General features: G+C 56.6%; 30 protein-coding genes (1 of these 30 running past the window's edge). 12 read left to right on the forward strand and 18 right to left on the reverse strand.

Annotated features, from left to right (window positions below):
* Positions 1–56: 56 nt before the first annotated feature.
* Both SMB34_RS20010 and araD read right to left on the reverse strand, forming a co-directional pair.
* Positions 57–968, reverse strand: coding sequence for a dihydrodipicolinate synthase family protein (locus SMB34_RS20010; protein WP_037992664.1), 912 nt, complete (start codon positions 966–968; stop codon positions 57–59).
* A 90-nt stretch (positions 969–1,058) separates the two neighbouring features.
* Positions 1,059–2,804, reverse strand: coding sequence for an L-arabinonate dehydratase (gene araD, locus SMB34_RS20015; RefSeq protein WP_007090597.1), 1,746 nt, complete (start codon positions 2,802–2,804; stop codon positions 1,059–1,061).
* A 346-nt stretch (positions 2,805–3,150) separates the two neighbouring features.
* Here araD and SMB34_RS20020 point away from each other — a divergent pair, with 346 nt between their 5' ends.
* The 4 genes from SMB34_RS20020 to SMB34_RS20035 all read left to right on the forward strand — a co-directional run bounded on the left by SMB34_RS20020 (position 3,151) and on the right by SMB34_RS20035 (position 7,437).
* On the forward strand, positions 3,151–4,197 hold the full coding sequence (locus SMB34_RS20020; RefSeq protein ID WP_037992808.1) for a type 2 periplasmic-binding domain-containing protein: 1,047 nt from the start codon (positions 3,151–3,153) through the stop codon (positions 4,195–4,197).
* Positions 4,198–4,335: 138 nt separating this feature from the next.
* Positions 4,336–4,761 carry a tripartite tricarboxylate transporter TctB family protein gene (locus tag SMB34_RS20025; RefSeq protein WP_037992666.1) on the forward strand — a complete coding sequence of 142 codons (426 nt, stop codon included), beginning with the start codon at positions 4,336–4,338 and terminating at the stop codon, positions 4,759–4,761.
* A 26-nt stretch (positions 4,762–4,787) separates the two neighbouring features.
* On the forward strand, positions 4,788–6,293 hold the full coding sequence (locus SMB34_RS20030; protein ID WP_037992668.1) for a tripartite tricarboxylate transporter permease: 1,506 nt from the start codon (positions 4,788–4,790) through the stop codon (positions 6,291–6,293).
* Positions 6,294–6,423: 130 nt separating this feature from the next.
* Complete coding sequence (locus SMB34_RS20035; RefSeq protein WP_037992670.1) at positions 6,424–7,437, forward strand: LacI family DNA-binding transcriptional regulator; 1,014 nt, start codon at positions 6,424–6,426, stop codon at positions 7,435–7,437.
* Positions 7,438–7,443: 6 nt separating this feature from the next.
* Here SMB34_RS20035 and fdhD read toward each other — a convergent pair whose 3' ends face one another.
* The 10 genes from fdhD to SMB34_RS20085 all read right to left on the reverse strand — a co-directional run bounded on the left by fdhD (position 7,444) and on the right by SMB34_RS20085 (position 21,908).
* Positions 7,444–8,244, reverse strand: coding sequence for a formate dehydrogenase accessory sulfurtransferase FdhD (gene fdhD / locus SMB34_RS20040; protein WP_037992671.1), 801 nt, complete (start codon positions 8,242–8,244; stop codon positions 7,444–7,446).
* Positions 8,245–8,252: 8 nt separating this feature from the next.
* Complete coding sequence (locus SMB34_RS20045) at positions 8,253–8,477, reverse strand: formate dehydrogenase subunit delta (protein WP_037992672.1); 225 nt, start codon at positions 8,475–8,477, stop codon at positions 8,253–8,255.
* A 96-nt stretch (positions 8,478–8,573) separates the two neighbouring features.
* Complete coding sequence (gene fdhF / locus SMB34_RS20050; protein ID WP_037992809.1) at positions 8,574–11,453, reverse strand: formate dehydrogenase subunit alpha; 2,880 nt, start codon at positions 11,451–11,453, stop codon at positions 8,574–8,576.
* 5 nt (positions 11,454–11,458) lie between these two features.
* The gene (locus SMB34_RS20055) at positions 11,459–13,015 is read right to left on the reverse strand and encodes a formate dehydrogenase beta subunit (protein ID WP_037992673.1); all 1,557 of its coding nucleotides are present in this window, start codon (positions 13,013–13,015) and stop codon (positions 11,459–11,461) included.
* Positions 13,012–13,491, reverse strand: a complete 480-nt coding sequence (locus tag SMB34_RS20060; RefSeq protein ID WP_037992674.1) for a formate dehydrogenase subunit gamma — start codon at positions 13,489–13,491, stop codon at positions 13,012–13,014. The genes SMB34_RS20055 and SMB34_RS20060 overlap by 4 nt, the downstream gene beginning before the upstream one ends.
* A 122-nt stretch (positions 13,492–13,613) precedes the next feature.
* Positions 13,614–14,507, reverse strand: a complete 894-nt coding sequence (locus SMB34_RS20065) for a LysR family transcriptional regulator (protein WP_007090606.1) — start codon at positions 14,505–14,507, stop codon at positions 13,614–13,616.
* Between the two features lie 254 nt (positions 14,508–14,761).
* Positions 14,762–16,504, reverse strand: a complete 1,743-nt coding sequence (locus SMB34_RS20070) for an OFA family MFS transporter (RefSeq protein WP_007090607.1) — start codon at positions 16,502–16,504, stop codon at positions 14,762–14,764.
* A 259-nt stretch (positions 16,505–16,763) separates the two neighbouring features.
* On the reverse strand, positions 16,764–18,791 hold the full coding sequence (locus SMB34_RS20075; RefSeq protein ID WP_037992676.1) for a sensor histidine kinase: 2,028 nt from the start codon (positions 18,789–18,791) through the stop codon (positions 16,764–16,766).
* Entirely contained in the window at positions 18,791–20,218 is a 1,428-nt protein-coding gene (locus SMB34_RS20080) for a sigma-54-dependent transcriptional regulator (RefSeq protein WP_037992678.1), read from the reverse strand. The genes SMB34_RS20075 and SMB34_RS20080 overlap by 1 nt, the downstream gene beginning before the upstream one ends.
* Before the next feature lie 190 nt (positions 20,219–20,408).
* Entirely contained in the window at positions 20,409–21,908 is a 1,500-nt protein-coding gene (locus SMB34_RS20085; protein ID WP_037992680.1) for a CoA-acylating methylmalonate-semialdehyde dehydrogenase, read from the reverse strand.
* Positions 21,909–22,055: 147 nt separating this feature from the next.
* Here SMB34_RS20085 and SMB34_RS20090 point away from each other — a divergent pair, with 147 nt between their 5' ends.
* The 4 genes from SMB34_RS20090 (at position 22,056) to SMB34_RS20105 (ending at position 48,812) form a co-directional block, all read left to right on the forward strand.
* On the forward strand, positions 22,056–22,943 hold the full coding sequence (locus SMB34_RS20090; protein ID WP_037992681.1) for a LysR family transcriptional regulator: 888 nt from the start codon (positions 22,056–22,058) through the stop codon (positions 22,941–22,943).
* A gap of 359 nt (positions 22,944–23,302) precedes the next feature.
* Positions 23,303–29,710 carry a hybrid non-ribosomal peptide synthetase/type I polyketide synthase gene (locus tag SMB34_RS20095; RefSeq protein WP_167332790.1) on the forward strand — a complete coding sequence of 2,136 codons (6,408 nt, stop codon included), beginning with the start codon at positions 23,303–23,305 and terminating at the stop codon, positions 29,708–29,710.
* Entirely contained in the window at positions 29,710–45,291 is a 15,582-nt protein-coding gene (locus tag SMB34_RS20100; RefSeq protein ID WP_037992685.1) for a non-ribosomal peptide synthetase, read from the forward strand. Before SMB34_RS20095 ends, SMB34_RS20100 begins: the two co-directional genes overlap by 1 nt.
* Positions 45,291–48,812 (forward strand): alpha/beta fold hydrolase, encoded by a 3,522-nt coding sequence (locus SMB34_RS20105; RefSeq protein WP_037992687.1) that lies wholly within the window; start codon positions 45,291–45,293, stop codon positions 48,810–48,812. Before SMB34_RS20100 ends, SMB34_RS20105 begins: the two co-directional genes overlap by 1 nt.
* Here the strand turns inward: SMB34_RS20105 and SMB34_RS20825 are convergent.
* The 5 genes from SMB34_RS20825 to SMB34_RS20130 form a co-directional block, all read right to left on the reverse strand.
* Positions 48,809–49,582, reverse strand: a complete 774-nt coding sequence (locus SMB34_RS20825) for a 4'-phosphopantetheinyl transferase family protein (RefSeq protein WP_051682442.1) — start codon at positions 49,580–49,582, stop codon at positions 48,809–48,811. The two genes, SMB34_RS20105 and SMB34_RS20825, sit on opposite strands and share 4 nt — an antisense overlap.
* Positions 49,583–49,681: 99 nt before the next feature.
* A complete protein-coding gene (locus SMB34_RS20115) occupies positions 49,682–50,242 on the reverse strand; it encodes a YcjF family protein (protein ID WP_037992689.1) in 561 nt (186 codons plus the stop codon).
* 101 nt (positions 50,243–50,343) lie between these two features.
* Positions 50,344–51,597, reverse strand: a complete 1,254-nt coding sequence (locus SMB34_RS20120) for an SPFH domain-containing protein (protein WP_240478888.1) — start codon at positions 51,595–51,597, stop codon at positions 50,344–50,346.
* Between the two features lie 181 nt (positions 51,598–51,778).
* The gene (locus SMB34_RS20125; RefSeq protein ID WP_037992693.1) at positions 51,779–51,976 is read right to left on the reverse strand and encodes a hypothetical protein; all 198 of its coding nucleotides are present in this window, start codon (positions 51,974–51,976) and stop codon (positions 51,779–51,781) included.
* 44 nt (positions 51,977–52,020) lie between these two features.
* On the reverse strand, positions 52,021–52,527 hold the full coding sequence (locus SMB34_RS20130; RefSeq protein ID WP_051682443.1) for a YcjF family protein: 507 nt from the start codon (positions 52,525–52,527) through the stop codon (positions 52,021–52,023).
* 206 nt (positions 52,528–52,733) lie between these two features.
* Between SMB34_RS20130 and SMB34_RS20135 the strand changes: the two genes are divergently transcribed.
* Genes SMB34_RS20135 through SMB34_RS20150 form a run of 4 tightly spaced genes read left to right on the forward strand, consistent with a single transcriptional unit; the run spans position 52,734 to position 57,245 of the window.
* Positions 52,734–53,528 (forward strand): hypothetical protein, encoded by a 795-nt coding sequence (locus SMB34_RS20135; RefSeq protein WP_037992695.1) that lies wholly within the window; start codon positions 52,734–52,736, stop codon positions 53,526–53,528.
* Positions 53,525–55,555: an MFS transporter gene (locus SMB34_RS20140; protein ID WP_037992697.1), complete on the forward strand. Its 2,031-nt coding sequence runs from the start codon at positions 53,525–53,527 to the stop codon at positions 55,553–55,555. The genes SMB34_RS20135 and SMB34_RS20140 overlap by 4 nt, the downstream gene beginning before the upstream one ends.
* Positions 55,552–56,577, forward strand: coding sequence for an ABC transporter substrate-binding protein (locus SMB34_RS20145; RefSeq protein WP_051682444.1), 1,026 nt, complete (start codon positions 55,552–55,554; stop codon positions 56,575–56,577). The genes SMB34_RS20140 and SMB34_RS20145 overlap by 4 nt, the downstream gene beginning before the upstream one ends.
* Entirely contained in the window at positions 56,574–57,245 is a 672-nt protein-coding gene (locus SMB34_RS20150) for a GNAT family N-acetyltransferase (protein WP_037992699.1), read from the forward strand. The genes SMB34_RS20145 and SMB34_RS20150 overlap by 4 nt, the downstream gene beginning before the upstream one ends.
* Before the next feature lie 9 nt (positions 57,246–57,254).
* Here SMB34_RS20150 and SMB34_RS20155 read toward each other — a convergent pair whose 3' ends face one another.
* Positions 57,255–57,671, reverse strand: partial view of a TAXI family TRAP transporter solute-binding subunit gene (locus tag SMB34_RS20155; RefSeq protein ID WP_084716709.1) — the end only. Its footprint extends 849 nt past the window's final position; only the last 417 of its 1,266 coding nucleotides appear in the window; its start codon lies beyond the right edge, outside the window; its stop codon occupies positions 57,255–57,257.

Raw genomic sequence — 57,671 nt, forward strand, 5'->3', positions numbered from 1 at the left:
TTTCCTGTCAGGTTATAGGACATTGGTGCCTCCTTTAAGCGGGGATATCCCGGCGCTTATTTCACTAGTTTGTTTTCGCGCATGAAGACGACAAGCTTGTCATGCTGCGCAGGCGTCAGGGGCCAAGCTGATGGCGGGCGCGTCGGTCCGCAATCATTGCCCAGAATCTGCAACGCGGATTTAACTCCGGTCACGTTGGTACCGTTCATTTCTTCGGCTCGGACATCTTCAAATGCCCGCATTTCCGAAATCAGTTTGCGTGCGGTTTCGTAATCGCCGCCTTCAAGGGCCGCATGGATCGCCATCGAACGTTCCGGCCACACATTGATCAGACCCGACGTAAAGCCGCGCGCGCCCACCGCATAGAAGGTAGGCGCCCAGACTTCGGCAAGCCCGCCAACCCAGACGATATCAGGATCGCAGGCTGAAATCGCCTCGGCCAGCTTCATCGGATTTGGCGTCGCCCATTTGACACCGGCAACACCTTCAACTGCACATAGGTCGGCAATCGCCTTGGTGCCAATCGTATCGTTGCGAAGATACAGCATCATCGGCAAACCATCCGACGCATCGGCAATGCGTTTAAGATAGTCGACAACACCACGCGGCGCGACAAAGGGATCTGGCGGCTGATGGATCATAAGCGCCTCGGCACCGGCGTCCGCCGATGCCTTTGCCAATGCAACCGCATCGCGAATGCCACGCCCGACACCTGCCAGCATCGGCACGCGACCATCAAGCATTTCGGCAACCGATCTGGCCATGGTGATGGCCTCGTCCGTGGTCAGCGCATAAAATTCGCCGGTATTGCCGTTTACCACCGGAAAATGGACACCCGCGGCCAGCGCACGATCAATGATCGGGGAGAGTTTTTTCGGCGCGACATCGCCGTTTTCATCATAAGGCGTAACAAGAATGCCGGAAATCCCGGACAGCACGCCACGCAAATCGGCTTTGGAAAGTGCCATTGGTCAAAGTCCCTGAATTCTGTTGGTGGTGGCGCGATGGGTGCGCCACCAGTTTGTCATCGATCATTGCCGGATCAACCAACCGGCTAATCAGAAGATATCCGGCTCACCGGCGGTTTTGCCGAAGTCGGGCGACAGGAAGTCGAAATCACAGCCTTCATTGGCCTGGGTGACATGCTTGCCAAACATCCAGCCATAACCGCGCTGATAGCGATCCTCGGGCTTTTTCCAAGCCGCGCGACGCCGTTCGAGTTCATCTTCATCCACCAGCATGTCCAGACGACGGTTATCAAGATCAAGCTTCACGATATCGCCGGTTTTCAAAAGGGCGAGCGGCCCGCCGATATAGCTTTCCGGCGCAACATGAAGCACACACGCCCCATAAGACGTGCCCGACATACGCGCATCCGAAATGCGCAACATGTCACGATGCCCCTGCTTGATCAGCGCTTTCGGGATCGGCAGCATCCCCCATTCCGGGAATCCCGGCCCGCCAAGCGGCCCGGCATTGCGTAGAACCATCACATGATCGGGCGTGATATCAAGATTTTCGTCATCAACCGCCTTTTTCATTTCCGGGTAGCTGTCAAATACAAGTGCAGGCCCCTGATGATTGCGGAACCGTTCATCACAGGCGGCCGGTTTGATCACCGCCCCGTCCGGGCACAGATTGCCGCGCAGCACGGCAAGCGATCCTTCGTGATAGACCGGGTTGGACAGCGGACGAATGACATCGTCGTTATAAACCGTCGCGCCCTCAAGGGTTTCTCCAAGCGTCTTGCCGGTCACCGTCGTAACGCTTGTATCAAGCTTGTCGCCAAGTTCCGCCATCAGGGCGCGCAGACCACCGGCATAGAAGAAATCTTCCATCAGGTAATCCCCCTTGCCCGACGGCCGGATATTGGCAATCAGCGGCGTGGTACGGCCAAGAGCGTCAAGATCATCAAGATCAAGCTTGATGCTGGCCCGGCGCGCCATCGCCAGAAGATGCACCACCGCATTGGTCGAACAACCGGTCGCCATCGCAACAACGGCAGAGTTTCTTACCGACGCCGGGGTGACGATTTTTTCAGGCGTCAGATCTTCCCAGACCATATCAACGATGCGACGACCACACTGGGTCGACATACGGATATGACCGGCATCCGGTGCCGGGATCGACGACGCGCCAGGAAGGCAAAGCCCCATGGCTTCGGCAATCGCGGTCATGGTCGATGCAGTGCCCATGGTCATGCAATGACCATAAGAACGTGCGATGCCGCCTTCGACCCCCACCCATTCCTCGTCACTGATGTTACCCGCACGGCGTTCATCCCAGTATTTCCACGCATCCGACCCGGAACCAAGGATTTTACCGGCATAATTCCCGCGCAACATCGGGCCAGCCGGAAGATAGATCATCGGCACACCCGCCGAAATCGCACCCATGACAAGACCCGGCGTGGTTTTGTCGCAACCGCCCATCAAAACCACACCATCGAGCGGATGCGAACGGATCAGCTCTTCCGTCTCCATCGCCAGCAGGTTGCGATACAGCATCGAGGTCGGCTTGGTGAAAGATTCATCAACCGAAATCGCCGGAAGTTCGACCGGGAAACCACCCGCCTGATGCACGCCTTTTTTGACGTCACCGGAACGTTCGCGGAAATGAGCGTGGCACGGGTTCAATTCCGACCAGGTATTCAGAATTCCGATGACCGGGCGACCTGTCCAGTCTTCCGGATCAAGCCCCATCTGCATTAGACGCGAACGGTGACCAAAAGAGCGCAGATCGTCGGGCGCAAACCAGCGCGCACTTCTAAGGTCTTCGGCAGATTTTTTTTGTTTTTCGGACATGGCGTTCCTCCCGTGTATCTGCCCTGCCGGGTGACTATGCACATGCAAACCCGACAGAACAATGCAATTTCATTTATGATGCCATGTATGCGCATACACATCAATGTTGTCAAGTTATCTTACAGGTATTTTCCCGTGTGAAGCTTATACAAAAAGACCAAATATTCCGGGATTGACAGAAGTTAAATCGACTTGTATGAATTTATGTATGCGCTTTCATTACGCTTGGAATTTTACAGGAAACAATAACAAGAACAAGCAAAGCGCAGGCCTATCGGGAACCACCCCGGCCGGGCATCTCGGGCAAGGAGCCCTTATTCAGGATCGCGTCATTCGGGAGGAAACAATGACCGGACTTTTCAAAACCCTCGCCACTGCCGTCGGGCTTGCAGCCATGCTCGCAGCACCGTCTCTTGCCAACGCAGCCGACCTGCCAAGCAACGTTCGACTGGTCATCGGTTCGAAGTCAACCGGTGGCGACACCTATCAGAACAGCGCAATCATCGCCGAAGCACTTTCGAAAAAACTCGATATCAACGTCAAGGTTGATGCCGTTGGTGTGAGCGAAGCCTTCAAGGCGCTTGATCGCGATTCACGTGGCACGACGCTTATGATGTTCCATGACGGTGCCTATATGGGCAACCTTTATGGCGTTCGCGGTTACGACAATATTTTTGAAAAATACAATGTCGGCGCCACCGTCTCGATCAATCCGGGCAACGCATACCTTGTCGCGAAAGACTCTCCGTTCAAATCAATGGAAGACGTCTTTGCCGCTGCGGCTGCCGGACAGCGCATTCGCGTCGCCATTCAGGCTGGTGGCGTTTCGGAAATCGGTCTTTCTGCGATGAAAAACGCAGCAAAAATCATGTATCCGGGCGCTGAAGAAAACATCGTCGCCGTCAATACCGGTTCGCAGGCAGATAAAAACCAGCTTCTGTTTGATCGCCAGGCCGATGTGATCAACGGCTCCGTACAGGCAAACGAACAGTTCACCCAGCTTCCGCAGGACGACCAGAAAGCGATGCGTTTCATCTGGGTAACAGCCCGTGAAAAAACCATCAAACAGGCAAATCCGGAAGGCATGGGCAACACGACCAGCGAAGAATTGCTCGGCTACACCACACCGAATGTAAGCGTCACGATGGACGGCACGAACGACTTCACCTTTGATAAAGAGTTCTTCTTCCTCTTCAACAAAGACATGGATCCGGCAATCGTCGAAACCATCGACAATGCCCTTGCCGAAATCTATGCCGAAGGCAAAATTCAGGAAACCCAGAAGAATTCCTTCTTCATTCCGAACTTCCTGCCATCGAAAGAAGCCTCTGCCTATCTTGAAGGTAAAAGCGAAACCATCCGGAAAATCATCTCTTCGATTTCAACGAACTAGCCATTCCCTGTTGGCCCGGCCATCTGCCGGGCCAACAGGAACATCGACAGATGAAGACTATCCCGACAACCGTGCCCGCCGCTAAAACCGACACGTTTTCAGCACATTGGGCAGCGCGGGATAAGAAGGAGATACTTCATGTCACTGGAATCGCTTTTATCAGTGTCCATTGATTTCGATACATCGCACACGGTATTTCCAACCATCGTTGCCATTGTGCTTGGCATTTTACTGGTTGCGATACTGGCAACGCGAAGTCGCGCGATTTTGGCAACGGTTGGCTCCGTCCCCTGGTGGCCGGCCAAAATTGACCATATGCGTTTTTTCGGAACCCTCGCCGGTACCGTTCTTTATTTCATCGCCATGCCATGGGTGGGCGACTTTTATCCGAATACCGGCCTCGGGTTTTATATCTGTTCGATCCCCTACCTGTTTGCCATGAGCGTGCTTTACCTGAAGCAGCGCGATAAGCGGCATCTGCTGATCGCGGGCCTGAATGCCCTGATAGCACCAAGCGTTGTCTGGTACCTGCTGTCGGAACTTTTCAACATATCGCTTCCTTAAGCCAAGAACGACACGAGAGATTTGATATGGATTTTCTTTCCATTTTAACGCCGTTCTTCTTTACCCTGGTTGCATCCGGCACGGTGATCGGCATCATTTTTGGTGCGATCCCCGGAATGACGGCAACCATGGCGGTCGCGGTGTGTTTACCGCTGACCTATTCCCTTGGTCTGGAAAACGGTCTGGCCCTTTTGCTGGGTCTTTATGTTGGCGGCATTTCGGGCGGACTTGTTCCGGCTATTCTTTTGAATATCCCGGGAACGCCATCCTCAATCGCCACCACATTTGACGGCTACCCCATGACCCAAAAGGGCGACGGAGAAAGCGCCCTTCGGATCGCAGTCATTTCATCTTTTGTCGGCGGCATCATCAGTCTGGCGGCACTCTTCTTCTTTGCCCCCGCACTTGCCGACTTTGCGATCAAATTTTCATATGTTGAAAAATTCCTAATCATCTTCTTTGCGCTGACCGTTATGGCAGCACTTAGCAGCAACATGCTCGTTGGCGTTTTCAGTGGCGTGCTTGGTATCTTCCTTAGCCTGATCGGTGCCTACGATATTTCGCGCGGCGGCAACGGCGAATTGCGTCTGGTACCTGAATTTCTGGAATATTACCTTGAAGGTGGCTTCTCGCTGCTGCCGGTACTGATCGGCATCTTTGGCCTGTCGACCATCCTGATCGAAGCCGAAAGTGGCATGAAGGACGAAAAAGGTCTTTCATCGGTCAAGATCGGCAAAGGCAAACGTTTCGATTTTTCCGTCTTCAAAGGTCAGTTCGTCAACCTGATACGATCTTCGGGGATTGGTACTTTTGTGGGCATTTTGCCCGGTGTCGGCGGCAGTGCCGCATCGATCCTGGCCTATAGCCAGCAAAAAAACTTTTCAAAAAATCCGGAACGCTTTGGCAAAGGCGAACCTTCCGGCGTCATGGCATCGGAAAGTGCGAATAACGGCCTGACCGGCGGCGCGCTGGTACCGTTGCTTTCGCTTGGCATTCCCGGTGATTCCACAACCGCCATCCTGATCGGTGCCTTCACCTTGCAGGGCATTCAGGTCGGCCCCCTGTTTATCGGCAACAATCCGGTAACCTGGGATGCGATGATTGTTGCCATGCTTGCAGCAAACATCGTGATGCTGATTGTCATGATCTTTGCCATCCGGCACATCGCCAAGGTGGTGATGATCCCGAAAAACATCCTGTTTCCGATCATCTTGATGATGTGCGTTGTTGGCGCATACACCATCAATTACGGCGTGATGTTTGATGTCTGGACGTTGTTGATATTCGGTTTGTTTGGCTACTTTGCCCATAAAATCGGCTTGGAAATCGCCCCCTTCATCATCGGTTTTATCCTTGGTCCGTCGGCGGAAATCTATTTCGTCAAAAGCATTGAATCATTTGGTACGCTCTCGATCTTCTTCACCAAAAGCTGGATCGCGGTTCTGTTGTGGATACTGATTGCACTTTCCGTCTGGTTCTCGGTTGCAATTTCTCGCAAAAAGAAACGGGACCTGACGACATCTGGCAATTAAGATAAAACGCGATTGCCATCCAGTGATGCCAATGTGAAGGTGCCCTCGGATCAAGCCGATGCCAAGGGCGCCTTCACAAAATGACTTCAACAGAGAAACCGTTTTGCCGAAAAACGAAACACCGCACACAATGTCTCAGAACAAAGAACACCATTCGGGCACCGTAACGATGGAATCTGTCGGGCGACTTGCCGGTGTGTCGCAGGTGACGGTTTCGCGTGCCCTTAACGATCCGTCCAAAGTGTCCGCAAAGACACTTCAACGCATCAAAGATGCAATCGAACTGACCGGTTATGTGCCAAACATGGTCGCCGGGGCCCTGGCATCCAAGCGAAGTCACCTGATTGTTGCCCTGATCCCATCCATCACCAACTTCGCCTATTCCGAATTCATCAAGCATTTCATTCAGGTGATGCGCGGGCATGGCTATCATGTTCTGACTGCTGAAACCGGCCTTTCTATGGAAGAAGAAGAATCGGTCCTCGCAACCATGCTAAGCCGTCGCCCCGATGGCATCATGATGACCGGGATCAATCATTCGGCAAAATGCAAACGGATGCTTCTGGGCTCCGGAATTCCGGTTGTTGAAATCTGGGACATGACGGAATCCCCGATTGATACCTGTGTTGGCTTTTCACATGCAAAATCGGGCGAGGAAACCGCGAAGTTCGCGCATAAAAAGGGCTATCGCAATGCGCTGGCCATTTCGGCCGCCGACGAACGTGCGCTGCGACGTAAGGATGCTTTCTGCGAAACCTTTCGCAAGCTAGGCAACAATCCCGTCAAAGAGATATGCCTGGATAGTCCCGCCAGTCTGGAACTGGGACGAAAATCGCTTGCACAGGCTATTGATGAGGGCTTCAAGAACGGCGTTGTCATGTGCAGTTCCGACCTGCTGGCACATGGGGTCATCATCGAAGCGCAGACACGCAATCTGCGCATCCCCGAAGACATTGCAGTGATCGGCTTTGGGAACCAGAATTTTGCCGCTTTCACAGTACCAAGTTTGACATCGCTTCACGTTGACCGGGCTTATCTGGGCTCTCAGGCGGCGACAGCCTTAATGGCACGCATCGACAAAAAGCCGCTGCAAAAAAACTGCATCGATATCGGATTTGAAATTGTCGAACGGGATTCCGCCTGATTTGGCTTAGGCAAAACGCCGGAACAACCCGCGCCGTTCGCGGCAGATCATCGTCAATCCCGCCTGTCGCGCCAGATTGACCGCGGTTAATGTCGGCCCCGAAAGGGTTACAAGTCCGCCCACCCCGCATTGCACGGTTTTGGTGACGATTTCATATGAACAGCGGCTGGTCATAAGGATGAAACCACCGGCCTTATCAACACCCTGACGCACCACCGCACCCAGAACCTTGTCGAGCGCATTATGACGCCCGATATCCTCGCGCACAATGCGGATGGAGCCAGTCGCATCGACAAAGGCACTGGCATGTAAAAGACCGCCGCCTTCACGGTTGCGCGTCTGCTGATCGGGAAGGGCGTCAATCGCACCAAGCACGATGTCTTGTGGCATATTTGAAGGCGTCACCTTACCGATCCGGTCCATCGCCACCGCCTCAAGCGACTGCACCCCGCAAAGCCCGCAACCCGAACGCCCTTCAAGAGTGCGCTTGCGGATTTCAAGCCGATCCAGAATATCCTCATCCAGATCGGCCTCGATCACATAACCCTGCAAGGTTTTGCGCACATCACGCAAATTGATCTGCCCGGCATGATCGGCAATGCCTTCGGACAGGGCAAACCCGATCATGAAATCTTCAAGATCGTGCGGCGACACCATCATTACCGCGTGGGACGTGCCATTGAACGTCAGTGCCGCCGGGATTTCCGGCTGCAGGATCATCGGTGCATCACCAGTGCCATCGCCGCGCGTCACGGCACGCGCCGGATCATGGTCACGGCCATCAATGATGCGATTTGCCGATGTCATTTTTGCTGTCACGCCGGTTGTTTGACCTTGCGGATCAATGGGGCGGCTTCGATCACCAGCGGATGGAAACCGCCATTGCCTCTTTCGATCATGTCAAAAAGCTGCTTGCGCATGCGCGGTTCCCAGAAATCGCTGATATGCCCGGCCACCCCCTCGACCCCTTCGGCGTGGGGTTTTGATGTGAAAAAGGTCGCGATCTGATTGGCCATGTAGACGAGTTTGTCAGGTTCCATTAACGTTTAATCTCCCGCCGGAATTCTTGATTTTACGGACGAAAACACCCGGTTTCATGACACGATCCTATCATGAAACCGGGCAACATTTCGCGCCTATTCGGCCGCATCGACACGTGGAAGGATCCGGCGTGACTGTTCAGCCTGCTTGTCATACTCCACCTGCCATTCGGTCGGTCCGTTACTCGGCGTGACCTGAACCGCGGTAACCTTGTATTCCGGGCAGTTGGTCGCCCAGTCGGTATAATCGGTGGTGATCACGTTGGCCTGTGTGCCCGGATGGTGGAAGGTCGTGTAAACCACCCCCGGTGCAACCCGGTCGGTAATCGTTGCTCGCAACGACGTTTCACCCGACCGTGAGGCCAGACGGATCCAGTCCCCTTCGCGAATGCCACGCTGTTCGGCATCATGGGGATGGATTTCAAGCAGGTCTTCCTTGTGCCATGCAGTGTTTTGCGTACGACGGGTCTGTGCCCCAACGTTATATTGGCTAAGGATGCGCCCCGTCGTCAGCAACAGCGGGAAGCGCGGTCCGGTACGCTCGTCGGTTGCAACATATTCGGTCACAACAAACTTGCCCTTGCCGCGCACAAAGCCGTCGATATGCATCACCGGCGTCCCCAGCGGCGCCTTTTCATTGCATGGCCACTGGATCGATCCTTCGCGTTCCAGAAGGTCATAATTGACCCCGGCAAAGCTTGGCGTGGTGCGGGCAATTTCATCCATGATCTGTGATGGATGGTTATAGCTCCAATCAAGCCCCATCGCACGCGCCAGATTCTGGGTCACTTCCCAATCGGCAAAGCCGTTTTTCGGGCTCATCACCTTGCGAACACGGTTGATACGACGTTCCGCATTGGTAAATGTCCCATCTTTCTCAAGGAAGGTCGAACCGGGCAGGAACACATGCGCATGATTTGCTGTTTCGTTCAAAAACAGGTCATGAACCACAACGCATTCCATCGCCGCAAGACCGGCGGCGACATGCTTGGTATCCGGGTCCGATTGCAGGATGTCTTCACCCTGAATATAGATGCCCTTGAACGTGCCTTCGACCGCGGCATCAAGCATGTTGGGAATGCGAAGACCCGGTTCGCCATCGAGTTTGACGCCCCAGATTTTTTCAAACACGTCGCGCGTCGCATCATCGCTAATATGGCGATAACCCGGTAATTCATGCGGGAACGATCCCATATCACACGAACCCTGCACGTTGTTCTGCCCACGAAGCGGGTTCACACCCACACCCGGACGCCCGATATTACCCGTCGCCATCGCAAGGTTGGCAATCGCCATTACCGTGGTTGATCCCTGGCTGTGTTCGGTCACGCCAAGCCCGTAATAGATCGCGCCATTGCCACCGCGCGCAAAAATACGCGCCGCCTTGCGCACGGTTTCCGCCGGAACCCCCGACAGGCGTTCGACCTCTTCCGGGCTGTTTTGCGGATCGGACACAAACGCCGCCCAATCCTGGAATTCATCCCAGTCGCACCGTTCGCGAATGAATGCCTCGTCAAACAGGCCTTCGGTCACAATCACATGCGCAAGCGACGTCAGAACCGCAACATTGGTACCCGGACGCAATGCCAGATGGGCGGCGGCCTTGATATGCGGTGACTGCACCAGATCAATGCGACGCGGATCAATCACGATCAGCTCCGCCCCCTGACGCAACCGCTTTTTAAGGCGCGATGCAAAAACAGGATGCCCGTCCGTCGGATTGGCCCCGATCAGGATCACCACATCGGTATGTTCGACACTGTCAAAATCCTGCGTCCCGGCCGATGTCCCGAATGTGGTTTTAAGGCCATAACCGGTCGGCGAATGACAGACACGCGCGCACGTATCAACGTTGTTATTGCCAAACCCGGCCCGGATCAGCTTCTGCACAAGGAAGGTTTCCTCGTTCGTGCAACGCGATGACGTAATCCCGCCAATCGCGGCCTTGCCGTATTTTGCCTGAATCGAACGGAACTTGTCCGCCGTGTATCTAAGGGCTTCTTCCCAACTGACTTCGCGCCACGGATCAGACGTGTTTTCGCGGATCATCGGGTTCAGGATACGGTCCTTATGGCTGGCATAGCCATAAGCAAACCGCCCCTTAACGCACGAATGCCCGCGGTTGGCTTTGCCATCCTTGTAAGGCACCATGCGCACCAACTCATCGCCGCGCATTTCCGCCTTGAACGAACAGCCGACCCCGCAATAGGCACAGGTGGTAACGACCGAATGTTCCGGCTGACCGATTTCGATCACCGATTTTTCCTGAAGCGTTGCCGTCGGGCAGGCCTGAACACAGGCACCACACGACACGCATTCTGAATCCAGGAAGTTTTCATGCATGCCCGGCGACACCCGGCTTTCAAACCCGCGCCCCTCAATGGTCAGGGCAAAAGTCCCCTGCACTTCCTCGCACGCCCGCACACACCGCGAACAGACGATACATTTCGACGGGTCATAGGTGAAATACGGGTTGCTCTCGTCCTTGGCCATATAGCGCGGGTTTTCCTCGCCATTCTGGCGGGTCTTGACGTGGTTGCCCCCATCATAACCATAACGCACATCGCGCAGGCCAACCGCACCGGCCATATCCTGCAATTCGCAGTCACCATTCGCCGCACAGGTCAGGCAATCCAGCGGGTGATCGGAAATATAAAGTTCCATCACGCCCTTGCGGATTTTCTTCAATCTTTCGGTCTGGGTATGAACAACCATGCCATCCGCGACCGGGGTCGTGCAGGATGACGGGGTGCCATTGCGGCCTTCGATTTCCACCAGACACAGGCGGCATGAACCGAACGCATCGACCATGTCGGTCGCGCATAGTTTCGGCACCTGAATGCCCGCCTCCATTGAAGCCCGCATGATCGACGTGCCTTCGGGCACGGTCACATCAAATCCGTCGACATTAATTGTCACGGTCTTTTCGGATTTCGCGGCGGGGGTTCCGTAGTCGACTTCTTGTATCAAGGACATCGTTCTCACTCCGCAGCTATGTCAAGCGCATGAGGCTTGAAATCATCAGGGAAATGGGTCAGCGCGCTCATCACCGGATAGGGCGTAAACCCGCCCAGCGCACATAGCGACCCGAACTTCATCGTTTCACACAGATCGGCCAGAAGTTCCTTTTGCATTTCGGGATCTTCGCCGCGCGCGATTTTATCCACAACTTCGGTGCCGCGTGTTGATCCAATGCGGCATGGCGTGCATTTGCCACAGGATTCAATCGCACAGAATTCCATGGCAAAACGGGCCTGTTTCATCATGTCGACACTGTCGTCAAACACGACAACACCGGCATGACCGATCAAACCGTCTGCCTTGGCGAATGCCTCGTAATCAAATGGCGTGTCAAACAATTCGCGCGGGAAATACGCGCCCAGCGGGCCACCAACCTGAACCGCCTTGACCGGGCGACCACTTGCAGTACCCCCACCGATCTGATCAACGATTTCCCCCAGTGTCAGGCCAAAGGCCGTTTCATAAAGGCCGCCATGTTTGACATTGCCCGCGATCTGGATCGGGATGGTCCCGCGCGAACGGCCCATGCCGAAATCGCGGTAATATTCCGCACCCTTTTCAAGGATTACCGGCACCGAACACAACGAGATAACGTTGTTAACAACCGTCGGCCGTGCCATGAAGCCCTCAAGTGCTGGAAGCGGCGGCTTGGCGCGAACAACCCCCCGTTTGCCTTCCATGCTGTTCAACAGCGAGGTTTCCTCGCCACAGACATAGGCACCCGCCCCCATGCGGACTTCCATGTCGAACGCGTAATCCGATCCCAGAACCTTAGGCCCCAGCAGCTTGTTTGCCCGTGCGACTTCTATTGCTTCGTTCATGATGCGGATCGCATCAGGATATTCCGACCTTGTATAGACATATCCCTTGGTCGCCCCGGTCGCCAGACCGGCAATGATCATGCCTTCGATCAGAACGAATGGCTCGCCCTCCATGATCATGCGGTCGGCAAATGTACCACTGTCGCCTTCGTCGGCGTTACAGACGATGTATTTCTGATCGCCCGGTGCCTGCCGGACCGTATTCCATTTGATACCCGTCGGGAAACCGGCACCACCGCGCCCGCGCAGACCTGAATCCGTCACTGCCTTGACGATATCCTCGGATGTCATCTTAAGGGCATTTTCAAGCCCCTTGAGCCCGTCATTGGCACGGTAATCGTCAAGCGACACCGGATCAATAATCCCGCACCGCTGGAAGGTCAGGCGCGTCTGCGCCTTCAGGAACGGGATATCCTGCGTATGGCCAAGGTAACGTTTATGATCACTACCGTTCAGGAAACCGGCATCAAACAGGCTATCCACATCTTCGACCGCGACCGGGCCATAGGCCAGACGACCGCGCGATGTTTCGACCTCGACCATCGGCTCCAGCCAGTACATGCCAAACGAACCGTTACGCACGATCTGAACATCTTCGCCGCGTTTCGCCGCCGTCGCGGCAATGGCAGTTGCGACTTCGTCCGCACCAAGGGCAACGGAACCTGAGTCAAGCGGGACGTAAATCTTGACTGTCATGATCCCACCTCGCTCAGGATGCGATCAAGGCGATCCTTGCTGACCCGTCCGATGACCTTGCCATCCACCACGGCGGCCGGCGCACAGGCACAAAGCCCAAGACAGAAAACCGGTTCAAGCGTCACATTCTGGTCGCTGGTCGTTTCCGACCAGTCGACTTTCAGTTTGCGCTTCGCATGATCGCTCAGATCATCCGCGCCCATCGACTGGCACGCCTCGGCGCGGCAGATCTTGATCACGTGTCTGCCCGGCTTTTCTTCACGGAAATCATGATAAAAACTGGCAACCCCGTGGACTTCCGCCCGGCTGAGATTGAGCTTCTTGGCAATGGTCTGAAGGGCACCTTCGGGAATAAAGCCAAATTCTTCCTGCACTTCATGCAGAATCGGCAAAAGCGGTCCTTCAAGTCCGGCCAGACCATCACAAATGGTACCAACCCGGACGGATATTTCCTCGGTCGTCTCTGTTGCAGACATGCAAGCCTCTCTCACTTAGCAGTCTATTGAATTCTTTGTTATTCCTGACAGTGTCGGTGATTGCCAACGCCCGTTCAATAAAGCCATCCCGTTACGCGATAGCGAAAACCTATCAAGCCCTCTCAGGCGGGCTCCAGTTCAGAAATATTCTTTGCCTCTTTCAGCAACGCCGACACAACCGGTGTTGCCGGTTCGCGCTTTGCCGCGATCATACCCACCAGATGCGACGCATCAGGATCAACAATCGGGATCGATTTGACCCGGTCGCGCATACTGAATTCCTTGACCATCTTGACCGGCATGATGCTGGCCCAGTTACCGGTATGCACATGGGTAAAAAGCGCAATCATCGAATCACTTTCCAGCGTCGGGCTGATACGCGCGCCCGCCTCGTTCAGATGCTGATTGATAATCCGCCGGTTCTGCATATCGGGTGTCAGCAAACATAACGGAAATTCTGCCGCCTCACGCCACGTGATGCTTTCGCGGTCACCGATATCATCGAAATTCGATGTCACAAGATGATAGCGCTCATAATAAAGCGGGATCGATGTCACACGGCCAAGCGGCTCATTATCCAGATAGGTAATCCCGACATCGATTTGAAGATTATCAAGCAGCGCCTGAATTTCTGTCGAAGTCCGCGACAGTACCGCAAAGGTCACATCCGGATGCTTTTCGCGAAACGGCGTGGTCAATTCATGCACCATCGAAAGTGCTGTCGGAATAACCGCAATCTGCACCTGCCCGGTCAGACCGAACCGCATCGCGCGCATTTCATCACGCATCGAACGCGAACTTCCGACAATATGGCGCGCCCATTCCAGAACCCGCTCGCCTTCTGGCGTTAGCCCCTGATAGCGCGAACCACGACGCACCAGCACCACACCAAGATGGTCTTCAAGCTGGCGAAGGGCACTGGAAAGGGTCGGCTGTGTCACACCGCATTCCTCGGCGGCGTGACCAAAATGCTGCTCTCTGGCAAGCACGATAAACATTTCGAGTTTGTCGATCATGGCGTATCCGGCGCCTTTCGGGGAAACCCCGTCTGGTGGCGCACTTTATGTGATTGATGGACACCATTTGCGGGGCGGGTGTCCTGATTGCAGGATAACCCGAATGGCCATAAAAGCCGAAGGGTTAATCCTGCAACAGGACCGGACATGACATTGATGCACTATCATGTCCAGACGGGTCCGGGGACAGACAAACATACCCGGGCCCAATGGTACCGGTCAGGGCCAAAGCCGACCGGCACCGGGGTTCGGTGTTACGCCTCAGACGTTGCCTCGCGGCCGGTCGGGGTCGGTTTGGCAGGGTCCGCTGCGGTCTCCATGTAATGCTTGTCATGGATCGGCTTGACCAGCGCGTTGGCAATCAGGCCAATCACCAGCAAGGCCGCCATGGCATACATGGTGGTGTTATAAAGGCTTGGCGTCGGATCAACCGTCCCGGCCGGGGCGATTTCCATCAGACGGCCAATCGTCACGGTTTTGGCCGCAATCAGCTGATCAAGCTGTTCCATACCCGCACCGAACTTTGCCTGAAACGCTGCCGGATCGATCTTGGCAGCCAGTTCCTTGATCGAATTGCCGACCGATGTCTGACGCAGCTGGGTGATGGCAAGCGGGCCAAGCACGCCCGCGACACTCCATGCGGTCAGAAGACGACCATGAATGCCACCGACATATTTGGTTCCGAAAACATCTGCCAGATAGGCCGGAATGGTCGCAAAACCGCCACCATACATGGTGAAGATGATCATGGTCGCGCCATAGAACATCACAAGCCACGTCACGACCGGGTTCACACTGACCTGCCCCGCAGCATACGGGATCGACAGATACAGGATGATGCCAAGGATGAAGAAGCAGTAGTAGGTGTTCTTGCGTCCGATATAGTCCGAAATCGACGCCCAGAAGAACCGGCCACACATGTTAAAAACCGAAATCATGAACACATAGGTCGCGGCAAAGCCGGAATTGACCACCAGCGGCAGGGTGCTGCCGAAAATCTCGCTCATCATGGTTTTGGCAACGCCAATCACCCCGATGCCTGCCGTCACGTTAAAGCACAGCACGATCCAAAGCATATAGAATTGCGGGGTTTTCAGGGCCTGATCGATATGAACGTTGTTCTGGGTGATCATGCGCTTGGATGCAGTATCTGCGGTCGGCGGTGTCCAGCCAGCCGGGAGCCATCCTTCGCGCGGTACACGATACGAAAACGCCGCAATGACCATGACGATGAAATAGGCAATGCCAAGCGTAAAGAAGGTCGCCGCCGCACCGGTATTGCCCGTGCCCGCAACATATACGCCCTGCTCGATCGTCACCGGCGCCGACGCCACCTGTGCCGCACCGGCCACAACAACCTCGACCATCTGGCCACCGACTTCGGCCATACGCTTGCCACCTTCGGTGACAAGGTTCACGGCACTCTCCGGCCCAAGATATTCCGGCACCTTATAGAAGAATGAAAGCAGGCTTTCCTTGATCGGCGTTGCGATCATCGCACCACCGCCAAAGCCCATGATCGCCATACCGGTTGCCATGCCGCGACGGTCCGGGAACCAGCGGATCAGGGTTGATACCGGCGATACATAGCCAAGCCCAAGGCCACAACCGCCAAGCGCGCCATAACCCAGATAAACCAGCCAAAGCTGATGGGTCGCAATGCCCATGCCACCGATGATGAAACCACCGCCCCAGCAAAATGCGGCAACAACACCCACCATACGAGGGCCTACTTCTTCAAGCCATTTGCCGCCGAATGCCGCGGCCAGCCCCAGAAATACAATCGCGACCGAGAAAATCCAGACAACAGATTGCAGGCCCCAGTCACCAGAGCTTGACGCAACCACGCCGAATTCCTTGATCAGTGGCGGGTTGAAAATCGACCACGCATAGACAGAGCCGATACAAAGATGAATGGCGATGGATGCTGGCGGAACTTTCCAGCGATTGAAATCGTCCCCTGCGACGATATGTTCTTTTTTAAGGCGATCAAACATTTGTGTTTTTCCTCCCGGTATTATGTTCATCCGGCGGCCCCATCCCCCCAAATCGGATGAATGCTGCAAGGCCATATCGGTAAGACCCGGAAACCACACCGTCGCAATCGCTATGCCATTCAGCCTGTTGCCTGATTTTCTGGAAGTTTTGGAAAGACAATCATCATGTTGCAGCGCACGCGGGTGGACAAAATGTCCAACAAATTTTTACTGTGCAATGCACCATCCGGACAAAATGTCCAACCTAATGGCAGAACAATCAATCCGCTTCAGGCAACCAGATGGTGAATAACGTGCCCTTGCCTGGCTCGCTCTCAACCGCCATGGCCCCGCCCTGCCGGTCAATCAGGGTTTTGCTGATCGATAAGCCCAACCCCGTGCCTTCGCGGCGCTTGGTCGTATAGAAAGGATCGAAAATACGCCCCAGTATGTCGGACGACATCCCCGTTCCCGTATCGCGGATCGAAATGCGAATGCCAGGTTTTCCGTTTCGATCAAAATCCTCGTCAATCAGGGTCAGGGTGCCACTTCCGGGCATGGCATGCAGGGCATTGACCATCAGATTGACCACCACCTGCTGCAATTCCGTCCGGTTCATCAGAATAAGCCGTCTGGCCCGGCTCTCGCGCGCAACCTCGATTTCGGCCTTGTTCAACAGATGCTGCACCAGTGGCAGACAGTCGCCAATCACCTCGCCTGGTGAATGGCGTTCGACAAATCCGGCATATTCTTCGGGTTTGGCAAATTGCAGAAGCTTGGTGACAATCAGGTTGATGCGGCTGACCTGTTCATCAATCAGACGGAATTCGGTTTCGGCAATTCGCACATTTTCGCCCAGTAAATCACGCACCACATCAAGGTTCCCCTGAAGCACCGCAACCGGATTGTTGATTTCATGGGCCACACCGGCGGTAATTTCACCGATGGCTGCCAGTTTCTCGGACATGATCAATTGCTTGGTCGTCGCCTCAAGCTGGCGGTTGGCTTCGCGAAGTTCGCTGGTGCGCGCATCGACCCGCGCATTCAGTTCCTCGTTCCAGGCGCGTAAACGTTTGTCACGTTCCTGCACCTGATCAAGCAGATCATCAAGATGTTCCGCCACCAGCGATATTTCATCCTGTACCTGATCAATATGGGTTCGCGCGCCAAAGTCTCCGCTTTCGACCCGGGCAATCGTCTGGGTCATGCGTTCCAGTGGCTTGAAGATGCCACGCGCCCAGCGTAGAAAGATCGGAACGCTTAACGTTGCCACAAACAGAAACGCCGCAATGATGATCAGCAGGCTTTCATATTTCGTCTGGGCAAACGGCGCTTCAAGGAACCCGACATACAGCATCCCGACACGGTCGCCAAAGCTGTCCACAATCGGCTCATAGGCTGAAATGTACCAGTCATTGACGACAAACGCGCTATCAAGCCACACCTTGCCGTCTTCCAGAACATTCTGGCGCACCGCACTCGAAACACGGGTGCCCAGCGCACGTCGCCCTTCAAACAGCCGCACATTGGTGCTGATTCGCACATCATCAAGAAAAAGCGTCGCCGTCCCCTGACTGCCTTCCGGAAGGCTGCTTTCGCGGTAAACCAGATCATTGATCGTATCAATGAACACAAGGTTCTGGTTTAACAATATGCCCCCGACCAGCGCGCCATCAATGTCCTCCGGCCCCACCATGGGCAGGGAAACATGACTTGCCGAATGCACAACCATGCCGCGCGTTTCGGCATCGCGCGTGGTTGGCACTGCATTGGGTGTCGGCACCAGATCAAGCCGCGCGCGTGCCGCCAGATCGGGCGAAATCGCCGCCAGATCGGCATTGTCAAAGATGTCCACCCCGGTCAAGGACGCCCCCGAAAGGGCTGTTGCAATCACCGGCCAGTCGGCATCAAGGCGCGGGGTGGCCTGCCGGGGGGACGCCCCTGAAACAATCCCCTGCCGATTGGCGATATACAGGAAATCAAGACCAAGCTCGGCCCGCTTTGCCGCCAGCAGATCATCGATCCGCGCCCGGTCCCCCGATGTCAGAACATCACGAAACGTCACTGATTGGCCAAGGGCTTCGATCTGTTCGCCGGTGGTTTCAAGGATATGGGTGAAATATTGATGGGCAATCGTCAGGTCGCCATTGACCTTTGATGTCAAAAGCGCGTCAAACTTGCTGTTCCAACGCACCATCATCACGCCCAGCAAAAGCGGCAGGATGACCAGTGTTGGCAATAACGCAATTGCCAGCAATTTGAACCGCACAGACCGGGTGCGTTTGGTGCGGCGGCCCGGCCACTGCATCAGTCGGCCCAATCGGCAAATTTGCGGTCAATTGTCTTGCGCGAAATGCCCAGACGCCGTGCGGCTTCATTACGATTGCCGTCGGTCTTGTGCACCATCGCCATAATGTGACGGCGCTCCATTTCCTCCAACGTTTCGTCATGATCGGCATGTCCTTCGGCACCGGCCTGTTCATCACGAAACTCGGCCGGGAACCGCCCAAGGATCAAGGTGCGCTCGACAAGGTTGCGCAATTCGCGCACATTCCCAGGCCAGTCATATCGCGTCAATCCGGCCCGCACCGCCCCATCCATCGCCACTTGCGGCACGCCAAGCTGCTTGGAAAGTTTGCTCATGAACAGGCTGGCAAGTTCAAGCACATCATCCCCGCGCTCCCGCAACGGCGGCATGGCGATATGCATGACATTGATCCGGTAAAACAGATCGGCACGGAACCGGCCCGCTTCGACCTCTGCCTCCAGATCGGCATTGGTGGCAAAGACAAACCGCAAGTCGACCGGTGCCTCGCGCTCCGACCCTACCGGGCGGATACGGCGGCTTTCAATCGCGCGCAAAAGCTTGCTTTGCGTCGCCAGCGACAATTCCCCCACCTCATCCAGAAACAATGTGCCACCCTGCGCATGCATGAAAAGCCCGTCGCGCGCGGTTTGCGCCCCGGTAAAGGCCCCTTTCAGATGCCCGAACAGTTCTGCTTCGATCATCTCGGATGGAATGGCCGCACAATTGATTGGCACAAACGGCTTTTCGGCCCGGTCGGACAACGCATGTAACGAGCGCGCGGTCACTTCCTTGCCCGTGCCGCTTTCCCCGGAAATCAGTATTGATGTCGGAAGGGGTGCGACCCTTGCAATGGTTTCACGGATTTCCTGGATTTGCGCCGAATAACCAATCAGCTTGTCGCGCAACAACACATGATCGGATGTCGCGCGCAATTCATGGCGTAAAACATGGTTTTCGCGCCGCAACCGCATCCGGTCAAGGCAGCGCGCCACCGCATTCAAAATCTGGTTGGACCGAAACGGTTTCAGGACAAAATCAACCGCCCCGGCCCGCAATGCCTTGATCGCGGTATCCAGATCGGCATAGGCCGTCATCAGGATCGCATCGGAAAAGAAACCGATTTCGCGCTGCTCGGTCAGCCACTCGACCCCGGACTTGCCCGGCATGATGTTATCAAGGATCACGACATCAAAATGATGCTGATCGAGAAGTTTGGTCGCTTCTTCGCAATCAGCGGCTTCTTCGACCCGTTTGGCGCGCGGTCCCAATGTGCGCACAAGGAAATTGCGCATCCCCGGTTCGTCATCGACGATCAGGATCGATGCTTTCTCCAGCCACGGCCCGAATTCCGGCCCCGGCTTGCCATCCGGTTGCGCTGCGGGTGATGGTGCCGCCAACTCCGGCGCACCCATTGCCGTCGATCTCATTGATATTCCTCCGCCGATCTTCCCGGTCATTTTGTTTTTATTTTTTCGAAGATTAGATCAGCAGCACATGAAAAGCAAAACCGTTGGTCGCATTACTCAAAGTTCCTCGCGCGCGCCCAATAAAAATCGGGCGGGAAACCGATGTTCCCCGCCCGATACGCTCAGTTTAAGATTTCTGCCGCCAGCGGCATCACTTCATCGTCGGCATGACGAATTCGGCACCCTTGCGAATGCCCGTCGGCCAGCGCGAGGTAATGGTTTTAAGGCGGGTATAGAACCGCACCCCTTCCATGCCATGCATGTGATGGTCACCAAACAAGGATGCCTTCCAGCCACCAAATGAATGGAACGCCATCGGAACCGGGATGGGCACATTGATGCCGACCATGCCGGTCTGGGTGCGGTTGGCAAATTCACGCGCCGTATCGCCATCGCGGGTAAAGATCGCAGTGCCATTGCCGTATTCGTGGCTATCAACAAGATCAGCCGCGGTTTCGAAATCATCGGTCCGTACGATCGACAGGACCGGGCCGAAAATTTCTTCCTTATAAATCGTCATGTCGGGTGTGACATTGTCAAACAGGGTGCCGCCAACGAAATAACCGTCTTCATAGCCCTGCAAACGAATGTCACGGCCATCAACAACCAGCTTCGCGCCTTCTTCAACGCCCTTGTTGATGTAACCGACAACCTTGTCGCGATGCTGTGCCGTCACAAGCGGCCCCATCTCGGCGGCCGGATCGGTACCCGGTGCAACCCGAAGCTCGTTAATGCGCGGGACAAGCTTTTCAACCAGCGCATCCGCCGTCGCCTTGCCCACCGGCACCGCAACCGAAATCGCCATGCAGCGTTCGCCAGCCGACCCATATGCCGCCCCCATCAGGGCATCAACCGCCTGATCCATATCGGCATCGGGCATCACGATCATATGGTTTTTCGCACCGCCCAACGCCTGGCAACGCTTGCCCTGCGCAGTCGCGGTTTCATAGATATACTTCGCAATCGGGGTCGAACCGACAAAGCTGATCGCGCTGACATCCGGATCAAACAGAAGCGCATCAACCGCTTCCTTGTCGCCCTGCACAACGTTGAAAACGCCGTCGGGAAGACCTGCTTCGCTCAGCCATTCGGCGAGTAGAAGCGACGCCGACGGATCGCGTTCGGATGGTTTCAGGATGAAACAGTTACCGCAGGCAAGGGCGACCGGGAACATCCACATCGGCACCATGGCCGGGAAGTTGAACGGCGTAATACCGGCCACAATGCCAAGCGGCTGACGCACCGAATGGCTGTCAACCTTGGTGCCGACATTTTCGGTGAACTCGCCCTTCAAAAGCTGCGGCGCGCCGGTGGCAAACTCAACAACCTCGATCCCGCGGGTGACTTCACCCAGCGCATCCGAAAGCACCTTGCCATGCTCGGCAGTGATCGCGGCGGCCAGTTCTTCGGAACGGCTTTCAAGGATACCAAGGAATTTATTGAGAATACGGGCACGACGCAGCGGCGTGGTGTTGGCCCATTCGGCGGCCACTGCACGTGCGCTTTCCACCGCGGCACGGACATCGGCCTTCGATGCAAGGTCAACCGTCGCACTCTGCTGACCGGTGGCCGGGTTGAACACGGCCGCTGTCCGGCCGGAAGTCCCGGCGACACGTTTGCCGTTAATGTAATGGGTGATCTGGCTGGACATTCGGCTTCTCCCGATAATCGTGATGATCTTTTGTTGCGGATCATAAGAAGTCCGTCCGCAAAGTGGTTTAATTATGGATATGCATATGGATGCACATCAATTATCATTATTGCAAATTCGATGTGCAATTTTTAAAGTCAATGAATCATGGATTGGGACCGCATTCGCATCTTTCTGGCCGTCGCACGCCAGGGGCAGATCCTCTCGGCGGCCCGTCAGCTTGGCCTGAACCATGCCACGGTCGGTCGGCAACTGACCGCACTTGAACAGGAACTCGGCACCAAGCTTGTCGAACGGCGCACCACCGGATCGGAACTAACAGAGGCAGGAAAGGCATTAATGGGTGCGGCAGAGGCCGCTGAATCCGCCTTCCTTAAAGTCGGCACCGCCTTCCCCAGCCGAGCAGAAGGCATTGCCGGCACCGTGCGCGTTGGCGTGCCTGACGGGCTTGGCAACTACTTTCTGGCGCGTGAACTGGCGGGCTTTGCGGCAAAACATCCCGATCTGGTGATCCAGCTGGTGCCCCTCCCGCGCACCTTTTCGCTGTCCCAACGCGAAGCCGACATCGCCATAACCCTTGATCGCCCCAAACAGGGGCGGCTGGTGATCAAAAAACTGACCGATTACACACTCAGCGTCTATGCCTCCCAAAGCTACATAAAACAGTATGGTGCCATCCGGTCTGAACGCGACCTGACCGACCGGCTGTTTGTCACCCATATCGAAGACCTGATTTACAGCCGCGCCCTTGATTACGCGGCACGTCTGGGCAAACTGATGAAACGGCGTTTCGAATGCGGCAGTGTCGTGGCCCAGATGGAAGCGGTGCGCAACGGGCATGGCATTGGCATCCTGCATGATTACGCCACCCGTGATGTGGCCGACCTGATCCGTCTGCTGCCCGATATCCGCTTTACCCGAAATTACTGGATGCTGCTGCATCCCGATACCAAGGATACCCGCGGGGTCGCCGCCGTCGCCGACCATATCAGCCGGGTCGTCCGCGCCGCGCGTGATCTTTTCGTCGCCGAATGATCAGACGCGAAAATCTGCGAATCTGATCTTCACATATGCACCCAACGGGCTTGCCACGATCAAATCCGGATGACATCGCAACACTATACGAACAGAAATAACCCGGTGCAAAATCCCCCCAGGAACAAGAACCATCAAGCTGTTCAGGTATCTAACCGGCATACCTTTGATTGTATTTTCACAGACTTAACTTGCAATTTTTTACTATGACCACTTGCATTCAGGGCGCGTTCCCGGGCATATTCTTTCGGATATGGTTGGGGATGAGCCATGTGGTCGGGGTCACACAAAAAGCCTGTTGAACAGGATTTCAAAAACCGCTTGCTGCATGGCGCAATCAACGTTTGAAAGGTCAGACGTTGCAGAAGCGCACAAACACGTTTGCGCCGGGGACAGAACGGCAGGGAAAACCGCTTACAACGCCGCAGTCGAGCATATGGCTTGACTGGGCCGAGGGCGACGATTGCGCAAATTACAATATTTGCAGCGTCATCCGGTTCGAGGGCGATCTTGATATTGCAGCCCTTTACAAGGCCATTGTCCAAACCGATCAGGAAAATGACGCCCTGCGTCTACGCTTTGCATCAGAAGGCGGCAAACCGTTTCAGACCTTTGCCGATGACTGCCGCGAAACTGATTTCAGCGTCATCGATTTAAGTTTTACCGATGATCCGGTTCTGATCGCCAATAACGAAGTCGAAGAAATCCGCCGACGGCCACTTGACCCGGAAAACGGATATCATTGCCGCCATCGCCTTTTGCAACTGGGCACGGGACGTTACTGGTGGGTTCGGGTTTATCATCATCTGGTCTGTGACGGATATGCCGGGCATTTGATGGCGCAACGCGCGGCGGAAATTTACAGCGCACTTAAAACCGGTTCTGCCGTCCCCGAAAGCACATTCGGGTCCTATGGCGACTTTATCGCAGCTGACGCGACCTATCCCGAAACACCGGCCTACCAACGTGACCTTGCCTATTGGCAGGAACGCCTGCAAAACGATCACGCGATCACGCGGTTTTCATCGGACAAACCGTCGGGCAAACTGGTTCAGGCCCGGCTGGAACAGACGCTGGATGGACACGACCTTTCCAGACTGATCCACACGGCCAAAGCCTGTGGCACATCGCCCACCGCGATTGTCATGGCCGCCTATTTTATCCTGCTGGGTCAGGTTACCCATATCAAACAACCGACCGTCACAATGCCGCTTCTGAACCGGATGGGGCGGACTGAACGCCAGACACCGGGTGCCTTTTCCTATATCGTACCCTTCGATGCCGATTTAAGTAAACACACACGTTTTTCGGAACTGGCCCGTGATATCTTTGCCCGGGCACGTCGCGATGTCCGTCATATGCGCCTTGGCGCGCCGCGCATGCGTGCAGCACGTCTGGGTGCCCGGGGTCTTTCGGGCAATGGTGCCTTTTTCAACAGTCTGGACGGCGCAGAACCCTTATCCTTTGCCGGGCTGGATACACGCCGGGTCAATATCTATAACGGGCCAGTCACCGATCTTGGCCTGATCTATATGATGCAGGCCATAAGCCCAGACCGGCAGGAAGCCGAAATCATCTGGCAATATGACACCGCTTGCCACGACGTTAAATCCGTTACGCGCATCGCCGAACGTTTCCGTTATTTCCTGTCCCGCGCACTGGACGACCCGGAACAGGATATCGCGGCCATCGCCGCACCGCCGATGAACGAGCTTGCCATTATCCGCACGCTTGAAACCGGCCCGACATTCACAAGGCCGGCTCCGGTACGGCTCATTCCCGAACGCATCGATCATGCCATTGCATCGCGCCCCGGCGATGTCGCCCTGATCACGGAAGATGATCACGAAGTCACGTTTGCAACGCTGGGCCATATGGCCAATGCCGTCGCCCACCACCTGAAACAATGCGGCATTGCACCGGGCGATTTTGTCGGGATGAACATTTCCCCCAGTGCGCAGCAAACGGCCGCTGTGATCGGTATCCTGAAATGCGGGGCAACCTGTGTGCAGCTTGATCCGTTGCAACCTATCGCGCGCAATGCGTCGATGACCCGCCATCTTGATTGCCGTCTGGTTCTGAGTGACAACACCGACACATGGCACAAAATCGGCGACACCTCCATCACGGTAAACGATATCAATGCCGTAACCGGCATTGACGGCAGCATCACCTTTGAAAATATCCATGCCGATATTTGTGGCGACGATATTGCCTTTGTCTTCCATACATCGGGTTCGACCGGGCAGCCAAAACCGGTTCCCGTTCATCACCAATCCCTTGCCGATAAAATCGACGTCGCCATTGCGCAATTCGGTATCGGATCACATGAAAACGGCAACCCTGAAATAATGGGTCTTTTCCCGTCGCTCGGATTTGATCCCTGGATGCTGCAATTCTGCGTCGGGCTGATCCGTGGCCATCGCATGTGGCTGATGACCCACGCGATACTCAGTGACGGGCATAAATTCTGGAACGGTGTGGCACGACATCATGTCACCCACATCATGTCGGTCCCGTCATTTTATGAAAGCGTGATCGATGCCGTTCCGGCAGATGGTGCTTTCAAATTGCGCCGTCTGATCACGGGCGGCGAAATCATGCAGCCAACACTCGTCCGCAGGCTTTATTCCGCGTTCGAAACCGTCGATATCTGGAACTGCTATGGCCCGACCGAGGCGACAATTCATGCCGCCGTGTATCTGATACCAAGGGCCCCCCAAACCAAAAGCATCCCGCTCGGCCGCATCGACAAGGGTGGCTTTGTCCGGATACTTGACGAAGACGGAAAACGGGTACCGCTTGGCGTCCCGGGCGAGATTTACCTTGGCGGCGCAGGACTTAACCGCGGCTATATCAATATGCCTGACGTGACGGAGGAAAAATTCGTCGCGGATCCGACGGGCGAGACCGATGAAACCTTTTATCGCACTGGTGATCTGGTTTCCTGGGGAGAAGACGGGTTGCTTTATTTTCACGGGCGCACGGACGAACAGGTCAAAATTCGCGGGCAACGCATCGAAATCGGGGAAATCGAATACCAGCTTTCGCGCCTGTCCGGCGTCGGACGGGCTGCGGTATTGCATGTCAAAACCAATCATGGTGGCGAACTGATCGGTTATCTTCTATCCAACGCAAGCCCGTCGAAACGCCCGGACGCAGCAACCGTGCGCGCAGAACTGGCGCGCCACCTGTCCGATGCGGCCGTTCCGACCCGCATTGAATGGGTGGAAACGCTACCCCTCTTGCCGTCGGGCAAAATCGACCGCAAGGCACTTGCCGAATTCGCCCGAAACCCGGATGGCAAACAGCCTGTTGCGTCCAAAGCATCGCCCCCTGCATCCAGCAAACCCGATCAGGCGCGCATCCATCAACTGGCCGGTAAAATTGCCAGAATCTGGATGGACCTGATCGAAACAGACGAAATTGAATTTGACACCAACCTGTTTGAAGCTGGTGCCCATTCATTGCTGGTACCGCGCGCCCAGTTTGCCCTGTCAAAACTCGCCGGGCGCAACATTGCATCGGTGGAAATATTCCAGCACCCGACCATCAATTCCTTCGCACGTCACCTTTGTGCGGATGATCAACATGCCCCCGAAACCGCACAAGCCGAACCGGTAAAGCCCCAACGCAATGTGTCTGAAAATCACGACATTGCGATTATTGGCATGGCGATGCGCCTGCCCGGCGCGAATGACCGCGACGCATTCTGGTCGATGCTTGAAAACGGTATCGATCAGATAAAGGACGTCGATATTTCCCGCCTGCGCGCAATGGGCGGCGATCCGTCGGCGCTCGAAGACGCCGATTTCATCGCCCGCCATGGGATTCTTGACGATCTCGATATGTTCGATCCCGCACCGTTTGCCATGACCGCGGGCGAAACAATCGAAACCGATCCGCAACAACGCCTGCTGCTTGAAGTCGCCCTTAGCGCTCTGGAAGACGGATCTTGCGATCCGGCGCGTGACGGCCCGGTCGGTGCCTATGTCGGCGTCGGTTTCCCGACCTATCTGGTCGACAGCCTGCGTGATCGCCTGCGCGACCGCCCCGATGCGATCCGGTATGGCATGACACTCGGCAATGACAAGGATTTTGCTGCAACACGGCTTGCCTACAAGCTGAACCTGACTGGCCCCGCCATCGCATCCTCGACCGCCTGTTCGACCGGGCTTGTCAATCTTGCCCTGGCCGTCAATGCCTTGCGATCCGGTCAATGCCGCGTCGCCCTTGCCGGTGGGGCGGCCCTTGGGCTTAGCCCGGCTGGCGGATATTATTTCACGCAGGGCGGCATTGGATCAAGAAGCGGCGTTTGCCGCCCGTTTGACAGCAAGGCAGACGGCGTTGTCGGCGGCAGCGGTGCGGTCATTATTCTTCTGAAACGTCTTGATGATGCCATTGCCGACAAGGACACCATCCATGCGGTCATCAAAGGCATCGGCATCAACAATGACGGTTCAGCAAAGGCCGCCTTTACCGCGCCTTCTGTCGATGGTCAGGCAAAGGCCATCCAGACGGCCTTTGCCGATGCCCAGATCGATCCCTCGACCATCCGCTTTGTCGAAGGCCATGGCACCGCAACCGCGCTTGGCGACCCGATAGAGATCGCCGCACTGAACAAGGTTTATGCAAAAGCCGATACAACGCCAACGCATCCAAAGTGGCTTGGCTCGGTCAAGGGCAATATTGGCCATCTGGACAGTGCCGCCGGAATGGCCGGGCTGATCAAGGCCGTATTGGCAATCCGCCATCGGGTATTTCCGCCGACCTGCCATTTCAATCAACCGAATGAAAACCTTGGTCTGGATCAGGGACCATTTCAAATAAACAACACTGCTCAACCATTATCGAATAATGATGATGAACCGCTGCGCGCTGGCATCAGCAGCTTCGGGGTTGGCGGCACCAATGCGCATGTGATTATCGAAGAAGCCCCCCGTTTCGATCAACCGGCATCACGCCAGACACAAAACGATATTCCCCATATCCTGCCCTTCTCGGCAGCAAGCGAACCCGCCTTGCAAAAACTTCTGGAAAACACCGCAAGCTGGCTTGACCGCAACGGATCAGACATTGCGATATCCGATGTAGCAAACAGCCTGTCACGGCGTCACGCCTATCGTTTCAGGGCCGCCATCGTTGCCACGAACATCAAGGCTGCGATTTCAGCCCTGACCCATCCGAAATCGACCGCCCGCCATCAGGCCGTTGCCCAACGCAATATCCCTCCCATCGCCTTCCTGTTCCCCGGTCAGGGATCGCAACGACCGGGCATGGCCAAAGGCCTTTATGAAGTGGATCAAATATCAGCAAAGATGATCCGCGATGCCTGCAAGCATGTGGCACAGACGGGCGGCCCCGATGATCTTTTTGAATTGCTGACCGTTCCCGATGAAAGCCCGGCAACATCAAGCCGCATGGCACGCACCGAAATCGCCCAGCCCGCTCTGTTCATTTATGAATATGCGCTGGCAAACTGGCTGATCGAGAACGGCATTTTGCCCGCAGCACTGACCGGGCACAGCATTGGCGAATATGTCGCGGCCTGCATTGGCGGGGTCATGTCCTTTGAAGATGCGCTTCGCCTTGTGGTGATGCGCGGTCGCCTGATGGGGCAGACCGAACCGGGATCAATGTTTGCCCTGTCCATGACCGAGGCCGAAGTCGGTGATCTTCTGTCGGCCTTTGGCCCCGATCTGTCGATGGCTGCAATCAACGGCCCGCGTCAATGCGTGGTGGCGGGCAGCACCGAATGCATTGATGCGCTTGAAGAATACATCAAATCACAGGGTAAATCCGGTCGTCGGCTTGTGGTCTCCCATGCCTTCCATTCACGGATGATGGAACCGGTTCTGAATGAATTCCGCCATGTCGTCGCCAAAATACGGTTGAACGCGCCAACCCTTCCGATCCAGTCCAACCTGACTGGCAACTGGCTGACACCCGAAGACGCCACCAATCCCGATTACTGGGTTCAACATCTGCGCAATGCGGTGCGCTTTGCCGATAACATCAAGGGACTTCTGGCCGAAATGCCCGAAACGATCATGGTCGAATGCGGCTTTGGCAACACGGCAAGCCGCCTTGCCATTGTCAATGGCACAGCGACCGGCAACAGCATTGCCCTGCAACCTGCCCCCGGCCCCGATGCCGCCCGAAAAACGGATGCCGCAATCACCGGGTCAAACGCACTGGCCGATGCGATTGCCCGGCTTTGGGTTATGGGAACATCGCCCGATTGGGACAGGGTCAACCAAACCCGTGATGCCCATCGCATTCCGTTGCCGACCTACGCCTTTGACCGACGCCGCTTCTGGCCGGAGAAGGCAACCACCGTGAACGCCGATCCCAAATCTATCGCCGTTGCCGCTGCCCCGGTGGAGGCCACATTGCCCCCGGCACGAAACCCGGCACAAAATACGTCCGATGCCCAAACCGAAACACAAGCGCAATCCGCCATTCTTGCCGTCTGGCGCGATATGTTTGGCGATCCGGCAATCGGCCCCGATGATGATTTCTTTGAACTTGGCGGGGACTCCTTATTCGCCGTACGGATCGCAACACGGCTTTCCGAAGTCCTGACTGCCGAAATTCCCGCCGCCGTAATGTTCGAAGGCCGCACCGTTTCAGGTGTTGCCAACCTGCTTGCATCCTTTGAGACAAACAGCCCGCCGACCAATGCCCGATCCGCGCCAACAGCAACGGCAACAGCAAAACCGGCCACAACAGCCCCCCGCCCGTCACGTGAACAGGGAGTTCTGTGATGAATACCGATCAGCTGTCACGCCGCACACAAACCGCGCGCAACCTGCTCGACAAACTCCGTCAGCGCGACATTGTGCTAAGCCTGCATGCCAACGGGCACGATCTTTGTTTTGATGCACCGACCGGTGCATTTGATGATGCCCTGAAATCCGAAACCCGTGACCTGAAGGCCGAAATCCTCAGCTTGCTGCGTGAACCTTCCGATGCCGAAAGTCATAACACCAAAGCAGGTCCGATCCTCAAATCCTTCCCGGCCCATCCCGCCATCGAAGGCCAATGGATTGCAAGACGTGACCAACCGGCAAGTGCCAATTACCATATCGTTACAGGCATCACCCTTCCCAAAGGAACCGGTTTCAATGCGGTCCGCGATGCGATTGCCGCCATCGTCAAACGCCATGATGCCCTCCGGTCCACCTTTGTCGAACAGGACGGGCAGCTGATCCAGCGCGTGCATGCCGATATGCCGGTCACTGTGCGCAAAATCGACACCACCCGAGAAATCCGCCATGATCTTTTTGATCTCGCAACGGGTCCTCTGGCCCGGTTTGGCTATATCGAACATGACGACGGAAAAGCCCCGCAACTGGCCATGGCAATCGATCATCTGTGCTTTGATGGCCAATCGATCATGTTGCTGCAAAAAGAGCTTCTTGCCATCCTTGCCGGAAACACGCCCGGAAACATCCCTGATATCGAAAAACTTGTGCGCAATGCACATCGCAATCTGGATCGGGAACGCGGCGAAATCGCGCGGAAATTCTGGTCGGCACGAACCGATAAACTGTTATCTGCCGGGCTGCCTGACGACCCGGCAGCAGAACGGAATGGCGGCGGCAAACGCCTTCTGATCAAACTGACCGGCAAAGACGCCGAGGCTTTCGCAAAGCTTTCCAGCCATACCCGCAAAACGACCCAGACCACCCTCTGGGCCGCCCTGACCATCGCTGTGATCGCGCGGCACAAGGAAAACGCCACAGCCGTCATTGGGCTGCCTTTTGCCGGTCGCAGGGACAAGGAAACCATGCAGTCGATGGGCTGCTTTGTGAATGTCCTGCCCGTCGCGATCAAACCGGATATGGCAGATAATCTTGATGCCCTGACCAGACAGGTCGGGCACGAAGTTCTTTCCATGCTTGACGTGCAGGATTACCCCCTGTCGCGCCTGATGCATGATCTGACACAGGCGGCACAGGGCCCGACCGGCCTGCCATTCGATGCCGTCCATGTGATGGAATCCAGCGACAGCCCCTTCGTGATCGAAGATCTCGACTTCGGGGCGGGCAAATTCCCCCTGATGGTCGGCATGATGAAAAACGGTCCGGAAACATCTCTGGCTGTCGAATATCAAAGCCACGTCTTTGGCGAAGAATGGGTCGAACGTTTTGCCAAACGTTTCCTGACCTTTGCGCGTGCGCTTGCCAAAAACCCGGAAATGCCGCTTGGTCTTGTTGATCTGCTACCTGAAGACGAACATGATCACCTGACCGTAGCACTTAACGATACCGCATCGGATTACCCGCGCGACTGCGGCCTTGGCGAATTGCTCGCCCGTCAGGTCACCAACCCGGCCAACGCGGATAAAATTGCCCTGCAGGATCGCGACCGAAAAATCACCTATCGCACGTTGGGGCAACACGTTTCCGCCATTTCTGCCGGTCTTGATGCCCTTGATGTTGCCCCCGGGTCGATTGTCGCCCTTGCCGCGGATCGTACTCTTGATGCGATTATCACCCTTCTTGGTATCGCATGGCATGGTGCGGCCTATCTGCCGATTGACAAATCTCTGCCTGCCGATGCCATTGCCGCCCTGATGGCAGAATGCGGTGCCCGTACTTTGCTGTGTGACAACGCCGAATTTGAACGCCTGTCGGGGCTGTCTGATCGCGTTCGTATTGCGCAAATGCCCGACGCCAACGCAACATCGGATGCGACCTTCGCCAAACGTACCGGCGATGATCTGGCCTATGTCATGTTCACGTCCGGCTCCACCGGTGCGCCCAAGGGGGTGCTGATCCCCAACCGGGCTGTTGCACGACTGGTGTTGAACAATCGGGCGCTTGCGTTTGATGAAACCGATGTGATGGCACAGGCCGCATCACTTGGCTTTGATGCCGCAACCCTTGAAATCTGGGCACCGCTTCTGAATGGCGGCAAACTGGTTCTGATCGATAACGAAACCCTGTTTGATCCAACCGCCCTTCGCAATGCCCTTAAAGGTGGCGGTGTGACCACCATGTGGCTGACCGCAAGCCTGTTTAACCGTATCGCCGATGACGCGCCAGGTTGCTTTTCCCCGCTCAAACGACTGCTTTCCGGGGGGGAGGCACTAAGCCCCCCTCACCTGCAAAAAGTCATGGCCGCCTGCCCGGACCTTACCCTGATCAACGGCTATGGCCCGACGGAAAACACGACCTTTACCTGTATCCATCCGATCACGCCACATGACGTAAATTCGGCCACCATCCCGATTGGCCGGCCGATTGGCAATACGCGCACCTATATTCTTGATACTGGCGGGCAACCGGTTCCGACCGGGATCTGGGGTGAACTTTACGCCGCGGGCGACGGGCTGGCGCTGGGATATTCCGGCGCGCCCGAACGCACCGCCAAGGCATTCGTCACGTTCGATCATTTACCCGAAACCCGCCTTTACAAAACCGGCGACCGCGCGCGTTGGCGCTCAGATGGTGTGATTGAATTTGGCGGCCGTGGTGACGGGCAGGTCAAAATTCGCGGACACCGGATTGAAACCGCCGCCATTGAAAAACGACTGAGCCAGATTGACGGCATCCGCAATGCCTGCGTGATGCCGGTTGGCGTCGGTGCCGATGCCTTCCTTGGTGCGGCCGTCGCCGCCGATCAGGATAACAGCAATGTCTGGATGCAGATCCTTGGCCGCAATCTGCCCGATTACATGATCCCCGAACGGTTTGTGGTGCTGGATCATCTGCCGGTCAATGTGAATGGCAAAGTAGATCACAAACAGCTCCTTGGTGCCCTGGCCAATACGGCACCGCTTGCTCCCCAAACCGGCAACGCCGCCACCAGCAACGAACTGGAACAGATCGTTGCCGAACAATTCAGGGCCCTGTTTGGCAACAGGGACATTACCGCATCGTCGGATTTCTTTGCCTTGGGCGGGCACAGCCTTGTCGCCATGCGCCTTGCCGGATTGCTCGAAAAATCCACCGGCGTCCGCCCGAAACTTCAGGATATCTTTGTCGCCCGAACAGTCGGCGGGATCGCAACCCTGCTTGCCAACCATAAACAGAATGGCAAACAATTCCTGATTCCAAAGGCAGATGGCCCGAAATTCCCGCTTTCAAGCGGACAGGCCCGCCTTTGGGTTCTGCAACGCATGCAGCCCGACATGGCGGTCTATTCCGTCCCGGCCGCGTTTGAAATCAATGGCCCGATTGATGCCGATGCCTTGCAGACCGCCCTTCATAAACTTGAAGAACGGCAACATGCGCTGCGCCTGCGTTTCAAATCCGATCCCCATCATCCTGATGGCGTCAGCCAGTATCTGGCACCGGTCGGTTCATTGAAACTTGGTCGCCATCAAATGGACGAAGGTCCCGCCCGCCTGTTCATCGCACGCGAAACTGTCCGTCCGTTCGACCTTGAAAACAAACCATTGGCACGGGCCGATCTGATCACACTTGCCCCCGACCGTCACTGGATGCTGGTTTCCCTGCATCATGCGATTTGTGATGGCTGGTCGATGCCGACATTACTACGCGATCTTGCCGCCCTTTATGCCGCCGAAACCGGCAGCCCCGCCGCGCCCTTGCCGGAGCTCGACCGGCATTACGAGGATTTTGCAAGCTGGCAACATGGCTATTTAAGCTCAACCGGCGGCAAGGATCTATTGGCCCGCTGGCAAGAACGGCTGTTGCCCCTGCCTGAACCGCTGGCCTTGCCAACGGATCGCCGCCGGCCTAAGGCACGGCGTTTTGCTGGTGATTTCCATGAAATTGCCTTTGGCGAACAAACCGCGCGTCTGATCAATGATGCGGCGGATCGGCATGGCACAACCGCCTTTTCCATTCTGACCGCTTTGGTCCAAATCCTGATGTACCGCCAATGCGGGCAGACCGATATCCCGCTTGGCATGCTGGTGGCGGGCCGTGAACAGACCGCCCTTGATGATGTGGTCGGCTTCTTTGTCAACACCGTTGTCCTGCGTCAGAATGTCGATCCGAACGCCGGATTTGACGATCATCTGGCCCAAACCGGCAAAACCATCATCGATGCCCTGTCCGATCAGGCCGCCCCGTTCGAGGATGTTGTGGCCGCCGTCAATGCGCCACGCGATCCTGCGCGCAATCCGCTATTTGATGTTCTGGTCGCATGGCAGGACAGCATCCCCAACCTTGGAAAACTCGGCGATGCCGAACTCTCGCTGCTGAAAACAGAATTCCCGTTCTCGAAATTCGATCTTGCATTCTATTTCAGCAAACAGAACGACGCCCTGCTGTGTCAGATCGAATTTGATACCGACCTGTTTGACAAATCCACCATTCAGGCGATTTTCAACCGGCTTGAAATCCTTGCTGCTGCTTCCCTGTCCACATCATCAAGCGCCAAAATCGCCGAATTGCCGATTTTGCCGGCCGACGAACGCGCCCGGATCGATCAATTCAATGCCACCGATCTTGACCTTGCGATTGAACGCAGCATTTCCGAACCGTTCACCGATCAGGTCCGCGCCACGCCAAACGCACCGGCGGTTATCGGAACATCTGCAACGCTAAGTTATGAACAATTCGCCCGTCGTGCGTCCGGGATTGCCGCAAAACTGCGTGCGACATCGGTCGGTCCGGGTGATGTCATCGGCGTTGCCGTGCGACGCTCAATCGATATGCTGGCCGCCATTCACGGGATTCTTCTATGCGGTGCGGCATATAGCCCCCTTGACCCCGATCATCCCGAACAGCGCCGCACGGATATGCTTGATGATCTTGGCTATCCGCGCGTCATCACCACCGCCGATCTGGCCGATCTGTTTGACGCAGATAAAGTCCTGATCATCGATGGCAGCGAAGATGCCGATATCCCTGATGCAATCAACGCTCCCGATGACCTTGCCTATGTGCTGTTCACATCCGGCTCGACCGGTCGTCCAAAGGGTGTCGAAATCGCCCATCGGGGTGTTCTGAACCGTATCCTCTGGATGCAGGACGCCTTCCCGATTGGCCCCGAAGACGTCATTTTGCAAAAAACCCCGATCACATTCGATGTGTCGGTCTGGGAACTATTCTGGTGGTCATGGACGGGCGCGCGCGTTGTTCTGCCTGATCCGGGTGTTGAACGCGATCCGCAACAACTTGCCCAGGCCATTCGCGATCATGGCGTCACCACCATGCATTTCGTGCCTTCGATGCTGGCAAGTTTCCTGTTCTCGGTCGAACACGGGCTGGTCGACATCGAACATCTTGGCAGCCTCAAACGCGTTTTCGCCAGTGGCGAGGCGCTCGACCCGGCACTGGTAAAGCGCTTCAACGATCTGCTGTTTGATCGCTTCGGAACCGAACTGCATAACCTTTACGGCCCGACCGAGGCGACGGTGGATGTCACCTGGCATGCCTGCTCGCCGCTTGAAAATCCCGATATCGTTCCGATTGGCAAACCGATTGCCAACACCACCATTCGCATCCTTGATGACAGGCTTGGCGACATGCCGATTGGCATTGCGGGTGAAATCGTGCTGGGTGGGCCGCAAATCGCGCGCGGTTATCGCAACCGCCCGGAACTGACCGCCGAAAAATTCCCCGACGATCCCCACAATCCGGGCCATAAACTGTATCGCACCGGCGATCTGGGGCGTTTCCTTGCCGACGGATCGGTCGAATATCTTGGCCGGATCGATCATCAGGTCAAAATTCGCGGCTTCCGTATCGAATGCGGCGAAGTCGAAACCACGATTGAAAGCCACGATCTGGTTGAACGCGCCTTGGTCAAGGCGGTGCGGGTTGGCGACCTTGATGAATTGCATGCGTTTGTGCTGGGCGATGGCGACCTGACCATTGGTGTCCTGCGCGATAATCTGCGCACCCGCCTGCCCGAATATATGATCCCGGCGCGTTTCTTTGCCCTTGATCATCTCCCGCTTACCAGCAGCGGCAAGGTCGACCGAAAGGCCCTTTCGGGCACACCGATGGTCGGTTCACCCAAAACCGCCAGCCGGAAATCAAAACCGGCTATCGCGGTAAAGCCCGACGCCGAAAATGACGCCGAAAATCATGATCTGGCAAATCTGGAACGCGTTCTGAAACGATTGTGGCAGGAAATCCTGCCCGGTGTGATGGCGGATCGCGAAGACGGTTTCTTTGATGTCGGCGGCAATTCGCTTTTGCTGCTGCGTCTGCATGAAAAAATCAATGCCCGCTGGCCCGGCAAGGTCAGCATTGCCGATCTGTTCGCCAGTGCCACCATCGCCCGTCAGGCTGAACTTCTGGCCGGGCTGGATCTGGCAACAGACGATCTTGCGTCGGCGCAGGGTGCCCGGCTTGCCACCGACGAACCGATTGCGGTGATCGGTATCGGACTTCAGCTTGCCGGGGCGGACGATATCGAAACATTCTGGGCCGATGTTGCTCGCGGGGCGGATCGCGTCCGTCCGCTTCCGCCCGAACGCGATCATGAAACCCGCGACATGATGGCCGCCATTGGCCGTTCGGTTCCGGCCCGCTTCCGCGAAGCCGCCTATCTTGACCGCATCTTTGATTTCGATCCGGGCCGTTTCCGCATGGCACCCGCGGATGCGGCCCTGATTGACCCGGAACAACGCCTGTTTATCGAAACCGCCCTGATGGCGATGGAAAATGCCGGTTATGGCGGGCAGGCCCTGCGCGGTAAAAAGGTCGGCATTTTTGCCGGTGGCGGGGCAAACCCGGCATGGCGCGTTGCCATGGAACATGTCGCACGTGACAAGGCCGAACAGGTCTTTGCCCTTAACGTGCCGTCAAACATGGTCACACGCCTGTCCTTCCTAAAGGACTGGCACGGCCCGGCAAGTATCGTCGATACCGCCTGCTCGTCATCGCTGGTCGCTGTCCATCAGGCCTGCCAGAATTTGCGCAGCGGCACATGCACCATCGCCCTTGCCGGTGGCGCAAAACTGATCCCCTGCCCGCCCGATGCGGACGGCGGCTTTACGATTGATTCTTCCACCGCCCGCACCCGCGCCTTTGACGACAGCGCCGATGGTACCGGCATGGGCGAAGGCAGCGTTGTCTTTGTCCTCAAACCGCTTGGCAACGCCATCGCCGATGGTGATCCCGTCCATGCCATCATCCGCGGCAGTGCCGTCAATCAGGATGGCGCCTCAAGCGGCGCGGCCGCCCCCAACCCGGCCATGCAGGCCGATGTCATCAGGCAGGCCGCGCAAACGGCGGACATCGAACTGGGTTCCATATCCTATATCGAAGCCCACGGTACCGGCACCTCGCTTGGCGATCCGATTGAAATCGATGGCCTGACCCGTGCCTTTGCCGGAAGCACGGATGAACATGGCTTTGCCCTGATCGGCTCGGCCAAAGGGAATTATGGCCATCTTGATGGGGCGGCGGGTGCGCTTGGTCTTGCGCGCGCCATCATGGCACTCCGCTTTGATCAGGCCCCGCCACAACCCTTCTTTGAAACCCCTAACAGCCGGATTGATTTCGCCCGGGCCCCGGTGCGCCCGACCAATCGCCTTGAACCCTTGGCAGATCGCGGTGCGCCCAAACGCGCCGGTGTCAGCTCCTTCGGGCTAAGCGGCATCAACGCCCATGTGATCCTTGAAGCCGCCCCGAAACGCAGCGCAAATCCACAGGATGAAACACAGGATGAAGCCGCGCGAAACGGGACCTTCATCCTTGCGCTGTCTGCTGCCAACGAGGCGGCATTAGCCGACTATGCCGCCAAACTGCATCGCGACATCGCCAAGGACTCCACCCTTGATGTCTGTGACATCTGCCACACGCTTGCCACAGGGCGCGATCAGCTAAAGCATCGCTTCGCCGTTGCGGTGTCGGATCGCGACAGCGTTCTTAACGCTCTTGCCGGGTTGATCGCGGGTGACACGACACATTGCGCGGCCCCCAAACCTGCCACTGGGGCATCATCGGTTTCTGCGGTTTCGACCAATCCTGCCGATGCAACCGCCAACGCTCGTGAATGGCTGGCCGGTGCGAACCTGATCTGGCCCGACGTCATACGCGCGCGCCGCGTGTCCCTTCCCCATGCACCTTTTGCGAAAATCGTTTGCAAACCGGTCTTTGGCGACACCCGGGCCCCTGATACCACCATCATGACCGGCCCGGTCGAAACCGAAAGGGGCCGCTGCTTTGCCATTCCGGTCGCCTCCCCGTCCTTCTGGCCGACAAATGAACATCACCTGAACGGACAACCGACACTGGTCGGCATGGCCGTTCCCGCCATGATCGCAACAGCGGCCCGAAACGGGACAGGCGACCAAACCGTTCATATTTCCGACCTTAAATGGCAAAAGGCCCTTCTTCCCAATGCCCTGCCCGATGGTACGGCAACGCTGCTGCTTGGAAATGACGGTCATGTAGAACTGGGTGGCCGTCTGAAAAACGGCAAATGGTCAGTCTTTGCCACCGCGCGCTGGGCCAATGACGCGCTGGAAAAGAACCGGACAGACAATTCGCCGTCGCTTGATCATGTACGGGCAAAATGCACCTTGCAGGCCCATGTTCTGCCCCATGCCCCCCAGATCGGCCCGATTTCGATCAGCGACCGCTGGGATTGCCGGATGTCCATGCATTACAGCGCGGACGAAACCACGGCGATCACGCATCTGAAACTGAAACCGCAATATCATGCCGACCTGCGCGACTGGATCATTCATCCGGCCATGGCCGATATTGCATGCAGCATGATTCTGACGACCGAGGATAATGGCTCTCTCCCCGTCGGCATTGACGAAATCACGCTGCACGCCCCGTTTAGCGGCGATATCATTGTATGTGCCGAACGTCGTCACCCGGGCCAGGCCGACTTCACCTTCTTTGATGCCGACAGCCACAAACTGCTTCTGACCATACGCGGCATTCGTTTCTCGGGGGATGTTAACGGCAAAGCCGCATCCGCCATACCGGAACTGCTCGAAATTGACTGGTTGCCGGGCACGGTTGAAATGCAACCGGTTCCCGAAAACACCATCATGATTGCCGATGGCGATTTCTGGCCGATCCCGCCTGCATGTCAACGCGTCCATCCCGATATGCTCGGCAAGGATATGCTGGCAAAGGCACAAAACGTCATTCTGGCGTTGCAGCCGGGCGAAGACATCGCCCTTCGCACCGCCCGATGCCTGCGCGATATCCTGCGCTCGATGCGCGGACGGATGCGGCTTGTCGTTGCCGGAAGCGGTGCCTATCAGATCGACCGCGATACCGTTCCGGCCTCCCCGGATCAAAGTGCCGCTGCCGGTGTTGCCATCGCGGTGGCCGCCGAAGAACCGCGTCTTGCCCTTTCCTTTACTGATATCTCACCGGCTGATTTCATCGCGCATGTCGGTGGTGAACTGGCAGCCGATCCTGGCCGCGATCCGGTTTCGGTTTATCGCAATCAGGTCCGTTATCGCCGCAAACTGCGCCCGATTTCAGGGCACGATAACCTGCCGCAACCCAACTGGCCCGATCATGGCGTCTGTGTCGTGACCGGCGGCACCGGTGGCTTTGCCATGGCCCTTGCCGAAGAAATGGCTTTGGGCGGCAAAATCACGCTTGCCCTTCTTGCCCGTCGCGGTGAAGACGGTCTTGATGCCATTGCGCAGTCTAAACTGGCCGACCTGCGCGCCAAGGGTATTAAAGTATCAATCCACACCTGCGACGTTGCCGATAAAAACGCCCTGTCCGATACCCTTGCCACGATCCGAAATAGTCTTGGCCCGATCACCGCCATCGCGCACGCCGCCGGGCTTGCCGATGGCGGGTTCCTTGCCGTGCGCGACATGGATGCGTTCGACGCCATCATGGCCGCCAAGATCAAGGGGGCCCGTCATCTTGACGCCCTGACCCTAAACGACCCCGTGCAGGCCTTTGTCATGTTCGGCAGCCTGACGGCCATCGTCGGTGTACCCGGTCAGGCCGCCTATAGTGCGGCCAACGCCTTCCTTGACGGTTTTGCCCGTTACCGCAGGTCACAGGGCCGCCCGGCACTAACCATCGACTGGTGTGCCCTTGCCGATCAGGGCATGGCGGCGCGCCACAATGTACCGCTTCAGGACGGGGCCGCCATCACCCCGCAACAGGCCCCGGTCTTCTGGCGCGATGCCATGTGCAGCACCGCTGCACAGCTTGTCGTGCTTGATCCGGCTCTTGCCGGTGAAACAGCCGCACAACCGGAAAAACCCGTGACCACACCGGCATCTGTATCCGTCACGGCACCGGATATCTCGCAAAAGATCGCGGCCATCTGGGCCGAAACACTCGGCTATGATGCCATCGCACCGGATGATGATTTCTTTGCCCTTGGCGGCGATTCCATTACCGGCATGCAGATCGTTGATCGCATCAATGCCGAACTGAACCTGTCGCTGGCGATTTCGGACCTGTTTGCCGCACCGACGGTATCCGATCTGACGGCCCAATTCGCCCCGTCACCGGCGGGCGATGTCAACATAACTGAAATATCCGATCATCGTGACGCGATATCGGACGAAAAGGCCACTCCAGCGGAAAAAATTGCAAAAATCTGGGCTGAAATCCTTGGTTATGACACCATCGACCCGGACGAGGATTTCTATGCCCTGGGCGGCGATTCCATCACCGGCATGCAGATCGTTGATCGCATGAATGTCGAACTTGCCTGCAATATCGGTCTTGCCGATCTGTTTGAAACCCCGGCGATCACCGCCCTGGCCGCAAAAATATCACCATCCGTTGAAACGGCGGAACTTCCCCAGTCATCGGCAAATCCCCCAGCCGAAGAAACATCTCTGCCATCGGCATCAAAACCCGTAAAGGCAGCAACAGAAACCGGGATCGAAACCGATCCGCGCCGCGCGCCTGAAATGGAATTCTATCCGCTGGCCCCCGAACAGGTTTCCGTGCTGCATGCCGAACATAGCGGCAATATGGGTACGGCCTTCAACCTGCCGCATGCCTTCATGCTTGATGACAGTATCGATCTTGATCGCCTGCGCGATGCCATCTCCCGCCTGACGGAACGCCACGAAATCCTGCGCACCCGGTTGATTGCCGATGGCGATGACTGGGCGATGAAAATTCTGCCACTTCATGACGCCCTGCCCGATCTGACGCCAATTGAACTTGATGCTTCGCTATCGCTTGAAGATGTCGGCGCGGACCTTGTCATGCCGTTCGATCTGGCAACGGAAATCCCCGCGCGCTGGCGTCTGATCTGCGCTACCAACGGTCAAAAGGCACTGTTCTTTGATATCCATCACACGGTTTGCGATGGCTTTACCATTGAAATGCTGCTGGGGGATTTGCTAGCCCTTTATCGTGGGCAGGTCTTGGGCCCACTCCCTTATCAGCTTCGCGATTACGCGTATTGGAGCCAGCAACCCGAAAGCCTCAAGCGGCTTGAAACGGCACGTGATTACTGGCTTTCCCTCTATCAGGGGCCGCTTCCGAAACTGGATATGCCGTCTGATCGCAGACGCCCGGCCTTCCACAGCTTCAGGGGCGAAATCGTCGCGTTTGATATTGATCCGGCCTTGCTGAAATCGGCACGGAAATTCGCATCAGATCAACGCGTCACCATGTTCTCGCTCATGATGGCGACGTGGTTTGCCGTGCTTGGCAGGATCACCGCAACCGACGATCTGGTGATCAGCGTCCCGGTCAACCAGCGCGACGGGACGGGTTTCCGCAATGTGCCGGGCATGATGGTATCGCTTTTGCCGCTTCGCATGCAGATTGCTAAAGATGAAACCTTCGCATCCCTACTGCACAAGGTGCAAAACCACCATATCGATGCGCTACGCCACCGGGCCTATTTCCTTGATCTGCTGCTCGATGATCTCTCGCCACCTGCCACCCCCGAACGCACCCTGCTGTCCGAAATATCCCTGTCTTACATGAACTATGCGCAGGGCGATTACGGACCGGATGATCAGGCCAAAGCCATGCTCCCCATCGGCCTTGGCCGGCAGCAATGCAAAAACGATCTGGCGATCTTTGTCCGTGATCTGCCCGAACGAATGTCCATCTCGTTTGACTATTATGCCGATATGTTCGATCAGGCGCGCATGGTCGAACTCGGTCACATCTTCACAAAAACCCTGCAAAAACTGGTTCCGACGGAAACTACCGCGAAAACCATACCGATTGCCGATCTTGATCTTCTGCCCGATGATCAGAAAACAAATATCGAAATCTGGGAACAGGGTCCGCAACCGGAAACCAGCCTTGATGCGGACGCGAATGCCGGGATCTTTGCGATATTCGCCAATCAGGCCTCCGTCATCCCCGATGCCCCTGCCATCCGCGATAACAACGGCACATCGACCTTTGGGGAACTGCATGCCGATGCGCGCGCCATTGCCCACCGCCTGCAAACCGCCGGGGTCAAACCGGGCGATCTGGTTGCGATGCATATTGAACGCGGTCGTCCGGCCATTGCGGCAATTCTTGGGATTACCGCCATCGGCGCGGGATATGTCCCGCTTGATCCGGCTTATCCGGCGGCGCGCAATCAATTCATCCTGTCAGACAGCCGCGCCAAACTGGTTCTGGTCGATGACATCGGATATGACGCGCTTGATGCCCTGTCCGAAACCGGCGGTCCATCCCCACAACGGATCAATATCGCTGGCATTGCCCCGGCACCGGCGGCCTTCACCCTGCCCGAATTGACCAACCCGGACAGTTTGCCTGCCTATATCATGTATACCTCCGGCTCGACCGGAACGCCCAAGGGGGTTCTGATCGAACAGGGGGCCGTGCATCGGCTGGCATTTGGGGCGGATTACGCCAAAATCGTCGCTGGTGATGTGGTGGCACAGGCGGGGCCGCTGGCATTTGATGCCTCGACCTTTGAAATATGGGCGACCTTGCTGCGTGGGGCGGAAATCGCCGTAATTGACCGTAATGACCTGCTTGATCCGGCCAGATTCGGCGATGCTCTGTCGCAATTTGGTGTCACGAAAATGTTCATGAGTGTCGGCCTGTTCAACCGTCAGGTCGATCATGATCCCCGCACCCTTGCCGGACTGGATATCCTGATGATCGGCGGGGATGCCATCAGCAAACAGCATGTCAGAACCTTTATCGCCACCTGCCCGCACGTCACGGTTCTGAACTGTTATGGCCCGACCGAAAGCACCACCTTCGCCGTTGTCGGCCAGATCACCGAAAATGATCTGTCGGGCGATACCGACGCCACCATCATCGGCAAACCGATCCCCTTCACCAAAACCCTGATCCTTGATCAGAACGGTCAACGCGCGCCCGTCGGCGTCTGGGGCGAATTGATGATTGGCGGCTCACGGCTGGCGCGCGAATACTGGCAACGCCCCGACCTGACCCGCGAACGGTTCATCCCCGATCCCGATCAGCCGGGCCAACGGCTCTATCGCACCGGTGACCTTGCCCGCTGGACCCGCGATGGCCGGATCGAATTTGGCGGCCGCCATGACAATCAGATCAAATTGCGCGGTTTCCGCATCGAACTGGATGAAATCGAACAGCAGCTTCAATCCGCACCCGGCATCAAAAATGCCGTTGCCCTGTTTGATGCCACCGCGCCTGACGGCGGGGCAATCATCGGCTGTATTCAGACGACACAGGATCAGGATATCGATATCCCTGCCCTGATGACGTGGCTTGGCACACATCTGCCAGGCTACATGATCCCGGCGAAATGGCATATCGTCGATACCATCCCGATCACCGCCAATGGCAAGGTGGATCGCAAGGCCCTGCTCGAAACGGTGCGCACGCAATCAAGTGCGCTGGCCCTTGACGGCGGCACAGATACCCCGCCCGCCACCCCGGCCGAGGAACTGGTTGCCGATATCTTTACCGAGGTTTTCGAAAACCCCATCCGTAACCGCCACGCAAGCTTCACCCAGCTTGGCGGTCACAGTCTGATGGCAATCCGGATCGTAAACCGCATTGCGGACCGGACCGGCAAACGCATCAGCATGGCCGGCTTCTTTGCCGATCCAACGGTTGCGGGGCTGGCCCGCCATATCGAAAATGCCACCATTGATATCGCCGCCACCGGTAATGGCCAAATCCCGCGCGCCCCGGCAATGGAATATTACCCGGCCAGCCACGCGCAAAAACGGCTTTATCTGCTCTCAAAGATGGACGGCAACAGCGGTGCCTATGGCATGCTTTATGTCTTCCGCTGCACCGGTGATTTGCGGGCCGATATCCTGCAATCCGCCCTGACCCGTCTGGTGGACCGTCATGAAACATTGCGCACGGGCTTTGCCGAAAAGGACGGCACGATCACACAGAAAATCCACGCCACCACGCCGCCTGCCGTCGCGTTTGATGATCTTTCCGGTCATGGCGATCCGGCCCGCGAAGCCCTTCGCCTGACACGGCTTGAAGCCGCAACACCGGTCATCCTTGACCAGCCGCCCCTGATCCGCGGGCGTGTGATCAAGGTGGCGGCAAATGAATGCCTGATGATCCTGATGACCCATCATATTGTCGGCGATGGCTGGTCTTCGCGCATCCTGATCAATGAACTTGGCGCGCTTTATGACGCCGTTGTCCATGAACGGAACGCTGCCCTGCCGCAACTTCCGATCACGTATAAGGATTTCGCCCATTGGCAATCCAAACAGAACTGGGCCGATGCCGCCGATTACTGGCGGCAACAGCTTGCCAATGCCCCGGAACAGATCAATCTGCCAACGGATCGCCCTGTACCGGAAAAACAATCCTTCCGCGGCGCGCATGTGCATCTTGCCCTGCCCGATGATGTTTTATCGGGCCTGCATCGGCTTGCCAGCCTGAACAAAACAACCCTGTCATCGGTTGGTCTGTCGCTGTTTTCCGCCATGCTCTATCGCCTGACGCGCCAAACCGATATGGTCATCGGCATGGGCGTTGCCGGGCGCGAACGCATGGAAACCGAAGGCCTGATCGGCTTCTTCGTCAATGTCCTGCCGATCCGCATGCAGCTTGACGACGACACCGATCTTGGCGATCTGATCCGTACCACCCATATCAATATCGCCAATGCGCTGGACCGGCAGGATTTCCCGTTTGATGAACTGGTCCGCGCGGTTGCGCCAAAACGCAAATCCAACCGCCAGCCATTGGTCAATGTGGTGTTCGAATATCAGCGCTTCGAAGCCGTAAGCAACTTGGCACAAACCGACGGGACACAATCCGGCCTGCCGATGCTTGCCCCCGATGCCGACGGCATCCTGCCATCCAACATGGATGCCTTTGTCGATAACACGACGGCCAAACATGACATCATTCTGTTCCTGACCGAAGAAGCCGGTCAGGCACGCTTCACCCTTGAATATGATACCGATCTGTTCGATGCGGAAACCATGCAGCGCTGGTTGGCCTTCCTTGGCAAATTCGCCGCTGCCGCCGCACAAAATGCCCAAAGGGACGCATAATGAAAATCGCCGATTTCGATTTCGAAACCCTCGATACACCACCCGGGGCAGACAACCAACCCGATCACCAGCCATTGGCAACAACCGGCAGCATCACCGATCGGTTTGCGAAGATTGCCGCAGCTCATCCGCATCGCATCGCAACCCGCGATGAAACCGGCGAAATCAGCTATGCCGGACTGGACCGCCAAAGCAATCGTATCGCGCATTTCATTGCCGGACTTAACCTGCACGTCGGCTCGCTTGTCGGTGTGATGACCGGGCGCAACCGCCATTACATCGCAGCAACCCTTGGCGTCCTGAAAGCAGGCCTCGCCTTTGTGCCGCTTGATCCGAATGTGCCGCTGATCCGCCGCACCACACTGGTCCGCAATGCAGCGCTACCGCTGATCATATCCGAAGGCGCTCATATCGGCGATCTGCACCAGTTGCAGTGGCGCTGCAAAACCGTCAGCGATATTCTATGCCTTGACCATGACGATATCGATACCCTGACGGAAAATCACGGCTCCCTGATGTCGGTCGAACTGTGGGATCATCTGGCGGGTGACGATGCCGACAACATTCTGGCGGGTGGCTGGAAAAGTGCATTTACCGGTCAACCGATTGCGCAAAGTGCGATGGATGCCTTTGGCGCAAATGCCCGGAACAAGGTCGCCGGTCTGGTATCGCGCGATGCTCGCGTGCTTGAAATCGGCTGCGCATCCGGCTTCACCATGAAACACGTCGCTCCCGTGGTCGGCACCTATGTCGCGACAGATCTGTCGCGCCGCAACGTCGAACGGACCGAGGCCCTGGCGATCAATCTTGGCATGACCCATGTCATCGGTCGGCAGCTTGGCGCACATGATATCGATGTTTATGAACCGGGCTCGTTCGACCTGATCATCATGAACAGCGTCATCGAAAACTTCCCCGGCTACGGTTATCTGCGAACCGTCCTGGCAAAGGCAAAAACCCTGCTCGCCCCCGGCGGGGCCATTTATCTTGGCAATGTCTGGGATGCGGATCGCCGCGATGATTACCTTGCCGATCTGGCGCAGTTTGCCCGTGACACGGCGGGCAAAGGCTACAATACCCGTCTCGATTTCCTCGAAGACCTGTTTGTCCCTCAATGCTTCCTTGAAGACTGGGCACGCGAACAGGGCGGCTTTGCCGCCAAACGATCCGCAATCGATGCGGACGGGTTCGACCCGGCCCCCTACACATTCGATTTCGTCCTGACAACGGATGCGGCCCAACAGCCCACCCCGTCGCAAAAGCGCCGACACGATCTGGCCGCCCTGAATGCCGCAAGTGATGCGCACACTGCAAGCATCACCAACACAAACGATCTTGCCTATGTCCTGTTCACCAGCGGCACCACCGGCACGCCCAAAGGTGTTCAGATCGAACATGGCTCGGTTGTAAACCTGGCCCAGTCGGTTCTAGATACGCAGTTAAAACAGATCGGTGCCGATGATCCGGACCGCGTCCTGAACCTGACCTGTATCGCGCCTTTTGCCTTTGACGGCTCCATCGTTCAGATTTTCGCCGCCATCCTGAACGGGCATTGCCTGAACATCACCGGATCGGCTACGCGAAGCGACCCCGAAGCCCTGCATAACCTGATGGTTGCCAACGCCATTGATCAGCTTGACGCAACGCCAAGCCTGTTTTCCCTGCTGCTCGACTACTGGGAAGAAAACAGGCTTTCCTGCCCGGCAAGGATGGTGGTTCTGGGCGGCGAAGCCGTGTCCACCCGAATGGTCGAACGTTTCTTTGCCCTGCCCGGCCAGACAGACCGCAAACTGGTCAATGCCTATGGCCCGACAGAATGCTGCGTTTCATCGGCGCAATATGTGATGACCGCGCACAACCATAAACAGATTCTGCCGCCCCCCATCGGCAAGGCCATTCAGGGCGTTCATATTGAAATCTGCGACGATATGGGCCGTCCGTTACCCGATGGGGTTCCGGGCGAAATCCGCATTGGCGGTGCCGGTGTCGCGCGCGGCTATCTGAACGACCCGGCCCTGACCGCACAGAAATTTGTCACCGATCCCAACGGCAAACGGTTCTATCGCAGCGGCGATATGGGTCGACGGCGCAGTGACGGTGAAATCATTTTCCTTGGCCGTGAAGACGGTCAGATCAAGGTCCGCGGCAACCGCATCGAACTGGGCGAAGTCGAACATGCCCTGCTCGCCCATCCCCATATCCGCCGTGCGGCCGTGGTTGCCCATGACCGCCACCAGAACGGCAATGTTGTTCTGGTCGCCTATGTCGTCACCGATGACGATGCCCATGCTGATTTCGATGTCGCGGCATGCCGGGCAAAACTTGAACAGGCCCTGCCGAACTATATGGTGCCCAACCACCTGATCACGATGGATGACCTGCCGCTGACCGTAAATGGCAAGATCGATCTTTCACGCCTTCCCATCCCCGAAAATACCGATCATGCCACAAGCACCACCGCAAAGCCGCTTGGCAGCGACCATGAACGCACCGTTGCCCGCCTGATGGGCGAAGTCCTTGATTGCACTGTGGATGACGCCACCGCCGATTTCTTTGAACTCGGCGGTCACAGTGTTCTTGCGGTTCAGTTCCTGTCAAAAATCAACAAGGTTACCAACGTCAAAATCCCGCTCGGTGATCTGTTTACCTGTGCCTCGGTCGAAAAACTCGCCGCGCGCATTTCTGATCGAGAAAACGAAAGCGACGCCAAAAGCCCGATTGTCACCGTCAATGCATCGGGCACCAAACCACCGATGATCTGCTTCCATCCGGTCGGCGGCAATGTGCTGTGCTATCAAAACCTTGCCCGTGAATTCGGCCCCGATCAGCCGCTTTACATGGTCGAAGCCCAAGGCCTCGAAGAAGGCCAGAATTTGCAGCCAACGGTCGAGGAAATGGTGGCTGCCTACATGCCCGCCATCCGCGAAACCGTTCCCGACGGCCCGATCCATGTCATCGGCTGGAGCTTCGGCGGATTACTGGCGTTTGAGGCCGCCTTCCGCATGCAGCAGGCAGGGATCGATGTGCGCAATATCATCCTGCTTGATGCGATTGCCGTGCCCGATGCGGTCCGCGCCATCCTGCGTAAGGGCGAGGCAGAATATCTTGCCGATATCTTTGCCGAGCTCGGCCTTGTCACGGTTGACGAATTGCGTCCGTTAACGCCTGAGGAACGCATCGACCTGTTGCTCGAACGCGGTAAGAATTGCGACCTTCTGCCCGACGAGGCAGATCGCGGCACCATGCGCCGCCTGCTCGCCGTGTTCCAGAATAACGCACTCGCCGCCGTCCATTATGTCCCGCCAAAAATTGACGGAATTGATGTCCTGCTGCTGCGTCCGACAACCGGAACCCGCGCCGCACCCAGCATCGAAGGCGATCAATATAGCGGCTGGCAAAAGGTCGCGGGCGACAATCTGACCCTTGAATGGGTCAGCGGCACCCACGGATCGATGATGTTCGATCCTCATGTGATCGAAGTCGCCGAACGCATCCGCCTTCATATTGAAAAAAAGCTCTAACCCCAGAGCAGGCTTGAGAGCAGGCTTGCCGGATCGAACTCCGTTTGATCCGGCAATGTCAGGCCAAGCCACCCCTGCGCACCCGGCCAGATGAGGGTGCGATACTGGCCGAAATTGGCATATCGCACCTCAAAACAGGCCCCCTTGCGATCAATTGATGACGGCGCGTAAAGTCCAAGCGGCGTCATCATCCCCGTGGTAATGGTCTTGGCTAGGCTTTCGCGCGCCACCCAAAGCAGGCAGGCCGCCCCGTGGTCGTCAAGATCATGGGCGCGGATCATGTCCCGCACGTCGGGGGCGATCCCGTCAAGAATTGCGGGCACATCCGTGATCGTCGGCAGATCGACATCAATGCCCAACGGATGGGCACGATGAAAAACAAGGGCAACCGCAAACCGATCCGAATGCGACAGCGAAACCGACATGCCCTGCAAATCATCCCCGCCGCCAACAATTATCGGCTGATCAAACACCCCCGATCCGATTTCAATCGATTGCGGATCAATCCCCGGAAAATACGCGCTCAACGCCGCCTTCGCCGCCAACCGTCCATGAATAAAACTTTTCCGGCGGCGGTCATGCCGGAACCCCGCCAATCGGGTCTTTTCGGCGTCGTTCAACTGGCTTTCTGCCAGTGCGGTACACCTGGCATCGTCAAGCCCCTCCAGATCAATAACCGCCAACACCGCGCACAGGATATCGGACGGTGCAAATGTTCCTGTGCCTTTCGGGCGCTGGAACATAAGGCGATGGGTTGTGATCGGGGACATCCGGGTGGCCTTTTATGCATCATCAACAACAGACAAAAAAGAATGCCCAAAGCACGCTTTGGGCATTCTCGAAATATGGTCTGAAAACCCGACGATCAATCAGGCTTTGGCGGTTGTTGCACCCGCTGCCGGTTTGGCCGTGGTTTTGCCGCCTTTGACAAATTCGGACGCCTTGCGTTTGCCGTCTTCGAATTCGTCCTTGAAACGACCCTTCATTTCATCGGCATCGAAATCGTCAACCGTTCCGCCCTTGGCAAAGTGCCAGGCAAAAACACGCCCCAGCGCATAGGTGCAGGCACCGGCAAAGGTCGGCATTGCGACAACGCCAAAGATCGTGCCAACAACCGGAACCTTGCGAACCAGTGCCGCCGTTGCATAACCGACACCGGTCATCGGCAGGACCGTTGCAACCAGGGTCGAAATCGAACTCTTGATCGCGTTCTCAGAGAACGGAACACCGTAGATGTCGCAAAGCTTTGCAAGCATCCGCACCTGGATCGTGCTGCTGGTGGCCATTTCAAGGAACGGGATCGGGACAAGACCACCAACCGCAGCATAAACGCTATGACGATGGATGCAGTCACGGGACTGGGCACGAATTTCATCCGCCTTCGCGACAGCCACTTCTTCAGTCTCTTCGATGGTTTCTGCTTCGCTCATTATCGCCTCTTGAATTTGTACCTGTAAGTTGATGGTCTGCACGCAAAATCTATTCTTCAACTTTACCTGAACTAACCTGAAGTAGCAACGTGCAACACCCTTTATTTGCTACCGGTTTTTGAAATTTCAGGCTGCCCTGCACTCTCACGTGTCGCGGCAGGTTCCATGTCGCTCTGTTTGACAACACCACCCCCGTCACCACTGGACGGATCAAACAGCGGGGCAATCGATTTCAGGACATCGCCGGCCGTTTTACCCGCCGTTGAAACATCCTCTGACGCGCCCGCTGTCGGGGCTGTCGGTTTCATCGACGGTGTTACCGGCGGTGTGGCCGAATTTGCCGCGCCGGGGCGCGCGCGTTTGTCCGACGGATCGACCGGGGCACGAACGCCCGGCGAAATCGCATTTTGCGGCGCGATTTCCTGCGACCGCGCATTAAGCGCCCCGGAATTCGGCAGGCTTTCCGCCGTATCGTTCACAAGCTCCGCCCCCGAATCTGAATCCGGGGTGCTGGCCGTCGGCGAATCTGCGGTATTGAGGATCACGGGCAGGCCATCTTTGCCGCCAATGATGATCGTCTTGCTGTTTTTCGATGTCGCAAGCGTCATGGTGGCTTCGATACCGCGCAGGCGAAGATATTCCTCGGTAATCGTTTTGGCGACGATATCCTGGAATTCCCGAATACCTTCCGCCTCGATCTTCTTGCGTTCCTTTTCCTTTTCCTCGCGCGCCAGACGGAAATCATATTCCAGCATGGCCTGATATTGTTCAGCCTTGCGTTCAATCGCATCCGCAACGCGTTCGGGCAGGATCACGGAACGGATCAGAACGTCTTCTACCGTCACCAGCCGCCCCTGAAAACTCTGATTGACCAGTGATGATCCAAGCTCGTTGACCATCCGTTCAAGGATTTCGGCCTGAATGAAGGCACGGGTTTCGGTATAAAGCTGTTCAGGCGTGTAACGCGAAATCAGTTCACGCGCATGCGATCCGATTTCCGGATACACAAGGATTTCCGCATAATTCGGCCCGACAAGCTTGTGCAGCATCCCGACCGCTTCGCGATTGATCCGATACCGCACCGCAATGTCGACTTCCATCGACAGGCCGTTCGATGAAATGGTGTCATAAACCCGCGCCTGATTTTGCAGACGCGCGTCATAGATATACATTTCATCCCATGGGAAGATCATGTGAATGCCCTCCCCATAGCTTTTGTCAACCACCGTCCCGCCAAAGAACCGGTACCACATCACCGCCACATGCCCGGCAGGCACGGTAATGAAAATCTGCGGTGCCAACGCGAAAATCGCGATCAGCAAAAACAGAATCCCGATCAGAAATGTCGTGCGCAACCGCCGCAGGCGTTCCCCCGCGCTAATGAAAAAGCGCCGCCAAAAGATCGACCACCGCCCTCTTTTGCGGGCGGTTGCGTTTTGGTCTGGTGCACCGGGTGCGACTGTCGCGCTATCAACCATTCATCATCTCGTCGTCGGATTTATCGTGACGCATGCTGATCGCCCGTCAGTCATCATCTTATTCATAATCAAGGTCTTTAAGCTTTTCACGAAGCTCCCGCGACGGGCGCGCAACAATCTGAACCAGAAAATCACCAATCGGGGTGATCACAATCGCCAGCAGGAAATGCCCCAGAAATCCGAACGATGTCCGGCGGCCAAGCATGCCGCAAACAATGCAGGCCAACAGATAAATTACAATCAAAATCAAATGCATCGTTTCGCCACCCGAATTCCTGTTATTGCGCGATTACGCGTTCTTCACGCCGTTTTCTCGTCCTGATCGAATTTCAGGCCTTCCTTGAATTTCCGGCGAAAATCGGCCTCTGCCTTTTGGGCGTCAAAATCCGCCATCGTCCCGCCCGCGGCGTAATGCTGCTGAAAAACCCGACCAAGCGCATAGGTAAATGCCGCATTGAAACCTGGCATGGTCACGATGCTCAGTGTCGATCCGACAACCGGCATCACCTTGGCAATATTGGAAAATATCCCCGTCCCCAAAAGAGCCCGCCCCAAAACGCCGCTGGTAATGCACGCGGTTAAGGCCGCAATCACGGATTTGCCACTGCTTTTATTGAACGCAACACCGTAAACATCGCTCAGTTCCGCCAGCATTTTAAGCTGCACGGCAACCGTCGCTGCAGAATCGAGAACAGGAATCGGAACAAAACCGGTCCCCGCCGCCCAAAGGGCATTGCGTTGCACAACACCACTTGCAAGCCGGTGCTGTTTGCGCCGTTTCAGCACTTCAAGCGTTTCAGCCCCCATAACGTCCCCCGGTTTATTGTCCCGCGCCAAATCATAATCGCTAACTATCAGCACTGCAAACCGAATCAAGGTTTTATACAGCCTTGACCCCAACCCCGATGCAATCAACCATATGGTTTGTGAAAGCCGCTTTCTGAGGATATAACCGGCTTAACAGGATCATGTTTTGAAAATATTTTGAAAATATATCTCGCCGGAGACACGTTTTGAAGCTGTCTACCAAGATCGGGCTGGCCCTTTTCCTTGTGCTTGCAAGCGCACTGAGCATGACCACGGTCCTGAATTATCTGCGATTCGACCAGACCCTGCACACTCTTCTGGCCCAGCGCATGACCGTGATCCTCAATGAAACCAGTCAGGATGTCCTTGCCGGGATCGATCTGGGCTTGCGGCTGGAAAACATGGAAAACCTTCAATCGGTCCTGAACCGGCGTCTGGATATGGCCAACGATATCCGCAATGTCGCCGTTCTGGACTGCAACGGCACCCCAATCAGCAACGCCACCCGGTCCCCAGACAGCCCCCCCAATGATCAGGCACTCTCTGGCGCGGCAATATCGCAACAGACACGTGATCATTGGATCGATTTCACACCGGGGATCGCCACCGCCGGACAGGTCCTGCGCGACAGCCTTGGCCAATGCGCGGGTCTGGTCGTCATCACCGCAAACTCGCAGGCCTCCGAAGCCAAACTTGCCAATGCCTTCTCTGAAATGTGGAAATCGGCGGCCTTCGGCATGGGCATGATTGTGCCCATCCTTGGCGTCCTGTTCATTCTGATGCGCCGTCGCCATCGCGTTTTCGAAGAACTGCACGAAGATCTGGCGCGCGCTGTTGCGGGCAAGGCCCCCAATACCCGCCCCCATGATGGCGATGTCCTGACCCAAAGCGAAATCGAACTGATTTCCCTTTACCGCGAAATCCGCGATCAGTTGCCCCACGATACGCAAAATGACGGCACCGAACACACATCGAAAACCCCGGCGGAGCCCCTGAAATGACCCCCTCTGCCAATCCGAAAACCAAACCCGATACCCCCGCATCCCCTCATGGCGGCAATATCCGAAGCCGCCTTTTCCCCAAGGGCACGATCTGGATTCTGCTGCTGTTCAGCACGATCTCGCTTTGCATTGCCTTGGTCGGGATTTCTTGGCGGGCCGCCGAACTGGCGCGTGCTGATCTGCAAACCGAAATCCGCGAAAAGGCCGAAATCGAAGCCCGGGTTCTTGGCGAAAAAATCGAAAATGCCCTGCGGCTCGGCATTCCGCTCCGCGAGATTGTCGGCTTTGAAGCCGTCGTCTATCAGCTTCGCGATGGCGACCCCGATCTGGTTTTTGCCGCCATCACCGACATGGGGGGCGACATCCTGCATGCGGGCGGCCTGCCATCGGATGAAATCGCCACCGCCCTAACGGCCCCGTCGGGCAACGATACCGCCTATATCGTGACCCGCCTCAACCTGCCCCGCGCCGAGGGGCGCGACGATATCGAGGTGGTCCTTGGTCATGCCCGTGCCGCCCTGATGCGCCCGGTTACTGATAACCTTTATGACATTGCGATCATTTTCATCATAACCCTCGCCCTGTCATTTGAACTGATGTTGCTGGTGTTAACCGTCAATGTCGCCCTGCCAGTAAGGGTTGCGCGCAAGGTTCTGGGCAATGTGCGCGACCGCAAATTCACCCTGCTGCATGGCCAAAGCACCCATGACGAAATCGGCCAGTTCATGGAACGCATCAATTCCCTGATCAACACCACCGCCAAAAAGGTCGGCACACATCCCCAACGCGAACGGGAGGTAAAGCTGATCGGGGTTCGCATGCTGGCCTTCATGTTTGTCCTGGCCGAAGAACTGGCCCGTCCGATCATGCCGGCCTTCTTTAGCCAGGTGACATCCCATAGCATCGACGGGCAGCTTGGCGCAGGCGTGGTCATGGCGGTGCATCTCCTGATGGTTGCCCTTGCCATGCCGATCTGCAGCCTGTTTCAGGAACAGGTCGGGTCACTGCGCATGTATCTGTGTGGTGCGTTTCTGGCGACACTTGGTCTGATTGGTACCGCCTTTGCCGTTGGCATCTGGGATCTTGTCCTGTGGCGCGCATTGTCGGGGATCGGTTACGCCACCACCTTTGTCGCCTGTCAATCCTATGTCCTTGATGCCACCAATGACAGCAACCGCACACAGGGAACCGCCATGATGGTCAGCGGCATCATGCTGGCTGATATCTGCGGCCCGGCCATCGGCGGGATTGTTGCTGGCCATTTCGGCCCGGACATGACCTTTATCGCCGGTGCGACCATTGCGTTTCTGGCCGTCCTTCTGGCCTTCTTCCTGATGGATAATATGGTGCGTGGCAAAACCCCACCGCCGGTCCCGACCAGGGCCGCCCTTCGTGCCATGCTCGGCAATCGCCGTTTGCAGGTGCTGATCCTGTTTGCCGCCATCCCCGCCAAACTGATCCTTAGCGGCTTTTTATATTACCTGACCCCGATGATCTTGCTGCAATCGGGTGCGACCACGGCCGAAACCGGGCGGGTGATCATGCTTTACGGGCTGGTCGCGATCCTGACCGGCTGGGCGGCGGCAAAATGGACCGACAAAAGCCAGAACGAAACCCGCGCGGTCGGCATTGGCGGTGGTTTGACCGCCGCCGGATTGTTGCTGGCGGGCTGGCTTCCCGAATATGCCCTGTTTGCGGTTGCCGTCGCCTTGCTAGGCCTCGCACAGGCAACCTCAATCCCGGCACAGCTTTCCGCCAGCCTGAAACTCAGCAAGGATTTCACCAAGGATCACGGCACCGGCCCGGTCCTTGCGGTCCTGCGTCTGGCAGAACGTCTGGGTGGGGCGGCCGGTCCGCTGCTGGCCGCCGGTTTGACCCTTCTGGTCGGAACAACGCAGGCCGTCCTGATTTTCGGGGTCTTTGCCGCCGTTTCGGTTCTGTGCTTTGAACTTCTGATCGGTCATGTGCCCCCAGAACAAAAGGGCGAACAAAAAAGCGACCAAAAAGCACAAGGAGGGACGAAATGATGTTCCCCCGTCCCCCGGCTTTTCGTCTGCTTGGCATTCTTGCGGTCTTGATCGTCGCACTCAGCGCGACGTTATTGCCAACGGCATATGCGCAATCATCAAAGGCCCCGCTTAAAATCGCCATGATCCTTTGGCGGGGTGAAACCAATGTCGAACAGGGATTTCGCGCCTATTTCGACGAAAACAACATCCCCGTCGATCTGACCATTCATGACGTTGCGCGTGATCTGTCGCGCGTGCCCGCCATCATCGATCAGATCCGCAAAGACCCGCCCGATCTGGTTTACACATGGGGCACCGGGATCACATCTTCTGTCGTCGGCAAATATGATGCCGTCGATCCGGCGAAAAACATCACCGATCTTCCGGTGGTCTATGTGATGGTTTCATCGCCTTGGAAAACCGGTATTGCCGCGCCTGCGGGCCAAAGCCGCCCCAATGTCACCGGGGCAACCCACATCGCCCCGCTTGCCGCCCAGATCAATGCCATCCGCGCCTATCGCCCGATGGATAAAATCGGCGTGGTCTATAACAGCCGCGAAGACAATTCCGTTTCCAACGTCGCCGATCTGACCGAACTGGGCCGCGAAATGGGGTTTGACGTTCTGGCCGCCCCCCTTGGCACCGACGGCGAACCATCACCCGATGACATCGCCCCCGCCGTTGCCGAACTGGCCCGCAAGGGGGCCGATATCCTGTATATCGGGCCGGATAACTTCATCGGCAATTATCGCGATACCCTGACCGATGCCGGTTTTGCCAACGGGCTTGCCGCCTTTAGCGCGACCGAACTTGAAGTCCGCGACGGTCACGCCATGCTGGGCCTTGTCAGCCGCTATGAACTTGTCGGCCGTCTCGCCGCCAGCAAGGTCGAACAAATTCTGATCGGTGGCATATCACCCGCCGATATCCCGGTCGAAACGCTTGACCGGTTTTCCTATCTGATCCGGCTGTCATCGGCGCGCAAACTGAAACTCTATCCGCCCCTGTCGCTGCTCGATTACGCGGAGGTCATCGAATGACCCAACTGACCCGGCTTGATCCATCCCATCTTCCGGCCATCATCACCCTGCATCACAGGGTAATTGCGGACCTTCCGCCGGGCAATGCCGCCACCGAAACCGATCAGTTCTTTGCCGATCATCTGGATGCCTGCGGGCAAATCTTTGGGGCCTTTGACGGGGACCGTCTGATGGCCTATTGCGTGCTGGGATTACCGCGCGAAACCGATCCGAATTTCGGCACCGACCATCACCTTCCCCCCGATCAGCTGGGCAAGGTCGCCCATATCGACGGGGTCGCGGTTGATCCGCAATGGCGCGGACAGGGGTGGCAACGCCGGATGGTCGAACACCGCATCGAAATCGCCCGGAAATGCGGGCGCACCATCGCGCTAAGCACCGTCGCCCCAACCAATTTCCCAAGCCTGATCAGCACGGTCTCAACCGGCCTTGCCATTCATGGATTGATCGCGAAATTTGGCGGGAACCGTTTTCTGCTGCGCCGGGATATCGGCCCCGATCAGGATGCAAAACTCCCGTCCGCACCCGATCGCGCAATCTGGTGCGCCAGTGACGATCTTGCGACCTGCCGGAAATTGCTCGATGACGGGTTGATCGGCCTGTTTTGCCAATCATCACCCCATGGCACGGCACCGCGCATCGGCTGGGTTCCGGCCATACCCGCTTAATAACGCGGCTTATTGCTGATAACTGTAATTCCACTTGCTCGGCCCTTTCGGGTCGGCCTGCTGATAATAGGGTTGCCAGTCGCAGGCATGCGCATCGGTTTCCCAATAACATGCCGCCCCCTTATGGAACGGCAGGAAATTGCCCTTTTCATACATATCGTCGGCAACCACGCTTCGGAATGTCGGATACATTTCCTTCATCCGGTCGATATTTTCATGAACGATCCGCGTGATCCAGTACACCACATACGGATCGGCCGGTTCATAGGCGATAAGGGATGCCTTGAACCCATAGGATGCAATCGCTTCTTCCTGCGCACTATATGTCTTTGCTGGCAAAACCTGATTAAAGAAATACTGGTTTGCCCGCACCATCTCATCGGTCAAGGGGCCGCCCATGCCGACAACCCGCGCCCCGCAGCCAAG

The organism is Thalassospira permensis NBRC 106175 (assembly GCF_000714555.1).
Lineage (GTDB): Bacteria > Pseudomonadota > Alphaproteobacteria > Rhodospirillales > Thalassospiraceae > Thalassospira > Thalassospira xiamenensis.

Excerpts from the sequence above, each read along its gene's own strand:
- SMB34_RS20010 (WP_037992664.1), bottom strand. The coding sequence starts at position 968 with ATGGCACTTTCCAAAGCCGATTTGCGTGGCGTGCTGTCCGGGATTTCC.
- araD (WP_007090597.1), bottom strand. The coding sequence starts at position 2,804 with ATGTCCGAAAAACAAAAAAAATCTGCCGAAGACCTTAGAAGTGCGCGC.
- SMB34_RS20020 (WP_037992808.1), top strand. The coding sequence starts at position 3,151 with ATGACCGGACTTTTCAAAACCCTCGCCACTGCCGTCGGGCTTGCAGCC.
- SMB34_RS20025 (WP_037992666.1), top strand. The coding sequence starts at position 4,336 with ATGTCACTGGAATCGCTTTTATCAGTGTCCATTGATTTCGATACATCG.
- SMB34_RS20030 (WP_037992668.1), top strand. The coding sequence starts at position 4,788 with ATGGATTTTCTTTCCATTTTAACGCCGTTCTTCTTTACCCTGGTTGCA.
- SMB34_RS20035 (WP_037992670.1), top strand. The coding sequence starts at position 6,424 with ATGTCTCAGAACAAAGAACACCATTCGGGCACCGTAACGATGGAATCT.
- fdhD (WP_037992671.1), bottom strand. The coding sequence starts at position 8,244 with ATGACATCGGCAAATCGCATCATTGATGGCCGTGACCATGATCCGGCG.
- SMB34_RS20045 (WP_037992672.1), bottom strand. The coding sequence starts at position 8,477 with ATGGAACCTGACAAACTCGTCTACATGGCCAATCAGATCGCGACCTTT.
- fdhF (WP_037992809.1), bottom strand. The coding sequence starts at position 11,453 with ATGTCCTTGATACAAGAAGTCGACTACGGAACCCCCGCCGCGAAATCC.
- SMB34_RS20055 (WP_037992673.1), bottom strand. The coding sequence starts at position 13,015 with ATGACAGTCAAGATTTACGTCCCGCTTGACTCAGGTTCCGTTGCCCTT.
- SMB34_RS20060 (WP_037992674.1), bottom strand. The coding sequence starts at position 13,491 with ATGTCTGCAACAGAGACGACCGAGGAAATATCCGTCCGGGTTGGTACC.
- SMB34_RS20065 (WP_007090606.1), bottom strand. The coding sequence starts at position 14,507 with ATGATCGACAAACTCGAAATGTTTATCGTGCTTGCCAGAGAGCAGCAT.
- SMB34_RS20070 (WP_007090607.1), bottom strand. The coding sequence starts at position 16,504 with ATGTTTGATCGCCTTAAAAAAGAACATATCGTCGCAGGGGACGATTTC.
- SMB34_RS20075 (WP_037992676.1), bottom strand. The coding sequence starts at position 18,791 with ATGCAGTGGCCGGGCCGCCGCACCAAACGCACCCGGTCTGTGCGGTTC.
- SMB34_RS20080 (WP_037992678.1), bottom strand. The coding sequence starts at position 20,218 with ATGAGATCGACGGCAATGGGTGCGCCGGAGTTGGCGGCACCATCACCC.
- SMB34_RS20085 (WP_037992680.1), bottom strand. The coding sequence starts at position 21,908 with ATGTCCAGCCAGATCACCCATTACATTAACGGCAAACGTGTCGCCGGG.
- SMB34_RS20090 (WP_037992681.1), top strand. The coding sequence starts at position 22,056 with ATGGATTGGGACCGCATTCGCATCTTTCTGGCCGTCGCACGCCAGGGG.
- SMB34_RS20100 (WP_037992685.1), top strand. The coding sequence starts at position 29,710 with ATGAATACCGATCAGCTGTCACGCCGCACACAAACCGCGCGCAACCTG.
- SMB34_RS20105 (WP_037992687.1), top strand. The coding sequence starts at position 45,291 with ATGAAAATCGCCGATTTCGATTTCGAAACCCTCGATACACCACCCGGG.
- SMB34_RS20825 (WP_051682442.1), bottom strand. The coding sequence starts at position 49,582 with ATGTCCCCGATCACAACCCATCGCCTTATGTTCCAGCGCCCGAAAGGC.
- SMB34_RS20115 (WP_037992689.1), bottom strand. The coding sequence starts at position 50,242 with ATGAGCGAAGCAGAAACCATCGAAGAGACTGAAGAAGTGGCTGTCGCG.
- SMB34_RS20125 (WP_037992693.1), bottom strand. The coding sequence starts at position 51,976 with ATGCATTTGATTTTGATTGTAATTTATCTGTTGGCCTGCATTGTTTGC.
- SMB34_RS20130 (WP_051682443.1), bottom strand. The coding sequence starts at position 52,527 with ATGGGGGCTGAAACGCTTGAAGTGCTGAAACGGCGCAAACAGCACCGG.
- SMB34_RS20140 (WP_037992697.1), top strand. The coding sequence starts at position 53,525 with ATGACCCCCTCTGCCAATCCGAAAACCAAACCCGATACCCCCGCATCC.
- SMB34_RS20145 (WP_051682444.1), top strand. The coding sequence starts at position 55,552 with ATGATGTTCCCCCGTCCCCCGGCTTTTCGTCTGCTTGGCATTCTTGCG.
- SMB34_RS20150 (WP_037992699.1), top strand. The coding sequence starts at position 56,574 with ATGACCCAACTGACCCGGCTTGATCCATCCCATCTTCCGGCCATCATC.